Annotated in this window: 57 protein-coding genes, 1 tRNA gene and 1 riboswitch; of the genes, 38 read left to right on the forward strand and 20 right to left on the reverse strand. The window is 43.9% G+C overall.

Annotated elements, in window-relative coordinates; genetic code table 11:
• The first annotated feature begins 53 nt into the window (after positions 1–53).
• Positions 54–130, forward strand: a tRNA-Asp gene (locus tag IRQ95_RS16810).
• A 235-nt stretch (positions 131–365) separates the two neighbouring features.
• Here the strand turns inward: IRQ95_RS16810 and IRQ95_RS16815 are convergent.
• From IRQ95_RS16815 to hemC, 6 genes are all read right to left on the reverse strand, one after another.
• Entirely contained in the window at positions 366–3,059 is a 2,694-nt protein-coding gene (locus IRQ95_RS16815) for a DUF2339 domain-containing protein (RefSeq protein ID WP_194438033.1), read from the reverse strand.
• Positions 3,060–3,211: 152 nt separating this feature from the next.
• Entirely contained in the window at positions 3,212–3,565 is a 354-nt protein-coding gene (locus IRQ95_RS16820) for a c-type cytochrome (protein WP_194438035.1), read from the reverse strand.
• A 136-nt stretch (positions 3,566–3,701) separates the two neighbouring features.
• A complete protein-coding gene (locus IRQ95_RS16825; RefSeq protein ID WP_194438037.1) occupies positions 3,702–4,883 on the reverse strand; it encodes a heme biosynthesis protein HemY in 1,182 nt (393 codons plus the stop codon).
• Complete coding sequence (locus IRQ95_RS16830) at positions 4,883–6,079, reverse strand: uroporphyrinogen-III C-methyltransferase (RefSeq protein ID WP_194438039.1); 1,197 nt, start codon at positions 6,077–6,079, stop codon at positions 4,883–4,885. The genes IRQ95_RS16825 and IRQ95_RS16830 overlap by 1 nt, the downstream gene beginning before the upstream one ends.
• On the reverse strand, positions 6,069–6,824 hold the full coding sequence (locus tag IRQ95_RS16835) for a uroporphyrinogen-III synthase (RefSeq protein ID WP_194438041.1): 756 nt from the start codon (positions 6,822–6,824) through the stop codon (positions 6,069–6,071). The genes IRQ95_RS16830 and IRQ95_RS16835 overlap by 11 nt, the downstream gene beginning before the upstream one ends.
• Before the next feature lie 5 nt (positions 6,825–6,829).
• Positions 6,830–7,768, reverse strand: a complete 939-nt coding sequence (hemC, locus tag IRQ95_RS16840; protein WP_194438043.1) for a hydroxymethylbilane synthase — start codon at positions 7,766–7,768, stop codon at positions 6,830–6,832.
• A gap of 345 nt (positions 7,769–8,113) precedes the next feature.
• Here hemC and IRQ95_RS16845 point away from each other — a divergent pair, with 345 nt between their 5' ends.
• Positions 8,114–10,645 carry a class I adenylate cyclase gene (locus tag IRQ95_RS16845; RefSeq protein ID WP_194438045.1) on the forward strand — a complete coding sequence of 844 codons (2,532 nt, stop codon included), beginning with the start codon at positions 8,114–8,116 and terminating at the stop codon, positions 10,643–10,645.
• Positions 10,646–10,698: 53 nt separating this feature from the next.
• On the opposite strand, the gene cyaY is transcribed toward IRQ95_RS16845, so the two are convergent.
• Entirely contained in the window at positions 10,699–11,013 is a 315-nt protein-coding gene (gene cyaY / locus IRQ95_RS16850; protein ID WP_194438047.1) for an iron donor protein CyaY, read from the reverse strand.
• Between the two features lie 75 nt (positions 11,014–11,088).
• On the opposite strand from cyaY, the gene lptM reads away from it, so the two are divergent.
• The 6 genes from lptM (at position 11,089) to yigB (ending at position 15,736) form a co-directional block, all read left to right on the forward strand.
• The gene (lptM, locus tag IRQ95_RS22455; protein ID WP_431358060.1) at positions 11,089–11,208 is read left to right on the forward strand and encodes an LPS translocon maturation chaperone LptM; all 120 of its coding nucleotides are present in this window, start codon (positions 11,089–11,091) and stop codon (positions 11,206–11,208) included.
• A 91-nt stretch (positions 11,209–11,299) separates the two neighbouring features.
• Positions 11,300–12,553: a diaminopimelate decarboxylase gene (lysA, locus tag IRQ95_RS16860; protein ID WP_194438052.1), complete on the forward strand. Its 1,254-nt coding sequence runs from the start codon at positions 11,300–11,302 to the stop codon at positions 12,551–12,553.
• Positions 12,554–12,563: 10 nt separating this feature from the next.
• Positions 12,564–13,394, forward strand: coding sequence for a diaminopimelate epimerase (gene dapF, locus IRQ95_RS16865; RefSeq protein ID WP_194438054.1), 831 nt, complete (start codon positions 12,564–12,566; stop codon positions 13,392–13,394).
• A gap of 13 nt (positions 13,395–13,407) precedes the next feature.
• Positions 13,408–14,112: a DUF484 family protein gene (locus IRQ95_RS16870; protein WP_194438056.1), complete on the forward strand. Its 705-nt coding sequence runs from the start codon at positions 13,408–13,410 to the stop codon at positions 14,110–14,112.
• Positions 14,084–15,004 carry a tyrosine recombinase XerC gene (xerC, locus tag IRQ95_RS16875; protein ID WP_194438058.1) on the forward strand — a complete coding sequence of 307 codons (921 nt, stop codon included), beginning with the start codon at positions 14,084–14,086 and terminating at the stop codon, positions 15,002–15,004. The genes IRQ95_RS16870 and xerC overlap by 29 nt, the downstream gene beginning before the upstream one ends.
• 18 nt (positions 15,005–15,022) lie before the next feature.
• Entirely contained in the window at positions 15,023–15,736 is a 714-nt protein-coding gene (gene yigB, locus IRQ95_RS16880; RefSeq protein ID WP_194438060.1) for a 5-amino-6-(5-phospho-D-ribitylamino)uracil phosphatase YigB, read from the forward strand.
• On the opposite strand, the gene IRQ95_RS16885 is transcribed toward yigB, so the two are convergent.
• The gene (locus IRQ95_RS16885; protein ID WP_194438062.1) at positions 15,728–16,327 is read right to left on the reverse strand and encodes a tRNA-uridine aminocarboxypropyltransferase; all 600 of its coding nucleotides are present in this window, start codon (positions 16,325–16,327) and stop codon (positions 15,728–15,730) included. The genes yigB and IRQ95_RS16885 overlap by 9 nt on opposite strands.
• Positions 16,327–17,859 (reverse strand): COG3650 family protein, encoded by a 1,533-nt coding sequence (locus tag IRQ95_RS16890; RefSeq protein WP_194438064.1) that lies wholly within the window; start codon positions 17,857–17,859, stop codon positions 16,327–16,329. Before IRQ95_RS16890 ends, IRQ95_RS16885 begins: the two co-directional genes overlap by 1 nt.
• A gap of 38 nt (positions 17,860–17,897) precedes the next feature.
• Here IRQ95_RS16890 and IRQ95_RS16895 point away from each other — a divergent pair, with 38 nt between their 5' ends.
• Positions 17,898–18,371 carry an EVE domain-containing protein gene (locus tag IRQ95_RS16895; protein WP_194438074.1) on the forward strand — a complete coding sequence of 158 codons (474 nt, stop codon included), beginning with the start codon at positions 17,898–17,900 and terminating at the stop codon, positions 18,369–18,371.
• 38 nt (positions 18,372–18,409) lie between these two features.
• Here the strand turns inward: IRQ95_RS16895 and IRQ95_RS16900 are convergent, their stop codons facing one another.
• Positions 18,410–19,237 carry a Cof-type HAD-IIB family hydrolase gene (locus tag IRQ95_RS16900; protein ID WP_123783025.1) on the reverse strand — a complete coding sequence of 276 codons (828 nt, stop codon included), beginning with the start codon at positions 19,235–19,237 and terminating at the stop codon, positions 18,410–18,412.
• Positions 19,238–19,401: 164 nt separating this feature from the next.
• Entirely contained in the window at positions 19,402–20,391 is a 990-nt protein-coding gene (locus tag IRQ95_RS16905; RefSeq protein WP_194438076.1) for an alpha/beta fold hydrolase, read from the reverse strand.
• An 84-nt stretch (positions 20,392–20,475) separates the two neighbouring features.
• On the opposite strand from IRQ95_RS16905, the gene rhtB reads away from it, so the two are divergent.
• From rhtB to IRQ95_RS16940, 7 genes are all read left to right on the forward strand, one after another.
• Positions 20,476–21,093, forward strand: a complete 618-nt coding sequence (gene rhtB, locus IRQ95_RS16910) for a homoserine/homoserine lactone efflux protein (protein WP_194438078.1) — start codon at positions 20,476–20,478, stop codon at positions 21,091–21,093.
• Positions 21,094–21,124: 31 nt separating this feature from the next.
• Positions 21,125–22,345 carry an EAL and HDOD domain-containing protein gene (locus tag IRQ95_RS16915; RefSeq protein WP_194438081.1) on the forward strand — a complete coding sequence of 407 codons (1,221 nt, stop codon included), beginning with the start codon at positions 21,125–21,127 and terminating at the stop codon, positions 22,343–22,345.
• Between the two features lie 115 nt (positions 22,346–22,460).
• Positions 22,461–22,802, forward strand: coding sequence for a metalloregulator ArsR/SmtB family transcription factor (locus IRQ95_RS16920; protein ID WP_194438083.1), 342 nt, complete (start codon positions 22,461–22,463; stop codon positions 22,800–22,802).
• Positions 22,803–22,822: 20 nt separating this feature from the next.
• Positions 22,823–23,824: an ArsJ-associated glyceraldehyde-3-phosphate dehydrogenase gene (locus tag IRQ95_RS16925; protein ID WP_194438085.1), complete on the forward strand. Its 1,002-nt coding sequence runs from the start codon at positions 22,823–22,825 to the stop codon at positions 23,822–23,824.
• Positions 23,825–23,835: 11 nt separating this feature from the next.
• On the forward strand, positions 23,836–24,327 hold the full coding sequence (locus IRQ95_RS16930; protein ID WP_075649193.1) for a cyclin-dependent kinase inhibitor 3 family protein: 492 nt from the start codon (positions 23,836–23,838) through the stop codon (positions 24,325–24,327).
• Between the two features lie 69 nt (positions 24,328–24,396).
• Positions 24,397–25,614 carry an organoarsenical effux MFS transporter ArsJ gene (gene arsJ, locus IRQ95_RS16935; protein ID WP_194438087.1) on the forward strand — a complete coding sequence of 406 codons (1,218 nt, stop codon included), beginning with the start codon at positions 24,397–24,399 and terminating at the stop codon, positions 25,612–25,614.
• A 118-nt stretch (positions 25,615–25,732) separates the two neighbouring features.
• Positions 25,733–26,746 (forward strand): acyltransferase, encoded by a 1,014-nt coding sequence (locus tag IRQ95_RS16940; RefSeq protein ID WP_194438089.1) that lies wholly within the window; start codon positions 25,733–25,735, stop codon positions 26,744–26,746.
• Positions 26,747–26,749: 3 nt separating this feature from the next.
• On the opposite strand, the gene IRQ95_RS16945 is transcribed toward IRQ95_RS16940, so the two are convergent.
• Positions 26,750–27,082 (reverse strand): DUF2500 domain-containing protein, encoded by a 333-nt coding sequence (locus IRQ95_RS16945; RefSeq protein ID WP_075649196.1) that lies wholly within the window; start codon positions 27,080–27,082, stop codon positions 26,750–26,752.
• A gap of 251 nt (positions 27,083–27,333) precedes the next feature.
• On the opposite strand from IRQ95_RS16945, the gene IRQ95_RS16950 reads away from it, so the two are divergent.
• The 4 genes from IRQ95_RS16950 to IRQ95_RS16965 all read left to right on the forward strand — a co-directional run bounded on the left by IRQ95_RS16950 (position 27,334) and on the right by IRQ95_RS16965 (position 30,264).
• A complete protein-coding gene (locus IRQ95_RS16950) occupies positions 27,334–27,699 on the forward strand; it encodes a DUF4145 domain-containing protein (RefSeq protein ID WP_194438091.1) in 366 nt (121 codons plus the stop codon).
• Positions 27,700–28,657: 958 nt separating this feature from the next.
• The gene (locus IRQ95_RS16955) at positions 28,658–29,281 is read left to right on the forward strand and encodes a lysoplasmalogenase (RefSeq protein ID WP_194438093.1); all 624 of its coding nucleotides are present in this window, start codon (positions 28,658–28,660) and stop codon (positions 29,279–29,281) included.
• A 67-nt stretch (positions 29,282–29,348) separates the two neighbouring features.
• Positions 29,349–29,582 carry a YecH family metal-binding protein gene (locus IRQ95_RS16960; RefSeq protein ID WP_194438095.1) on the forward strand — a complete coding sequence of 78 codons (234 nt, stop codon included), beginning with the start codon at positions 29,349–29,351 and terminating at the stop codon, positions 29,580–29,582.
• A gap of 94 nt (positions 29,583–29,676) precedes the next feature.
• Positions 29,677–30,264 carry a YhgN family NAAT transporter gene (locus IRQ95_RS16965; RefSeq protein ID WP_194438097.1) on the forward strand — a complete coding sequence of 196 codons (588 nt, stop codon included), beginning with the start codon at positions 29,677–29,679 and terminating at the stop codon, positions 30,262–30,264.
• 47 nt (positions 30,265–30,311) lie between these two features.
• Here IRQ95_RS16965 and IRQ95_RS16970 read toward each other — a convergent pair whose 3' ends face one another.
• Positions 30,312–30,578, reverse strand: coding sequence for a DUF1145 domain-containing protein (locus tag IRQ95_RS16970; protein ID WP_194438099.1), 267 nt, complete (start codon positions 30,576–30,578; stop codon positions 30,312–30,314).
• Positions 30,579–30,587: 9 nt separating this feature from the next.
• Entirely contained in the window at positions 30,588–31,187 is a 600-nt protein-coding gene (rsmD, locus tag IRQ95_RS16975; protein WP_194438102.1) for a 16S rRNA (guanine(966)-N(2))-methyltransferase RsmD, read from the reverse strand.
• Between the two features lie 209 nt (positions 31,188–31,396).
• On the opposite strand from rsmD, the gene ftsY reads away from it, so the two are divergent.
• The 6 genes from ftsY (at position 31,397) to glpG (ending at position 36,850) form a co-directional block, all read left to right on the forward strand.
• Positions 31,397–32,602 carry a signal recognition particle-docking protein FtsY gene (gene ftsY, locus IRQ95_RS16980; RefSeq protein WP_194438105.1) on the forward strand — a complete coding sequence of 402 codons (1,206 nt, stop codon included), beginning with the start codon at positions 31,397–31,399 and terminating at the stop codon, positions 32,600–32,602.
• A 27-nt stretch (positions 32,603–32,629) separates the two neighbouring features.
• Entirely contained in the window at positions 32,630–33,304 is a 675-nt protein-coding gene (gene ftsE, locus IRQ95_RS16985) for a cell division ATP-binding protein FtsE (protein ID WP_075649204.1), read from the forward strand.
• Positions 33,294–34,256, forward strand: coding sequence for a permease-like cell division protein FtsX (ftsX, locus tag IRQ95_RS16990; RefSeq protein ID WP_194438107.1), 963 nt, complete (start codon positions 33,294–33,296; stop codon positions 34,254–34,256). Before ftsE ends, ftsX begins: the two co-directional genes overlap by 11 nt.
• A 193-nt stretch (positions 34,257–34,449) precedes the next feature.
• The gene (gene rpoH / locus IRQ95_RS16995) at positions 34,450–35,307 is read left to right on the forward strand and encodes an RNA polymerase sigma factor RpoH (RefSeq protein WP_194438109.1); all 858 of its coding nucleotides are present in this window, start codon (positions 34,450–34,452) and stop codon (positions 35,305–35,307) included.
• A gap of 392 nt (positions 35,308–35,699) precedes the next feature.
• Positions 35,700–36,020 carry a thiosulfate sulfurtransferase GlpE gene (gene glpE / locus IRQ95_RS17000; protein ID WP_194438111.1) on the forward strand — a complete coding sequence of 107 codons (321 nt, stop codon included), beginning with the start codon at positions 35,700–35,702 and terminating at the stop codon, positions 36,018–36,020.
• A gap of 8 nt (positions 36,021–36,028) precedes the next feature.
• Entirely contained in the window at positions 36,029–36,850 is an 822-nt protein-coding gene (gene glpG / locus IRQ95_RS17005; protein ID WP_194438113.1) for a rhomboid family intramembrane serine protease GlpG, read from the forward strand.
• 47 nt (positions 36,851–36,897) lie between these two features.
• Here the strand turns inward: glpG and IRQ95_RS17010 are convergent, their stop codons facing one another.
• Positions 36,898–37,308, reverse strand: a complete 411-nt coding sequence (locus IRQ95_RS17010) for a flagellar basal body-associated protein FliL (RefSeq protein ID WP_194438116.1) — start codon at positions 37,306–37,308, stop codon at positions 36,898–36,900.
• Between the two features lie 161 nt (positions 37,309–37,469).
• Here IRQ95_RS17010 and IRQ95_RS17015 point away from each other — a divergent pair, with 161 nt between their 5' ends.
• Together IRQ95_RS17015 and ubiA are read left to right on the forward strand one after the other, a co-directional pair.
• Positions 37,470–38,009, forward strand: a complete 540-nt coding sequence (locus tag IRQ95_RS17015) for a chorismate lyase (RefSeq protein WP_194438119.1) — start codon at positions 37,470–37,472, stop codon at positions 38,007–38,009.
• Positions 38,010–38,864, forward strand: a complete 855-nt coding sequence (gene ubiA, locus IRQ95_RS17020; protein ID WP_194438121.1) for a 4-hydroxybenzoate octaprenyltransferase — start codon at positions 38,010–38,012, stop codon at positions 38,862–38,864.
• Positions 38,865–38,947: 83 nt separating this feature from the next.
• On the opposite strand, the gene plsB is transcribed toward ubiA, so the two are convergent.
• Complete coding sequence (gene plsB / locus IRQ95_RS17025) at positions 38,948–41,404, reverse strand: glycerol-3-phosphate 1-O-acyltransferase PlsB (protein ID WP_194438124.1); 2,457 nt, start codon at positions 41,402–41,404, stop codon at positions 38,948–38,950.
• 193 nt (positions 41,405–41,597) lie between these two features.
• Here plsB and IRQ95_RS17030 point away from each other — a divergent pair, with 193 nt between their 5' ends.
• The 3 genes from IRQ95_RS17030 (at position 41,598) to IRQ95_RS17040 (ending at position 44,504) form a co-directional block, all read left to right on the forward strand.
• Positions 41,598–41,960: a diacylglycerol kinase gene (locus IRQ95_RS17030; protein ID WP_431358061.1), complete on the forward strand. Its 363-nt coding sequence runs from the start codon at positions 41,598–41,600 to the stop codon at positions 41,958–41,960.
• 439 nt (positions 41,961–42,399) lie between these two features.
• Positions 42,400–43,848, forward strand: coding sequence for a UvrD-helicase domain-containing protein (locus IRQ95_RS17035; protein ID WP_194438126.1), 1,449 nt, complete (start codon positions 42,400–42,402; stop codon positions 43,846–43,848).
• On the forward strand, positions 43,845–44,504 hold the full coding sequence (locus tag IRQ95_RS17040; protein WP_194438128.1) for a DarT ssDNA thymidine ADP-ribosyltransferase family protein: 660 nt from the start codon (positions 43,845–43,847) through the stop codon (positions 44,502–44,504). The genes IRQ95_RS17035 and IRQ95_RS17040 overlap by 4 nt, the downstream gene beginning before the upstream one ends.
• On the opposite strand, the gene IRQ95_RS17045 is transcribed toward IRQ95_RS17040, so the two are convergent.
• Together IRQ95_RS17045 and IRQ95_RS17050 are read right to left on the reverse strand one after the other, a co-directional pair.
• Positions 44,497–45,192: a DarT1-associated NADAR antitoxin family protein gene (locus IRQ95_RS17045; RefSeq protein WP_194438131.1), complete on the reverse strand. Its 696-nt coding sequence runs from the start codon at positions 45,190–45,192 to the stop codon at positions 44,497–44,499. The genes IRQ95_RS17040 and IRQ95_RS17045 overlap by 8 nt on opposite strands.
• A gap of 200 nt (positions 45,193–45,392) precedes the next feature.
• Positions 45,393–45,980 carry an SHOCT domain-containing protein gene (locus IRQ95_RS17050; protein ID WP_194438133.1) on the reverse strand — a complete coding sequence of 196 codons (588 nt, stop codon included), beginning with the start codon at positions 45,978–45,980 and terminating at the stop codon, positions 45,393–45,395.
• 745 nt (positions 45,981–46,725) lie between these two features.
• Between IRQ95_RS17050 and lexA the strand changes: the two genes are divergently transcribed.
• The 3 genes from lexA (at position 46,726) to dinF (ending at position 49,640) form a co-directional block, all read left to right on the forward strand.
• Positions 46,726–47,349, forward strand: coding sequence for a transcriptional repressor LexA (lexA, locus tag IRQ95_RS17055; protein ID WP_194438139.1), 624 nt, complete (start codon positions 46,726–46,728; stop codon positions 47,347–47,349).
• A gap of 97 nt (positions 47,350–47,446) precedes the next feature.
• On the forward strand, positions 47,447–48,259 hold the full coding sequence (locus IRQ95_RS17060) for a class I SAM-dependent methyltransferase (RefSeq protein ID WP_194438140.1): 813 nt from the start codon (positions 47,447–47,449) through the stop codon (positions 48,257–48,259).
• 76 nt (positions 48,260–48,335) lie between these two features.
• Positions 48,336–49,640, forward strand: a complete 1,305-nt coding sequence (gene dinF, locus IRQ95_RS17065; RefSeq protein WP_194438157.1) for an MATE family efflux transporter DinF — start codon at positions 48,336–48,338, stop codon at positions 49,638–49,640.
• Positions 49,641–49,695: 55 nt separating this feature from the next.
• Here the strand turns inward: dinF and sthA are convergent, their stop codons facing one another.
• Positions 49,696–51,126, reverse strand: coding sequence for a Si-specific NAD(P)(+) transhydrogenase (sthA, locus tag IRQ95_RS17070; protein ID WP_194438141.1), 1,431 nt, complete (start codon positions 51,124–51,126; stop codon positions 49,696–49,698).
• Between the two features lie 248 nt (positions 51,127–51,374).
• Between sthA and fabR the strand changes: the two genes are divergently transcribed.
• Together fabR and IRQ95_RS17080 are read left to right on the forward strand one after the other, a co-directional pair.
• Positions 51,375–52,016, forward strand: a complete 642-nt coding sequence (gene fabR, locus IRQ95_RS17075; RefSeq protein WP_075649217.1) for an HTH-type transcriptional repressor FabR — start codon at positions 51,375–51,377, stop codon at positions 52,014–52,016.
• Positions 52,016–52,402, forward strand: a complete 387-nt coding sequence (locus IRQ95_RS17080; protein ID WP_194438142.1) for a YijD family membrane protein — start codon at positions 52,016–52,018, stop codon at positions 52,400–52,402. Before fabR ends, IRQ95_RS17080 begins: the two co-directional genes overlap by 1 nt.
• Positions 52,403–52,470: 68 nt before the next feature.
• Here IRQ95_RS17080 and trmA read toward each other — a convergent pair whose 3' ends face one another.
• Positions 52,471–53,577 carry a tRNA (uridine(54)-C5)-methyltransferase TrmA gene (gene trmA, locus IRQ95_RS17085; RefSeq protein ID WP_194438144.1) on the reverse strand — a complete coding sequence of 369 codons (1,107 nt, stop codon included), beginning with the start codon at positions 53,575–53,577 and terminating at the stop codon, positions 52,471–52,473.
• Positions 53,578–53,762: 185 nt separating this feature from the next.
• Positions 53,763–53,964, forward strand: a riboswitch (cobalamin riboswitch).
• Positions 53,965–54,015: 51 nt separating this feature from the next.
• On the opposite strand from trmA, the gene IRQ95_RS17090 reads away from it, so the two are divergent.
• Positions 54,016–55,824, forward strand: coding sequence for a TonB-dependent receptor domain-containing protein (locus tag IRQ95_RS17090; protein ID WP_194438146.1), 1,809 nt, complete (start codon positions 54,016–54,018; stop codon positions 55,822–55,824).
• 38 nt (positions 55,825–55,862) lie between these two features.
• Entirely contained in the window at positions 55,863–56,555 is a 693-nt protein-coding gene (locus tag IRQ95_RS17095; RefSeq protein ID WP_431358062.1) for a Dph6-related ATP pyrophosphatase, read from the forward strand.
• Positions 56,556–56,582 lie beyond the last annotated feature (27 nt).

A 56,582-nucleotide genomic window follows, 5' to 3' on the forward strand; every position in this document is an offset into this window, starting at 1 on the left:
ATCGCCAGGCTTTAATTTTGAACACTTGTCAGCGACGACAAGTATTCCACTGCGGAGTGGTAGTTCAGTTGGTTAGAATACCGGCCTGTCACGCCGGGGGTCGCGGGTTCGAGTCCCGTCCACTCCGCCACTTTTTCGAAAGCCCAGTCTATGACTGGGCTTTTGTCGTTTCTGGCAAAACGAAAAAGAAGAATGCACGATATCAAGATATCGTGCTTCGTGAACACGCCGTATCTGCGATACGTCGTTTCGAGATGCGGGAGCGTTCAGCCTCTTTGATGCTTCACTTCGGGAAAAGAGAAATTAAGAGTTTCATATCTATGCAGATCTCTTTACGATGTTTCTCACTTCTCACTTCTCACTTCTCACTTCTCACTTCTCACTTCTGCCTTTCCTTCTTGCTCTGTTCGGTAATTCAATCGTTGGAATAGCCATCCTAATGCGATGAGTGATCCGCCAAGGCCTAAGAAACTAATTGCTCGCCAAATCCCTTCTAGTGTCGCTGTATCGAGCAGAAATACTTTACATATCGCAACACCTAAAGTGATTAAACCAACCTTTTGAATCAAGTTGTGAGTTCTTCTGACACCGATGTACGTGGTTGCAGCACCCGCTAAGATCAATGCGACCGAATAGCTGAACATTTCTGCCATGCCGGTTGGTTGATCAAGCATCATACTCCCCTGTTGCCAGAACTGACGGATGGATAAGGTTACCCATAGGCCAAAAGCGATAGCTGCAAACGTGTTGAGGTAGAGGCTTTTCATTGGTTGGGTGTAGAGCCTGTAATGACTAATGGCCAAGGTAGCGAGTACTGGCAATAACCATCCAGGAGCAAGCCAGTTAATGAGCGGTAGATCAGCGCCGGTGACATAGCTATTAAGCAGCGGTTGATAAATCGTATTGAGAACAAAAAACAGCACCGCAACGATAGAGAGCAAAAGATAACAATAACCTTGGTAGAAGATCCTTAGTTTTACCGCATGTTTTAACTTGTACTGGTAGACAGCGAATAGAGCGATTGCTTGAGTGATAAATAGTGATGTTGAATAGAAGCTAAAATCAGAAATGAAATTAAAGCTGCCCAGAAGCCAGTAGTTGGTTTGAGCAAATATAAGTACCACTGCTAGATGTAAGATTGATCCTTCCAACCACTCTGCTAGAAGTCTTAGTTTATGCTTTGTTAGTAAGTGACGAGCAATCCAAAGTGCTCCGATTGCTGGAACATAGCTTTCAGCTACCGAGCTCCATGTGCCGATGAGTGAAATTTGTAACGCGGGAACAAAGGGAATGGCACTAACGAGTAGGATTAGTGTCGTCGTCATTGCTTTGATGGAGAGAGTGCCCGGTGAATAAAGCTTTCGCGTATGTTGCCAAACTGCGATAACGACTTGCAGTGAGATTGAGAGCGCTAACCACTCACTATTTAAGAAGCAGTAACTCAGAGCTAAAGCGATAAGATGGAGCGAGCTTGACGCCTCTTTCACTAACTGCCCAACTCTTACCGCGATCACAAGTGCAAATAGACTCGATATTACGCTAAACACTGCCCAAAACTGAATGAAGGGCGATTGGATTACCTCCAGATAAAGCAAATTGATAAGCAGCATGCCTGGCAACACAATAACGGCCATCCAATAGGCGACAATGCCTCTATCGCCGAGCAGATACTGACTGGTACTTCTCGTTACGGCGATTACGGTAGCAGCGGCGACGACAATCCATAACAGAGTGCTTGTGGTTACGTCATCAATTGCGATAGCGCCCAATTGGATGCAAAGGAGGGCGAGTGCCGTAACCGGATAGTAGCTTCTGAGTGCAAAGTTGCCTCGCAGCATTGGTAGAGCTAATAGTAGTACCGGATAAAGGAAAAACCACAGTGCGCCACTCTCGCGATATAGAGTCTGCTCTAGGTAAGCCAAGCTTACTAAAGTGAGACCTAATGCAGGAATCGTCGGGAGTGAGTATTTCCACTTACTGATTTGGCGATAGCGGAGCTTAAGGCTGATCCCCATGTAAGGTATGAATACAAGCAATAAGCTACTTAAGGAAATGGTACTAACATACCACCGCGTGATGATCTCATTGGGTATGTTGAATATTAGCAGTAACAGCCAACAGCAATGAGCTACCGTAACCGCCAGTGGTAGCCAGACTAGTTTGCTACGAGTATGTGTGAGTAAGCCTGCGATGGTGATAGTGGTGATGTAGCAGGTAAGAAGAATGTAGCTTGGGTCATTTCCTCCTATCCAAAATGGTGCGCTGTAGCCGCCAAACAGCCCAAGTGCGGCCATCAGAGGTCCCAATCTCAGCGTGAGCGTAAGACAAATTAACGCCAACACGGCCATTGCAATAAGAGCAATACTTGGGGTAAAGAATTGATAAACAACGGTTGAGAATAATACGGTAGCGTATAGCCCACTCATTCCTGCAGCATACAGAGCTGCGGGTATATAGGTATCGGCATTTTGGCTAAGAAAGGTCGTTGATATGGCACTTATCTTACGATGCGTTATTTCACCTAAGGAGATCACGCCAATGGAAAATAGCGTAGCGGCGAGCACTCTTACCATTGGAGAAAAAGTAAAGCTGCTACCGACTACTTGAACCAAATAACCTGCGCCGACCACTAGGGCAAGCCCACCTATCCATACTAACCAATTGTCACGCATATGCTCGAACGTTTTATCGAGCCAGTTTGAAATAGGATCACTTGGGAGGTTGTGTTGGTTTGTAATAGCGTGAGGTTGCTCGTCGGCGGCAGAGCGAACAGTGGGTTCTGTCTCAGGTTCAGTTACAGGCTGTATTGAAGGCGTATTAAACGATTTATTTTCAGATGATGGTGACAGGCATGCGAGTTCAAAGTCCCCATCCAATTCCGCTATTGATGTTGGTGGCTTTGATGGTTCCTTTTCACCACTAAGCTGACTCAACTCGCGTTTAAGTTGTCTAATTTGTATTTCTAATTGATTCGCTTTTTGATACGCCAAAAATGCGATGATAGGTGTGCCGATGACGGCTATTGCCACCAATAACCCGATCACAATCATCCATTCCATTTCTTATATTCCATGTTTAGTTCATCGACAGTTAACATCAATGCTCGTTCTGACTCTCAATATTCTAGAACTAAACGCAGTGTAAGAAATTAGACTGAGAGTGTTTGTGCTTATGTTGCATTTAACTCTCGACAATAATCGGGCTGAGATCGCTATTTTTCTTGGTTTATGTGTTCGATATAAGCAAAGATTTCTCGAACCTGTTGCTGGTTAAGTACACTTCCCCAAGCTGGCATCTCTTCATTGCCATTGAGTACGGTCTCAATTAATTCTGCTTCTGACTCAAACCAAGAGTTGAGTTCTTGATAAATGTTCGACGGTTGCTCATTTAGTGCTTGCGCAGCTATGCCATCACCATGTCCCATTTCACCGTGACAGGCTAAGCAAAGTGTGCGGTAGTGTTGTTGGCCATTCTCTATTGCGCTTGGTGTAATAGTGTTAGCTAAAACCAGCGAAGGCAGAATAATCAGCGTGGCAGCGATAAGAACAGTAGCAATCTTTTGCATGATAAGAATCCATAAAATCTTAAAGTCATGTCATATAAGGTATGCTATCTGTTATGAACGGGATCTGAATGGTTTGTTTAGATACAAAAAAGCCGACGTTAAGCCGGCTTTAAAATCGTAAAGTGTCTTACTTAAACTATTTGCTACTGACTAAAGTTAACGCTTTCTTTGATACTTCATGTGCAGCCTTATTGAAGTTTTGTTTCTCCAACGCATCGGCTAAGTAAGCGTAATCAGACACATTTGAGCGTTGCGCAAGGGCTTTCTCAAAATGTTCCTGAGCTTCTGACCATTTCTGACTGCGTAGATGGAACTGAGCCAGTGCGCTGTGCGCTTCAGCATTGTTGCCATCTTTACGTAGTGTATCTTCAAGAAAGACCACCGCTGGGTGGCTATCAAGCAAGTTCAATTCAGGCAGAAGTTTGTATAGATCGGCATTAGGGTGCTTCTTCAATGTCTCTTTGATAATCGTAAACGCATTATCATCTGCTTTGCGAGAGATCAGTTGTTTGGTAAAGCATTCCACTAGGTGTAAGTCGCCCTTAACCTTGCGTGGCAGCGAATTCCAATGTTGAGTCAGCCCCTCACTGCCTTGTTGTTCCGCAATTTCAGCTAACAGACCACACTGCGCATGTTGCTCAAGTTGTAATTGCTCTTCTTTAGTGATGAGTTTTGTTTTAGTGAGCTTCGGTAGTAGGTCTAATAGCGGCTGCCAAAGCTTAAGTTCCATGTAAACCGTTTTAAGCAGGTTTAGCACAATCGCATTATTTGGAAATTCGCCCTTCAGATCAGATAGCGTCACAAAGGCATCATCAAAACGCGTTTCACGCAGTTGCTGCTTTGCTCGAGTTAGTTCTACCGCTAGGCGTGAATCTTTTTGCTCTGCTGCTAGTTTGAGGTAGTGATCGCGCTTCGCACTATCACCCTGTCCTTGTGCTGCCTCTGATGCAACCAAATAACACAGCAAAGGCATATCGTGGTGATTTGCCCAGCGAGTCACTTTCTTTTCTGCGTCTTTAAAATCACCTTCTAACAGTTTGATGATCCCTTCGTTAGTATAACGACGGGAGCGACGCATTTTACGTACACTGAAGTAATTCCAAGTTGCTGAGCTTGCATAGAAGACTTTCTTGATCAGAAACTCAAGTGCAAACAGAGCCGCCAATGCAGCAATAACAAAAATCACTAACGTGGTGACACTCATCTCGATGGTTTGGTTTGCCACAGAGATCAATACATAGCCTTGCTGGCCAGAGTATTGGCTACCGAGAAATAGACCAGCGCCTAGTATGGCGAAGAGAAATATCAGTCGAAACATTATTTTTCCTCCGTCACTAGCGTTGTTACCTCACGGCGTAAGCGCTCACGAATGACATCAGATAGGATCTGTTGGGTTTCGAGTTTAACCGGGTAATCAACTTCTACCGTTTGCTTGCTTAATAGCTCTAGTGCTTTATCGAACTCTTTTACAGCATTGCTATTTTGGTCGTAGAAGGCTTGTGACCATTGCTCTGCCGTACTTAGAGCTGCGGTGTAAATCTCTTGTTGCTCTACGTAGACTGCTTTGATTGCGGTCTCCAATTTTGCCTTCATATTCTCTTTGAGGTAGAAGTGCTGCTGTGGGGAAAGCAATGGGATGATATTGCCATCGCGAGTACGGAAGGTGATGAAGTTTTCCGAAAAGTCTTTGAGCGATGTTTTTAGATTCTGCTGCCAGTCGTTGATATCTTGCGATACTTTTTCGTCTTCTTGCACTTTTTCTTCAGGAAGAATAGCGTTGGCGAGCGGTAACTGATCGACTTGCTGCTGCAGTGCCGTTAAACGCAGTACTAAACCATCTCGGTCAATAAGAGGGATCGTTTTTAATTTAGTGATGTCATTAGCCATCGATTTACGCAGTGGGACCAAGCTTGGATCGTTCAGCGCAGCAATGCGTTGGTCAGCGCTCTCCATGAGTAGAGTGGCGCTCTCTGCATCATGCTCAAGGAACAGTTTGCGTCCAGCCAGTTTCACTAGGTAGTCAGCTTCCGCTAACAACCAATCGTTCGGGCGACGTCCTTTCACATCTGCGACAGCCAGTTGTAGGCTTTCAATACTCTTTTGTTGCTGAGCTAATACGGTTTCTGCGCGGTGGGCAATTTCAGTCGCTTTAGCAATTGTTGCCTCTTCAGTCGCTTTGACTTCACTGGTCAGCGATGATTGGGTTTGTTGAAGTTGCGCGGTTAGAGCATCAATTTTTGCTTGGTACTGAGCGTCTTTTTGCTGCATGTGGTAAGTTAATCCACCACCAAACAGGATGGAAAGCACAATCGCAATTGCGCCCAGTTTAACGCCTCGCTTACCATGCTTCTCTTCTGCTTGAGGTGCTGGTTGGTTAGCGGGTTCATTTTGAGTTGTTTCGGGCTTTGATTCAGCTTGTGTTTCAGTTGGAGAGGTAGTGTCGACGCCTGGCTCTTGAGCTAGTTCGGTTTTGTTCTCTGATTCAACCTGATCGTTATTCTTTTTACTTGTCATTGTTTTCGTCCTGTTTCCTTGGCCAGAGAGATGCCAATAAATCTTTGTTTGAAGCACTTCCTGTATTGACGACGGTTTGGAAGCCAACGCGCCGCGCTTCAATCGCTATGCGTTCACTCGGAACGAAGAGCACCAACTGGAAAATCCAATCTCTATACTGTGGTGCAATTTGTTCTATGAAGAAGCTAAGTTGTCCCGAGCTGGTAATAATAAGTTGTTTAATCTGACTATCTTGCCAGAAAGGTACTGCAATTTCTGAGTGGAAAACGAGATTTTCACGTTTATACACCTCGCAATACTCGACGATCGCCCCTCTTCCTTGCAAAGTTTCATAAATAAGCTCGCGACCACCATTACCTCTTAAAATGACGATTCGCTTGCCTGAGACTTGTTGCAACGGAGAGAGGTTCAGTAAGTTCTCACTATCACTAACTTCAGGGTAGTGTACTTTCTGATTCACCGCTTTGCTTAAAAACTGTGCGGATTTTTGACCGACGGCAAGGTAGGTTGCTGTTTTCGGCCAGTTAAGATTGGCATTAGTGAGAGCTTGGTGGGTGAATTCCACGGTATGCTGGCTGACAGCAATAATGATATCAGCCAGAGGTAGCTGTTGTTTTAAGCTGGAGAGTTGCTCCCCAGCTAGGATGGTAATCAAGGGGTGGTGGATTGCTTTGACGCCAAGCTCTTCAAGTTGGCGACAAAGTGCAAGCCCTTGTTTACCTGGTCGCGTAACGAGCACGCTCATAGCAATTACTCGTGATCAGCGTACAGTCGCGCAAGGATGTCACGAGCCCCGTTCTCTAGCAGTTGATTTGCTAGTTTGACGCCCATTGCTTCTGCTTGTGCGCGAGGTCCACGAATTTCACCACGAACTATCTCACTACCATCAGGTTCGCCTACCAGTGCGCGTAACCAAAGTTCATCACCATCGAGCAGTGAATAGCTGCCGATTGGCACTTGGCAGCCACCCTCGAGAGTTAGGTTCATTGCGCGCTCACACTTAACACGATCCGCAGTATCGATGTGGTTAAGAGGTTCAAGTAGTTTGATAAGGCGCTTGTCATCGAGACGACACTCAATACCGACCGCACCTTGTCCTACCGCTGGCAGCGACTGCTCTGGTTCGATAAAGCTCGCTATGCGTTCTTCAAGCTTAAGACGTTTCAAGCCTGCAGCTGCAAGAACAATCGCATCGTATTCACCAGCATCCAGTTTACCTAAGCGAGTACCTACATTGCCGCGTAGTTCTTTGATCACAAGATCTGGGCGATATTCTTTCAACTGGCATTGACGGCGTAGGCTACAAGTGCCCACAACCGCACCTTGAGGCAGATCGTCAACATTTTTGTAGGTGTTCGAAACGAAAGCATCACGCGGGTCTTCACGCTCACAAATCGTCACAAGCCCCAAACCTTCAGGGAAGTCGACTGGCACGTCCTTCATTGAGTGCACCGCTAGGTCAGCGCGTCCTTCGATCATCGCCACTTCAAGTTCTTTAACGAACAGGCCTTTACCGCCAACTTTAGCTAGAGGCGTATCCAAAATGATGTCGCCTTTAGTTACCATAGTCACGAGTTCAACTTCGAGACCTGGATGGGCAGCTTGCAAAGCATCTTTAACATAGTGAGCCTGCCATAGAGCAAGAGGGCTTTTACGCGTCGCAATTCGAATTGGAGCCGTGTTTGTCATATTCGCCTGTTTTGAAATTATGGTAGATAAGCTAATCCTACCACTGAGAGGGCAAAAAATTTACTGATCAATGCATTGAATGCAGAAATGGACTCGCGTTAGCACATTTTGGTCAAAATATTGTGATTAAAGTCCCGTTTGTTAACTAGGTTATTATTAGAAAAGGCGGTTACAGACCAAACTAGGGAAAGGAAATCCAAGGATGTTGAAAGACAAAACAATGTAGAATCGATCGTACAAATCTTTACCAATCAAAATAAAAATGATAGATTGATCACGTTTTGTTGGCGCTTTAGCCTATTTATTAAGCAAGGCGTATAATAGGAAATAACCAAGGAATCTCCCTTGCAGGCTTACACTGAGAAGTTAATTCAACGACTAGATAGTTTGAACCAGCAGCGTATCGAACGCGCGCTGGCGCTTATGGATTTGCAAGCTCAGCGAGTCTTTCACTTGATTCCCGCTCTTCTGCATTACAACCATCCAGTTTTCCCAGGTTATTACGATGCGCATGTGCCACATGGTATTTATGACTTCGACCTAAACCACGAACAACAGCAGTTTGTGGAAGATACTGAACTGACTATTGGTCAACCTCTGACTAAGAACCTCACTCCCGATATTCTCGCGCTTTACACGATGGGCAGTACTTCATCGATAGGTCAAAGTACGTCTAGTGACTTAGATATCTGGGTTTGTGTGGCTCCAACAATGGGGCATGATGAACGCGAACGTCTCAATAACAAATGTTTGTTAATTACCGATTGGGCGCAGAGTCAAGGTGTAGAAGCCAACTTCTTCATTATGGACGCTGAGCGTTTTCGCTCAAATCATTCAGAAGAAATGACCGGAGATAACTGCGGCTCTTCGCAACATATGCTGTTGTTGGATGAATTTTACCGCAGCGCAGTGCGTCTCGCAGGCCAACGCCTGTTGTGGCAAATTGTTCCGCCAGAGATGGAAGAGTGCTACGACGAATACGTTCAAGAACTTTGTAATCGTGGCAGCATTGACTGCACTCGCTGGATAGATTTTGGTCAGTTGCACCGAATTCCAGCTGAAGAATATTTCGGTTCCAACTTGTGGCAACTGTACAAGAGTATCGACTCGCCATATAAATCGGTATTGAAAGCGATTTTGTTAGAGGCGTATTCGTGGGAGTACCCACATGCTCAGTTACTCAGCCTTGATACTAAGCGCCGCTTTTTTGCTGATGAGCAAGATCTCTATGGTATGGATGCGTATTATCTAATGCTTGAAAAGGTAACGCGTTACCTTGAGCGCATTGGTGATAGCACGCGCCTTGATCTTGTTCGTCGTTGCTTCTACCTAAAAACCCATGAAAAACTCTCTCGTGAGCCCGGTGCAGGTTCGGTTCCTTGGCGTCGTGAAGCGTTAGGGCAATTGGTGGCGAAATGGAACTGGCAACCAGAGGTGATCGAAGAGCTCGATAACCGTCGTCACTGGAAAGTGGAACAGGTTAAAGTAGTGCATCACTCTCTGCTTGATGCATTGATGCTGAGCTACCGTAACCTAATTCAGTTTGCACGCCGCAATGACATTACGTCGGCAATCAGCCCCCAAGATATCAGCATTCTAGCGCGAAAACTGTATGCCGCATTTGAGGTTCTGCCAGGTAAAGTGACCTTGCTTAACCCTCAGATATCGCCAGATTTGCACGAGCCTGAGTTAACTTTTATTGAAGTGCAATCAGGGCGAACGAATCAACCGGGTTGGTACCTCTATAAGCAACCTCTGCAACCACATCGTATTTTAGGCCAGCCTTACCTCGAGCATAATGAATACTTAAGTAAACTGGTGGCATGGGCGTTCTTTAATGGCCTAATCACTGAGTCAACGCACTTAAATGCGGTGATCCGCGATGCTCATTTGGATATTGATAAGTTCTACCAGATGGTGAGCGATCTACGTAACACCTTCTCGTTACGTAAGCGTCGTCCAAGTATGCAGGCTTTAGCAAGTCCTTGTGAGATTAGCCAGTTGGCAATGTTCATCAACTTCGAAGAAGACCCAACCGCTGAGTTAAGTGGTAAGGCACTCAAGGTTGATTTAAAGAATATTGATATTTTTAGCTATGGGCCTGAACAGAAATGTTTGGTCGGTAGTGTGGATTTGGTTTATCGAAATTCGTGGCATGAAGTGCGTACTTTGCATTTTAAAGGTGAAACCGCCATGTTGGACGCACTAAAAACCGTACTGGGCAAAATGCACCAAGACGCGTTGCCACCAGAATCGGTGGATGTGTTCTGCTACAGCAAAAACATGCGTGGTGTGATGCGTAACATGGTTTATCAGTTACTGGCGGAATGTATCGATTTACGCTTGAAACCTGTCGAGCAAGAAAAACGTCGTCGATTTAAAGCGTTGCGTATTGGTCAGCAGATGTATGGTTTGTTCTTTGAACGTCGTGGCGTGTCGATGCAGATGCTGGAAAACTCGGTGGATTTTTACCGCAGTATTTCGACCAATAAACTGAAAGGCTCACCGCTGTTGATGCTGGATCAAGAGCAAGATTATCAACTGCCAGAAATTGTGGACAATTGTGCCAGCGAAGGTCTAGTGCAGTTCTTCTTTGAAGATTCGGATAAAGGCTTCAATATTTATGTGCTTGATGAGGTCAACCGTGTTGAAGTTTATCATCAGTACAATGGCGAGAAAGATGAAATGATTGCCAGTGTAAATAGCTTCTATACCTCAATCCGTGATGACAATGCCGTTGCTTCTAAGTTTATTAACTTTAATTTGCCGCAATACTATCAAATTGTGTACTGCGAAGATGGTGGGGAGCCTTATATCGTACCATATCGTAACGACGGGGCGAGTTATGCAAAGCCTAATCGCGCGGTTAACGCCTAATAACAAAAAAGAGCACGCTTGTGCTCTTTTTACTTTTTGTAACTTTTCAGTGTTTACACCCAGTCGATTGTCTCACCAGCGTGTTTTTCACATTCTTGCTTCACCATCGCAATCAATTCTATGCCTGTTTTAGAACAGATCCACTGTTGGTCCACATAAGCGAAGTGGAAGCCACCAGAACGAGATGCTAACCAAATTTCTTTCATTGGTTCTTGGCGGTTGATAATGATTTGACTGCGATCTTCAAACTCTAAGGTCATCACATTACCAGACGTTTCATAGTCGATATCAGCGCCTGAATCATCAATCATTTCTTCGATGAATTGCATTTGCTGATCGGCAAGTTGATGAAATTCTGTCTCGTTCATCTTGTCTATCCTATTGCTTTTCCTGAGTGTGGTGCGATTATAGGGGGCATTGAAAGAATAATCACGGTTAGACCTATGAAAAAATCAATCTTAGCTTTATTTGTCATCTCGATGTTAGGTTTGGCTGGTTGTGGTCAAACAGGATCACTATATATGCCTGACGATGCTCAACAAAATGAGCAAACACAGCAATAATATCGCACTGAGCATGATGCTTTAGGCGATATACCCAAGCGTTGTCATTAACGCCTAGGTAGATACAACAAAATATAAAAGGGAAAGCACATTGGATTACTTCAACTATCAGGATGATGGCCAACTTTGGGCCGAAGATGTTCCTCTTACTGACTTAGCTGAGCAGTTTGGAACGCCACTCTATGTATATTCGCGCGCGACGATTGAGCGTCATTGGCATGCGTTTGATAAATCGGTTGGCGACCATCCTCATCTTGTCTGTTTCGCGGTAAAAGCGAACTCAAATATCGGTGTGCTTAACGCATTGGCTCGTTTAGGTTCTGGCTTTGATATTGTTTCTGGTGGTGAGCTTGAACGTGTCTTAGCGGCTGGTGGTGATCCAAGTAAAGTGGTTTTCTCTGGTTTGGGTAAAACTGAAGCCGAGATGAAGCGCGCATTGGAAGTCGGCATTAAATGTTTTAATGTGGAATCTGAGCCAGAGCTCGAGCGTTTAAATAAAGTGGCGAGCGAAATGGGCGTCAAAGCGCCAGTATCTTTGCGCATCAATCCAGATGTCGACGCGCAAACTCACCCTTATATTTCTACGGGTCTACGTGATAACAAATTTGGAATCGCTTTTGACCGTGCTCCTGTGGTGTATCAACTTGCTCACAGCTTAGAGAGTTTGGATGTTAAAGGTATTGATTGCCACATTGGCTCTCAGTTGACAGACATTGACCCTTTCATTGATGCCACCGATCGCTTACTTGCTCTGATTGATGAGCTAAAAGCGCAAGGCATTGTGATCCGTCATCTTGACGTTGGTGGTGGTCTTGGCGTGGTATACCGTGATGAACTACCACCACAACCTTCAGAATACGCCAAAGCGTTATTAGGTCGTTTAGGTAATCATCAAAATCTCGAGCTGATCTTTGAACCGGGGCGTGCAATTGTCGCCAATGCTGGGGTGTTGTTGACTAAGGTCGAATTCTTGAAACATACCGAGCATAAAAACTTTGCCATTATTGATGCGGCAATGAATGATCTGATGCGTCCAGCCCTTTACCAAGCTTGGCAAGACATCGTGCCAGTTAATCCACGTCAAGGCGAAGCGAAAACCTATGATGTAGTAGGCGCGATTTGTGAGACCAGTGATTTCCTAGGCAAAGATCGCGCTTTGGTTCTTGAAGCAAATGACTTACTTGCAGTACGTTCAGCAGGTGCTTATGGGTTTGTTATGGCGTCGAATTACAACACTCGCACCCGCGCAGCTGAAGTGATGATTGATGGCAATCGCGCGCATTTAGTACGTAAACGTGAAGAGTTGACCAGTTTGTGGGAACTTGAGAGCGTATTACCGGAGTAATTGAAACTGTATGCATTTCCATTTTTCTAAAATGCATGGTTTGGGTAACGACTTTATGGTGGTCGATTGTATTACCCAAAACATATTTTTTTCTCCAGAGTTGATCCGTCGTATGGCGGATCGTCATACTGGAGTTGGCTTTGACCAGCTTTTGGTGGTTGAGGCTCCCTATGATCCTGAAACGGACTTTCACTACCGTATTTTCAATGCAGATGGTAGTGAAGTTGAACAGTGCGGCAATGGTGCGCGCTGTTTTGCTCGCTTCGTTCGAATGAAAGGTTTGACCAATAAATACACCATCAGTGTCAGCACCAAAAAAGGTAAGATGCTGCTTAATATCGAAGAAGACGACCAAGTTACCGTTAACATGGGCGTGCCAGAGTTTGAGCCAAGCAAAATTCCTTTCAAAGCGAAGCAGATGGAAAAAACCTACATTATGCGTGCTGAAGACAAAACCTTGTTCTGCGGTGCCGTAAGTATGGGGAATCCCCATGTCGTCACGGTAGTTGATGATGTGAAGACTGCGGATGTAGAAACCTTAGGTCCAATGCTGGAATCGCATGAGCGTTTTCCTGAGCGCGTTAATGCAGGTTTTATGCAGGTGGTTAACCGTAATGAAATTAATCTACGCGTTTATGAGCGTGGAACTGGTGAAACCCAAGCCTGTGGTAGCGGTGCTTGTGGTGCGGTTGCTGTCGGGATTGTACAAGGCTTATTGGACGAAAATGTGAAAGTGCGCCTACCGGGTGGCGAGTTAAAAATTTGCTGGCAAGGTATGGGTAAACCGCTTTACATGACAGGCCCTGCAACTCACGTCTTTGACGGCCAAATTAACTGCTAACTAAGGAATCTCTGTGTCTCAGATTGAAGCGGATGCGTTAACTGCAGAAGTGGTGGCAGAGTATCTGCGTGATAATCCCGATTTCTTTATTCACCGACGTGACCTTGTTGATCGCCTCGCTTTGCCAACACAAGAGCAAGGCGCGGTATCCTTGGTGCATGTTCAACTCAATCGTCAGCGTCAGCGGATTGAAGAGTTGGAAGAAGAGATCACCACCTTGATGTCGCTGGCAGCAAACAATGACAAAACTTTCCATGAATTTATGGATCTGCAAGAACAGATTTTAAAGTGTGATTGTTTGTTAGATGCAATTAAGGCGATTGAGAGTAAAGCCAAAGCTTTAGGACTGTTGGCTTATGTACGTTTGTTCAATGCTCCATCCAAACATTATTTAACCAGTTTTGAGAGTTATCAGCGTTTTGCTACCAATAATCTCAATGGTAAATCAGCCTACCTAGGCCGTATGCGTAAAGCCGATCGTGAGCTTCTATTTGGCGAACTTAATCGTGCTCCAGAGCTTGGCTCTTACGTTGTGCTACCTTTAGTAAAAGGCAAAGCACAAGGGTTAATCGCGTTCTCAAGTGAGGATGGCGGTCATTTCCAACCCCATATGGATACCCTATTTTTACGTCATTTGGCATTAGTGCTCTCCCATGCGATAGCAATTCTGCCTTGGCAAATGGACACCAATGAGCGAATTAGTACAACCTCTGCCTAACGGCCTACAAAAGCCCTTGGAACGCTTCTATGAATATCTGAGAAGCGAAAAAGGGCTCAGTCTTCATACTCAACGTAACTACAAACAACAACTGGAAACCATGGCGCAGCATCTGCTGAGCATGGGGCTTAAAGATTGGACTCAAGTTGATGCGGCTTGGGTTCGTCAGTTGGCGAGTAAGGGCATGCGTGAAGGCATGAAAGCGAGCAGCTTAGCGACAAGACTCTCTTCACTGCGTAGTTTCTTTGATTTTTTGATCTTGCGTGGCGAGATCAGCGCGAATCCTGCCAAAGGTGTTTCTGCACCGCGCAAAAAACGACCATTACCTAAAAACTTGGATGTGGATGAAGTCGGGCAACTGCTTGAGGTGACCGATGACGACCCATTATCGATTCGTGATCGTGCCATGATGGAACTAATGTACGGCGCAGGGTTGCGTTTAGCGGAATTGGTCAGCATCAACGTCAAGGATGTGAGCCTGTTTAGTGGTGAATTACGCGTAGTCGGTAAAGGTGACAAAGAGCGTAAAGTGCCATTTTCAGGTCTCGCAAAAGAGTGGGTAGGGAAATGGCTTAAAGTGCGCAGCGGTTTAGCCAAACCGGATGAAAAAGGGCTGTTTGTCTCTAAACTAGGTGTACGCATCTCTCACCGTAACGTCCAAAAACGGATGGCAGAGTGGGGGCAAAAGCAGGCGGTTGCGAGTCATATCAGCCCGCATAAATTACGCCACTCATTTGCGACTCATATGTTGGAATCGAGTAACAACTTACGTGCGGTGCAAGAATTGCTTGGCCATGAAAATATCTCGACTACGCAAATCTATACTCACTTGGATTTTCAACACCTTGCACAAGTGTATGACCAAGCCCACCCAAGGGCGAAAAAGAAGTAATCGAAATAGGGTGAAGGAATGAAATACTACCGACAGTTAAAGCCAATCAAAGCGATGAGTTTTGATTTGGATGATACGCTTTATGACAACCGTCCCGTGATTGCTCGGCTGACGCGTGAGGCGAATGCTTGGTTTTTTCATCATCATCCTATTGCGACCACTCGTGATGAAGATTGGTGGTTAAAGCTAAAACTCGACTTAGCCAAACAAGACAATTGGCTATACAGCGATCTGACGCTATGGCGTCATCGCACTACCACTACCGGTTTGATTGAGTTGGGTTATTCGGCGGCGCAGGCCGAGCAAGCGGCAGATGATCTATTGCAGATAGTGACTGAGCTGCGAAGTGATTTTGTGGTTCCCAAGATTACTCACCAAGTGATGGCGCAATTAGCCGAAAAATACCCGCTGGTGGCAATAACCAACGGTAATGTGGATGTCGAACGTATTGGTTTAGCCGGCTATTTTTCACTGATCTTACGTGCTGGACGAAATGGTCATGCTAAGCCTCATGGTGATATGTTTCGTCAAACTCAGCAATTTCTTACTCTAGACAGTGAGTCTATTTTGCATGTGGGCGATCACTTGAAAACCGATGTGTTTGGTGCAAAACAAAACGGCTTTCAAGCGTGTTGGTATAACGACCAAGGCAGTTGCTTACGTGAGGCGAAACACGCTCGAGTATTACCTGATGTGGAAATCCACCAACTGGATTCGTTGCTGCTACTTTAAAGCGTGACCACTTTTATCGGCTTTAAACACTCGCATATAGTGATGAAAGAATGTATTCAGCGCTTGAGCTTGCCCGTTCAGACCAAGTTCTTTAATGATTTCACTGCCCACTTCTAGCGTGCATAAGTGCCCTTGTTGCTGGTTGCGCCTTAACTGGTAGTCCGACTGTTCACTTGGTTCAAGATGGACGCAGGGTAAATCACTTAGCCAGTCACTCTTTCTCAACATTTTTCCCGCTTCTTGCCATGTACCATCAAGAATAATCAATAATGGTATTTTTTCATTACTATCAGCATCTTGTTTAACCGTCTTTAGCGAAATGCTGCTATCAGCGGGATAAACCAAATAGGCCTGATAGTGATCATTTTTGATCAGTTTGATCAAGTCGGGGCAGGGAGATCGGCGCTGCCAGACATGCTGACTGGTGGATGGTATTGCTTGAAGTAACCATTTTCCGGTATTGGTATCGCGATTGAGCTCGTTTTCGTGCATCAGCAAAGCAATATGAACGGGTGCCTCAAAATGAGGCACCAAATGGCAAACACATTGATAGCATAGACCACAGCCTGGGCAAGGTGTTGCTTGGGGCATTACATTGTTACCCCTTCTTGATGAGGTGTCAGCCCATCGCTAAATAGCTGCACCGGACTAATATCGTCAAAACTGGCGACCGGAGCCATACTTGGATTAAGTGGGTAACTGCCATTGTCAAAACGTAGAACATGCTGATTTGGCACCGCACCACCGCCACGGACAAATAACACTAAATCTTGCCAACCTTGATGATTTTTGTGGCCCAAGTTGAGTGGTGTATTGACTAATGTCATACGGCTGTTAAACACCCACTTTCGTTGCTGGTTTTCAAAGATCAACAGTGTACAGCCACCAGAGCCACACCAATCTAATTGAGTAAGCAACTCATCTTGTCCATCGCCATTGAGGTCGTAGGTGAGCCAGCGGTAACGCGTACCTTCGGCATCAATATCGTTTTGGCTAAAGTAATCTCGTAGCGCACGATCCACTTTCGGGTTAAAAGTTGCCGATGAAGGAATGGCATTGGCACTGCCTTGGCTGTGTTGATTTGCGTTGTTTTGCTCGGCCTTAAATAACGTTAAACCGCCATCGGCAATGGGGTAGACGACATCACCGACTTTTTCTTTGTCTGCGGTTAACTGCTCGTCGCTGCGCACAAATAAACGTTCAGAGAGCAAAGGCTGCTGCTGGTGGTGTGTCATCACTACTTGTACTTGCTGCGGTGAGAGTTGTTGCCAGTAACCGCGCTCAACTAAGTCGCCGCTACCATCGAGGTAGCGATAAGTCGTTGTCGCGCCATGATCTGGTTGCATCTCGAGTATGACGCTAAACCCACTGCTCTGGGTTGAAGAAGCTTGGTATTTACCTGACCAGTCAAGACTGTTGTCTTGATTGCTTAATGTAGCACAGCCTTGATAAGTTTGGTTAGCCAGTTTTAGTGTGGAAGTCCAACCATAGAGACTGTCACTCATGCCATCTGAACAACTACGCTGAGTAAGCTCAAGTTGGCCCTCTGCAAATTGATAACGTTGGCGATCAGATTCAATTTTTGATGAGGTGATCGGCAAAACTTGCTTTTGGCCACCCATAGGCGAAAAGGTTAATTCGCTGCTTGAGACGGAGAGTGACCAAAATGGCTCATTACCAAAAGCGCGGGTAGGTTGGAGCGGACGATCACAGCGATTTGGTTTTTCGGCACTTAACACGTTGATCTTTGATACCACAAAGCGAGCATTGTAGTCGCCATCGAAGCCATCTTGGCTTGAGGTTTCTAAGTGACCAATTAGTTCACCATACATAGGTTGATACGGGGTGTTGATTAGGCGTAGCGCTTGATTAAACTTATCGTGATCGATTGATAGCCAATATTGCTGCTCACTACCGCAAGGTTGAATTGATTGAGCTTCATGGCCGAGGATTACTTCGCCGCGCAGAATAAAAGGCTGTGGCTTTATTGAATTAGGCTGGTCAAGATTGGCAAGTGGCAGACTGGGTTGAGATTCTGACTCACTTGATGAAAAATCTAATGTCGAGCACGCTTGCAAAGCCAAAAGGCTGACCAGCATCGCTGGGTTTCTTAATGCCTTCATGCTATATCTTCCTTATCCGAACTGATACTGAGGACATTATGGCATATTGGTTGTTCAAAACAGAACCAGACACCTTCTCTATTGACACTTTGCGAACACAAAACACCTCTTGTTGGGAAGGGGTGCGCAACTATCAAGCGCGGAATATGTTGCGCGATGAGGTGAAGCTGGGGGATTTAGTACTCATTTATCACTCTTCGTGCAAGCATGTTGGTGTTGCCGGAATAGCCAAAGTGACGAAAGAGTCTTACCCCGATCATTTTGCTTTTGATCTTGAGAGCGACTATTTCGATGCCAAATCAACATCAGAGAACCCACGTTGGTTTATGGTCGATATTGAATTTGTGCGCAAGACAGAGCGGGTGATCCCGTTATCGGTGTTGAAAGCGATGCCCGAGTTAGAAAATCTACCGCTAGTAAAGCGTGGGAATCGTTTGTCGGTAATGCCGGTCTCTGAGGCGGAGTGGCAAGCCATTTTAAGTAAAGAGCTGCTACCTTATAGCCAAAAATAAAGGCAGCGAGTGCTGCCTTATCAATCTTTAACTTAAGATTACAGTAGGTGATCTTGTAGATAGTGCGCCACGGCATCATTTGCATTACTGCCAATGATTTCATTGTTGGGTAGCGCGTTTTTCACGCGTTGGTGTGAGGTTTCCATCACCAAGCCACGACCCGCCATTTGCAGCATTTCAACGTCGTTCATTCCATCACCAAATGCGATGCAGTTTTCTAGCTTTAGTCCGAGTGATTCAGCGATCACTTTGAGTGCATCACCTTTTGACACATCAGCAGCCATCACTTCCAAACACCAAGGTGTAGAGAAGGCGATGTTTAGCTGGTCGCCAAATTTTTCATTGAGCTCATCTTCAAATTTCACCAGGTAATCATGGTCTTGATCTGGGTGAGTGAAAAACAGTTTAGCAATGCCATCTACCGGTGGATTATTCACATCATAGAGTGTGTAGCTAAAGCCTGATTCTTCATGATAGTTACGCAGAAACTCATCATCGCGGTTTAGCATCCAGTCATCATTTCGGTACAAATGGATAAAGATTTCCGGATCAACTTTGATCGTGTCGATCACTTGTTTGACTAAATCCATTGGAACGTTGTTGCTGTACATCAGCTTATTGTGCTGATCGTGCACGCGCGCCCCGTTTGATGTCACCATGTAAGCGGGAATACCCACATGCTCACGAATGCCCGCTACGTCGATGTGATGACGACCTGTCGCAAAGATAAAGGTAAAGCCTTTGTCGTGTAAATCTTTTAAAGTCTGCTTAGAGAATGCGCTTAGCTTATGGTCTGGCGCGAGAAGCGTACCATCAAGATCCGAGGCGACAAGTTGGAATGGAGTGTCTTTGCGTGCTGTGGTCATATTGCCCTCATGTGAACATAACGCTGCAATGCGAGAAGCCGAATTGCGAGAGGTTTAGTTTACTTCAATTGAGGAAAGAAAAAGAGGGTAAAAAAATACCGCTCTATTTCCTTATTTTTTCTCTTTTACTAACAGCAAGATAGCCGGGTGTTTAACCACTAGAATCAATGGTTAGAAAAGAATTCGAGTGTGTTATTCAGCGCTTGATTGCGCACTTCATCACATTCGAATAGGAGTTCATGTTTCGCTTGATATACAACGGTAAATTTACATTGGTCATTGGTTTTTGCCAGCTTTTTGATGAACTGGACCTGCGCTTCATTGGCGACCACTTTGTCATCGCTGGCTTGCAGTAATAGCAAAGGTATTTTGATTTGGCGCGTCATTAGTATTGCTTGTTTACAGGCGATTAAACCTTGCCATACCCAACGAGTACTTGCTCCGCCGACTTGCAATTCCGGTTGCTCATTATAGAGATTGCGGAACCAGTGATAGCGCACATTGCTTTGACTCAGCAGATTGTCATCAAATGGTTTGGCATAGTAAGGCTTCTGTCCCGGAGCGTAATTAGGTTCGGCATGTAACGCAGTCAAGATTTGCCCTACCCAACGAGCAATCGGTTTTAGGTACCAAGGCACATTGACCCCAAACATAGGAGCGCTCAGCGCCATGGCATCAAATGGGTGTGCAGGGTGAGTCTGAACGTAACGAGTGATCACATTGCCTCCCATTGAGTGTCCAAGAAGATAGCGTTTTTGATAGTGGTTTAAATTAAAGTGGTTCACCATTAAATCAAGGTCTTGCACATAGTCGTCGAATTCTTCGACATAGCCAATATCCCGATTTTTCACTAGACGGTCAGAGCGACCTTGGCCGCGGTGATCATAGGAGTAAATGTCGTAGCCTTGACGGAACAAATCATAGAAAAGCTCTTGGTACTTTTCAGTGCACTCGATGCGTCCGTTTACCACTACAATTACTTTAGTGTGATGTTCAGATGTAAGTGAGACCCAAGCTAGCTTGCGCTTGTCAGCAGTGCGTATAAATCCTTGCTTACGACTGTGCCAGAGCTCAGCAATTTCGTTATTGATGGCTTGCTCAAAATTGGACTCTTGAGTATAAGAAAGCGGATTGATTGCACTAATTGTGGTCATATTGAATGAGCCTGAACTACCTAGGGTTTATAACAAGTTTTAATTATGTTTGGCTAATGCCGTTTAGTCGAGAGGTATTACAGTATGGATTTGCATGTTTGGTTAGCTTATGTAGTAACCGCGATTGTTTTTAGCTTGGCTCCTGGGTCAGGTACCGTTAACTCTATTAGCAATGGTCTAAGTTACGGGACGCGCAAATCTTTAGGTGCCATTGTTGGTCTGCAAATTGGTTTGGCTTGCCACATTATTTTAGTTGGTGCGGGTATCGGTGCGCTGGTGGCACAGTCTGCTATGGCCTTTACGGTGATAAAATGGGTAGGAGCAGCTTACCTTGTATGGCTAGGTATTCAAAAGTGGCGCGATAAAGCCAGTTTGGTCACTCAAAGCGGGGAAGATAATCGTTCTGGATTGGCTTTGATGCGCAGTGCGGTGTTTATTAACCTTACCAATCCGAAATCGATCGTATTTTTGGTCGCACTTTTTCCTCAATTTATTAACCCAACCCAACCTCAGTTAATCCAATTTGTGCTTTTGGGTGTGACGACGGTTGTCATTGATGCCATCGTGATGTTGGGTTACACCACATTAGCTTCGCAGATGGGACGTTTTATCCGTTCTGAGAGCGTGATGGCGAAAATCAACAAAGTATTTGGTTCCATGTTTGTCGGTTGTGGGGCATTATTGGCTACAGCAAAGTCGTAAATAACTGATAATATTGATAATGTGTTAGCGAATGAAAGATACTTATGTGGCACGGCAACCTATACTTAATGCTCGGAGGCAAACTCTCGGGTATGAGCTGTTGTTTCGGGATGGGGAAAAAAATGCCTATCCTGCCCATGTTGAATCGAACAGAGCCACTTATCGTTTAATCGCTGAAAATTTTTTGAGCATTGGCACTAATCCTGTCATCGCTCATTCTCGCTGCTTTGTTAATTTTCCTTATCAGAGCCTTCTTCGCCGCCTTCCTCTTGCTTTACCCAAAGATAAGATAGTTATCGAAGTACTTGAGACTTGCCTACCAAGTGATGAATTGTTTTCAGCGATTAAAGAGCTTAAACAACATGGCTATCTCATTGCTTTGGACGATTTTGTCTATAGCTCAGAATGGGAGCGTTTTTTACCTTTAGCTCATATTGTTAAAATCGATATTGCTGCGATGGGGTTAGACAACGCTTGTCAATTTGTTAGGCAGCGTCTTGCGGGTGGGAGTAAACGCAAATATTTAGCAGAACGAGTGGAAACGGAAGCTGAATTTGCTCAGACACGAGATGCTGGCTTCCATTTTTTCCAAGGTTTCTTCTTTAGTAAGCCAGAAATGATTCGACAGCGTTATGTTAGCTCAGAGCAAATTATCGCATTGGAGTTGTTTCAAGAAGTATGTCGGCCTGAAGTCGATTTCGAAAAAGTTGAGCGTATAGTGGCGACAGATGTCACCTTGTCATACAAGTTGCTTCATTTCGTTAATAGTCTATCTGATCGCCTTGAGGTAAACATTTCCTCATTTAAACAAGCGTTGATTTATTTAGGTCAGGAGCGACTGAAAATGTTTGTTTCACTGACGGTCGCTTCGTTTATTTCAAATAAAAAGCCGCGTGAATTATTTTGCCTTTCCTTACAGCGCGCTCAGTTCTTCTCCTTAATGTCCTCGCATAATTTACTGCAGCAACACAAAGATCAAGCTTTCTTAATCGGCTTATTTTCGATTATCGATGCTATGTTTGATCAATCCATTGAATACTTATTAGAGCAACTACCTCTGAATCAAGCGATCAAACTCGCATTGTTGGAGCGGCAGGGACCCTACGGCACGCTGTTGATTATTGAAGAGTGCTATGAACAAGCCGATTGGGTAGGTATGCAGCAAGCCTGTGAACGACTCAATTTATCGATGGATGATGTAATGCTGAAAATTTCTGAAGCGCAGCGTTGGAGTGAATCTATCCACTCTTAATCCCCATTTGTAATTTTGGTTCAAGCATGAATCTTTTATGACAATGATGATTCTGTGCTTGATCGACAGATAAAAATAGATAAAGATATGCGCATATCCATATATGAGTATATTTATGTTACCACATCAATTTTTCAAGTTACTTTCCGATGAGACCCGCGTGCGTTGTCTAATGTTAATCATGCGCGAAGAGTGTTTGTGTGTTGGTGACTTAACTCAGGCTCTTAACGAAAGCCAACCCAAGATTTCCCGTCATCTAGCTCAACTTCGTTCGAGTGGCATCTTAGTGGATGTGCGCCAAGGGCAATGGGTGTTTTATCGCCGCGCCCCTTCTTTACCTGGTTGGATGAATAAATTGATTGATGATCTTGTTGCATCAAACTGCTTAAAAACAGAGTACCAACAAGATATCGAAAGACTTAATGCAATACAGGGCCGTCCTGTTTGCTGCCAATAAATGTAGAAAGAGACACGATTATGACGATTAAAGTAGGTATTAACGGATTTGGTCGCATCGGCCGCCTAGCACTTCGCGCTGCGTTTGACTGGCCGGAGTTAGAGTTTGTTTTGATTAATGATGTTGCAGGTGACTGTAACACACTGGCCCATTTGCTTGAGTTTGACTCGGTACAAGGACGTTGGAATCACGCAGTGACTACTGACGGTGATGAGATGATTGTTGCTGGTCAGCGTATTAAAACCACTCGCGAGAAAGAGATTGATGCGGTTGACTGGTCAGGTTGTGATGTCGTGATTGAAGCAACAGGTGTACATCGTAAAACCGAGTTTCTTAATAAGTATCTTGAGCAAGGCGTTAAGCGCGTCGTGGTTTCAGCGCCAGTGAAAGAAGAAGGCATTGCGAACATCGTGGTGGGTGTGAATGATGAAATCTTTAACCCAGATATCCACCGAATTGTTACTGCGGCTTCTTGTACTACCAACTGTATTGCTCCTGTGGTTAAAGTGATCCATGAGAAGTTAGGTATCGAGCAATCGTCGTTTACCACGATTCATGATTTAACCAACACGCAAACCATTTTAGATGCGCCACACAAAGATCTACGTCGCGCCCGTGCATGTGGCATGAGTTTAATCCCGACTACGACAGGTTCTGCAACGGCAATCGTCGAAATCTTCCCAGAGCTTGCCGGTAAGATTAATGGTCATGCGGTACGTGTCCCTCTTGCTAACGCATCTCTAACTGACATCATTTTCGATGTTAAGCGCGATACGACAGCTGAAGAAGTGAATGCACTACTTAAAGAGGCGTCAGAGGGTGAGCTAAAAGGCATCCTAGGTTTTGAGGAACGCCCACTAGTTTCAATCGATTACAAAGGTGACCAACGTTCTACCATAGTGGACGCTCTATCGACTATGGTTGTAGGTACACGCATGGTGAAAATCTACGCTTGGTACGATAACGAAATGGGTTATGCAACTCGCACCGCAGAGTTAGTTCGTAAAGTAGGTTTGGTGTAAGGAGAATGATGATGACACACCCAACATGGCAACTTGATGTTGAACAAGGCGCGTTGATTTTAACGCCATGTCCAGGCACGAAAGATGCTTCTCTTTACGAGAGCCTAGAGCAACTTAAGCAACAAGGTGTGCAAGCAATTGTTACAGCTTTGGACGATCGCGAACTGGCGGAAAAAAACGTTTCTCAACTTGGCTCACTGACGAAAGAGTTAGGTATGCAGTGGTTTCAATTAGAGATTGAAGATGACTGCGCTCCAGATGGTAAATTTGCCGCTAAATGGGCAGAAGTAGCACCAACACTGCATCAAATTGTGGAGCAAGGTGGCAAAGTCGCGATGCACTGCATGGGCGGTTCTGGTCGCACTGGTCTACTCGCAGCACATTTACTACTTGAGCGTGATTGGGCTTTGGCTGACATCGTCTCTCAAGTACAGGCACTTCGTCCTGGCGCATTCACTAAGCCAGTGCAAGTGGAATACATTGAGCAAGTGGCTCAAGGTTAATCATACCCCAATGAGCTTTTGGATCATGGGTGTCCAAAAGCTCTTATTGCTGTTCATATAGGGTGGCTTATGTTTGCCAATTTGAGCAAAAGTGTTCGTCAATATATGTTGGTGACCTTTAACTATTGGAATTTTACCGTCACGGATGGCGCACTGCGCATGCTGGTGGTGCTGTACTTTCATGATTTGGGCTACAGTACACTAGAAATTGCCTCACTTTTCCTTTTCTATGAATTCTTTGGTGTAGTGACCAACTTAATTGGTGGTTGGTTAGGCGCAAGACTAGGTTTGAATAAAACCATGAATCTTGGTCTCGCGATGCAAATTGTCGCTCTCACGATGTTAGCGGTACCAGCCGCGTGGTTGACCATTCCTTGGGTGATGTTGGCTCAAGCGATGTCAGGTATCGCGAAAGATCTTAATAAGATGAGCGCCAAGAGCTCGATTAAGACACTCGTACCAGACGATCAACAAGGTGCGCTCTATAAGTGGGTGGCGATCTTAACTGGCTCTAAAAACGCTCTGAAAGGTGTAGGCTTCTTTGTTGGTGGTTTACTGCTCTCGCTGGTGGGCTTTAAGGCTGCGGTGCTGTTAATGGCGGGCGTATTAACCCTGGTGTTGATTGGCAGCTTACTTGGTCTTGAAAGTGATATGGGTAAAGCCAAGGTAAAACCGAAGTTCAGCCAAATTTTTTCTAAGTCTGAATCGATCAATATTCTCTCTGCAGCGCGCATGTTCTTGTTTGGCGCTCGCGATGTATGGTTTGTGATTGCTTTACCCATCTATTTGGGCAGCACGTTTGGTTGGCCACACTTGTGGGTCGGAGGGTTCCTTGCTCTGTGGGTGATCGCTTACGGATTTGTGCAGGGGTTGGCGCCTAAGATTACTGGTAAGGCTCAAGGTCGTGTGCCGGATGGCAGTGCGGCATTATTCTGGGCGGGTCTGCTAGCAATCATTACTGCGGGGATTGCTTATGCCGTTCAGATTGGGTGGCAGCCGCAGCTGGTTATTATCGTTGGCTTGCTTATTTTTGGTGCCGTGTTTGCGGTTAACTCATCGCTGCATTCTTACTTGATAGTCAGTTATGCCAAAGGCGATGGGGTATCGCTTGATGTGGGTTTCTACTATATGGCGAACGCGATGGGGCGCTTAATTGGTACGGTATTGTCAGGCTGGGTGTTCCAAATGGCAGGCTTATCTGCTTGTTTATGGGTGTCTTTTGCTTTCCTAGCAATCACGACTATCATCTCAATTAAGCTGCCTAAGTTGGAGCAAGCTACGACTTAAGCGCGGATTGGTTTTTAACTTGGCTTACTAAAAGCTGACTAAACCGTTACTTGTTATTGGTTTAGTCAGCTTTTTTATTGCTATATTCAATACAATTCTTAATTTTAGTTGGCTGAGTATGAGAGAACGAGTTCGCTTTTTCGACTTATTGCGTTGTGTCGCCGCTATTGCGGTTATTGCTATTCATGTACTCGCTCCTTATCGGCATGAGTTAGGTTCGATATCTTTTGAACAGTGGGCGACGGCGGTTTCTATTAACAGTATTAGCCGTTGGGCGGTGCCAGTCTTTATTTTGATTACTGGTGCTTTAATGCTTAGTGATAAGCGTGATTTTGAGCTTGGGTATTACGTCAAACGTCGCTTAGGTAAGGTGCTGGTGCCGTTTTTAATTTGGTCGTTGTTTTATGCCTATTTATCAGGATGGACGGCGCAAGGGTTTGACGGGCAGACGGCAAAAGAGGTTTTACTCGATAGTCCTCACCACGCCACTTATTACCACCTTGGTTTCTTCTACTACTTTATTCCACTCTATTTCGTCATTCCGTTTTTCCAGTGGGTAGTGAAACAAGACAATGATTCGGCCTTGTATGCTTTTGTTGCCTTATGGTTGGTGACGACAACACTTTATTTGTTTGGCATTAATGGTCCATGGAGTGCCGAACTTTGGCTCTATAGTGGTTATTTGCCTTTGGGGTATTTGCTCTACCAAAAGCTCCCTTTAAGTCGTTCTGCGGTCATCAGTTTTACTTGGCTGGGTGTTGTTGCGTTGTTGGTGACAGTGTTTATGGTGCTTACCAATAGTGTCGAAGCAGGAAAATATACGGTTGGGCGTTGGTTATCTTATAAGACCTTGAATGTCGTTATGGCGGCGAGCATGGTGTTTGTCGTATGTCGCTATTTGAGTGATTTCCTTTCAGAGAATGCACATAAAGTGGTTGCGTTAATCAGTCAGCACAGTTTGGGGATTTACCTTCTTCATCCGATATTTTTATGGCCGATGAAAGCATTTGGTTGGTATCAAGGTCATCCTGGTTGGGTCATACCACTATGGATCATCATCAGTGGTGGTGGAGCGCTAGCATTGAGTTGTTTGCTAGCGCGCAGTAAAAAGACAGCATGGTTACTGCCGTAAGTATTATGGACGTTTGATCGCGAAATGAAGGAACTTATCGCCTTGATAGGTAAGGGTTCCTTTGTCTCCCGGATTTAATGCATGGAAGTAGTGGATGCCCACCTGAAACTCTCGCTTTGGTCCAATTCGTCCACGTTGTACATAAATCCAATATTCTTGGTCTTCCTGACCTGGTTGTGCATCTTCAATTTCGATTGCTTGCTTGTCGAGTACCGTCACATCAACGGATTGCTCAGGTGCGTTTTCACCTTGCATATGACGACGATAGAAATTGCTAAACACCCATCCAGCTAAAATACACAGCAAAGCAATGGCGATAAATATTGAAATAGGCATCAGTTCCTCCCCGATGAACTTAAGGGAGCATTCTAGCTACTTTTTAGTGATGATGTTGACTATGCTCTGAGATATAAAGCACAGAATGGTGATATCGAAAATAGATCTTCGATCTACATCACAAGCTATTGACGATTAACTCGGTAATCTAGAGCTGTAGACAGAATTCATTTGTAAGATGACCCTTGTAACTTGTTAAATAACAAAGACAATAGAGACGGAGATTGTAGTATCAAACAGGGAGAGAAATTATGTCCGATATCGATAGCGTAATTACTCGCACTCGTAAAATAGAGCACTTGCTGCGAACCCAATACCATGCAGAAGGTAAAGGTCTTCATCAGCTTATCACTAGCTGTGAAGAGCGTTTACCCCATAATGTGGTAGGTAAGCTGCGTTATATCGCTACGATTCGCAATAAAATTGTGCATGAGTACGACTATGAGTTAGAGAATCGTCGCGAGTTTCTTTCGGTTTGCGATGAGTGCGAGAAAGAGCTAACTCCAAGAAGCAGTCGCTTTATTTGGCGCGTAGCAATATCCCTCATGACCTTGATTACGTTAGCCGCGATGCTGTTTTATTACGCGCATTGGGATATTTTATCGAAACACTTCTAACTTAGGTGGTGAAGTGCTTAAAAGTATTGGTTTTTATTCTTGGTTTAAAACTAGACGAATGTTTAATAGTTGAACATTTCTTGATTGATACTGAGGCATAAAGCAAAAAAGGGACGCCATTGGCGTCCCTTTCTTTTTTAATTTGACTAGTACATCATCATCGGCAGAGTCATCAAGCCTACGATGACTGCGATCATTACAAGTCCTTGTTTTTGTGAAGAAGTAATCATAACTCTGCTCCTTTTATTCGATGATTTATTCTATGTATATAAGAATAGCAGAATTTTAAGTGGTTGATCAAGGATCAAGCTCAAAAGAGTCATAAAAAACAAATTAATGGTCTCGATTATTGGCGTTAATCGCTTGCCTAAGTGATGAAATTGTGGTTTTTTTCACGAGGTAATATTGTGATTTTGATTGCTTTTTATTTTTAAGTTATTGATTTTAATTGATTAAAAAGTAGCTCAAATAGTGTTCTATTAGGTTGTATTGAATTTTGCGACATTCATTTTGCAAAGCTTGTTTTTGCCCTATTTGTCACGGTTTTTTGTTTTTGATCTCTATGAGCATGACATGGATTCTCATTTGTTGAGATTTTTCTGACATAAAATTTGCGAAATTTTAAATATGACTTAGAGGACAAAAAGTATAAAGGTTAAGTTTTTATTGTTTTTATTGGATTATCTGTTTGTATTTTAAAGGTATTTTTCTTTATTTTAATTGTAATGAGTCTAGTCTTTCTAAGGGTGGATAAGGTTTGTGTATTGAAATGATGGCTAGCGCTTAGTTCTGGTCGAAATGATCAAAAACTGGCTGACTGGAGGCAAGTCGACGTGATGTGAGCAATATCGGATTGAAGAGAATCGAATCGCAACCAAGATCCAAGTTTTGTTTGTCATATATAGACAATTCAGGACTCAAGCCTAAACTGGCGGTTCGAATTTCTAGAGGTAATGTTATGTGGAGCTGGCTCGCGATCGCACTCTCAGGGTTTATTAGCAGCTCTGCTTGTGAAAATAACCAACCTAAACAAGCAATCTTTTTCTCTTGCTTCTCCCTATTCTTATTGTTGGTCATGCTTTGGAGCAAAGAGAGTTTAGTCGGGCGTTTAGAGTGGTGGGTGTCTCTCGGGTTAGTGATTTCGATGTTTGCCGATAGCCTTTATATCACTAAGCGGATAAAGCGGATTTGTTTTGCTTGTTTTATCGCGGCGCAACTTTGCTATAGCACTTCGTTTTGGTTACAGCTTTCTGGTGAGGTAGTGTGGTGGTTGGCTGCGATGCTACTGGCAATGGGCATCATGGCATTTTTCCTCTTGCTACCTAAAATCGACCGTCTTATCTTTCCCGTTGTCATCATGGGAATGGTGTTACTGCAATTGAATTGGGTTACCGGAGAACTATGGCTGTTGCAGCATAGCCAAGCCGCTCTGCTGGCGTTTGTTGGTAGCCTATCTTTGACCACTTCTGCCGCATTGTTAGCGATTCATGATTATCGTCACTCCTTGCCGTTGGGACGTTACTTAATTTCTGGTACTTATCTGCTGGCTCATTGCTTGATAACCGCTTCCTTCATTATTTGATATCAAAGAAAGGTTGTTGCTTTCTCATCTATCCTATTTGGGTTTCAAATCCACAGGAGTTATTCATATGAGTGAAATTCATGCTCACAAAGTGTTAAACCTACTACGTGAAAAGCCGATGAGTGAAGAGGCGTTGCGCCAAGTTGTACATAATGAGTTTGGTGCAGATGCTCAGTTTCGTACGTGTAAGCTGTCAGGTTTTAACTTTGATCAGTTGTTTAGCTTCTTTATTGAACGTCAAAAGATCACACAACAAGATGAACTTTGGACGGTGAATCAAGAGCGAGTTTGCAGTCACTAAGAAAGGTATGCTTGTAAAGCCCAGTCTGTTTTACAAATTGGGCAATATCTTCGAGATGGGGTTATACTTCGCCGCAAAGTCTTGGAGGTAATTAATGGACATTCTTTCTGCGGCGACGCTGCTGTTTTTGATCATGGACCCGCTGGGCAATCTACCGATTGTTCTGTCGATCTTAAAGCATTTAGAACCGAAACGACGTCGTATCGTACTGATTCGAGAGCTCTTCTTTGCACTGGGTATTTTGCTGTTGTTCCTGTTTGCAGGTAAAAGCATTATGGCTTTTCTGCATGTACAACCAGAAACGTTGAGTATCTCCGGCGGTATTATCTTATTTATCATCGCGATAAAGATGATCTTCCCTTCAGCTGGCAGTGTGACAGGATTGGCGGCAGGTGAAGAGCCATTCATTGTGCCTATGGCTATCCCAATGCTCGCAGGCCCTTCGGTTATAGCGACCATCCTATTACTCTCAAGCCAGAATCCGAATAACTTGCTAGAACTTTCAGGTGCTGTGGTGCTGGCGTGGACGGCAACGTTTGTGATCTTGATGTTCTCTGGCATTTTACATCGTCTATTGGGTGAGCGAGGCCTGAAAGCGGTAGAGCGTTTGATGGGGTTGTTGTTGGTAATGATCTCAACACAGATGTTCTTGGATGGCATGAAAAGCTATATGGGCATGTAACCCAAGCCCACTAAAATAAAAATGCCGCTCGAGAGAGCGGCATTTTTTTACATCATATGTTTACGACGAATATCAAGCAGGGCAAAAATACCAAAGATTAAGATTGACCACTTTTCCCATCGACTCATGTTGATCTTGTCGCCAAAGGCTCCAATGAAAATCAACATTTGCAGGCCATGCATCATAAACAGGAAGGCCGTCAAAATATAAAGAGCAATGGCTGCATTACCTGGAAATGGCACAAAAAAGTTTAATAGCAGAATAAACCAAACAAACCCGATGCCGGTTTTGGCTAACAAAATCAGTGCTTTCATTTAATTTCCTTATGCTGATTCTCGTTGGTAGAGACGGAAGTTGACTTGACCTGCCGTTTTATCACGGTGTAGCTGCCAGTTTTCCGGTAGACCTTCAATGGTCAGTTCTTTTTCTGTTTCAATGTAAATCATGGCATCTTCTGCCAGCCAGCCATTTTGCTCGAGTAAAGCGATGGTTTCACTTAACAAACCTTTGCGAAATGGTGGATCGATAAAGACGATGTGATGCGGTGTACCTGGTTGGGCTAAAAAGCTTAATGCATCGGTGTTTCTTACCACAATGTTATCCGCTTTCAGTGACGCGATATTCTGCTCTAATTGCTTATATGCTGCAGGATTGAGCTCAATCAACGTAACCATTTCAGCTTGGCGTGAAGCTGCTTCAAAACCTAAGCCGCCAGAGCCGGCAAAGAGGTCTAAGCACTTCGCTTGTGGTACATCTTGTGCTAACCAGTTAAATACCGTTTCTTTAACGCGGTCAGTTGTTGGGCGTAGCCCTTCAGCGTCATGAACGGGTAATTTTCGTCCACGCCATAAGCCACTAATAATTCGGACAAAGCCGGTTGAAGGTTTTTTTTGTGATGTGTTTTGCTGGCGACGTCTTACCATAGATTTTTTGACCGCTAATAAAGTGATACTATACCCAGTCGCTCAGCGTTTACGCTCTGAGTACAGCCAAATTTCATTGATGACAAAGTGTAACCTTAAATTGCCTTTAGAGTGGTAACTTTTCACTTTGTTGTCATTTTCTTTTTCAATTTGCGTAAGCTTAACGAGAAAGACTTAGAATTAATTAAGACAATCTAGGATATCCCCAGATGACGGAAAAAAAGAAGCGCGGATTGCTCTCTTGGCTTGGTTTTGGTGATGATGACCAAGCGAAACAACCAGAACAAGAGCAAAAGGTAGAATCAACTCAACCAGAAGTGTTACCAGAAGAGGTCATTGAGCAGGTTGAAGAGCAAGAAACCGTTGCCGAACCAGAACAAGAACAGCAAGCTGCCAAAGCAGAAGCAGAAGCAGAAGCAGAAGCAGAAGCAGAAGCAGAAGCACCAGTCGTTGCTCCAGTAGAGCCACGTGTGCAAGAGCAAGAAAAACCAACCGAGAGCTTTTTTGCTCGCCTAAAGCGTAGCCTTGCGCGCACGAAAGCAAACATCGGTGCTGGTTTCTTCGGTTTGTTCAAAGGCAAGCAGATTGATGACGAGCTGTTTGAAGAATTGGAAGAGCAACTTCTGATCGCTGATGTTGGTATGGATACCACGCTTAAAATTATTGAGAACCTAACTGAAAAAGCGTCTCGTGCCGATCTTAAAGATGGTGAAGCACTCTATGGTCTTCTGAAAGAAGAAATGGCAGAGATTCTGTCTAACGTAGATCAGCCTCTAGAAGTCGACACCAGCAAAACGCCTTACGTGATCTTAATGGTCGGCGTAAACGGTGTAGGTAAGACAACGACCATTGGCAAACTCGCGAAGCAATTCCAATCGCAAGGTAAGAAAGTCATGCTAGCGGCTGGTGATACCTTCCGTGCTGCTGCGGTGGAGCAGTTACAAGTATGGGGTGAGCGTAATGATGTTCCGGTCATTGCTCAGCATACTGGTGCTGACAGTGCATCGGTTATCTACGATGCTATTGAAGCCGCGAAAGCACGCGGTTTTGACGTAGTGATCGCAGATACAGCGGGCCGCTTGCAAAACAAAGCTAACCTAATGGAAGAGTTACGTAAGATTGTTCGTGTGATGAAGAAGATTGATGATTCTGCACCACATGAAGTGATGTTGACGCTAGATGCTGGTACGGGTCAAAACGCGATTAGCCAAGCGAAACTATTTAGCGATATTGCTCCGATTACGGGTATTACTCTGACTAAGCTAGATGGTACGGCGAAAGGTGGTGTGATCTTCGCGCTTGCCGATCAATTCCAGATCCCAATTCGCTTTATTGGCGTGGGTGAAGGTATCGATGACTTGCGTCCGTTTGAAACAAAAGAGTTTATTGACGCACTGTTTAGCCGCGAAGATTGATCGGTTTGTGAGTAAGAGGAACAACGGGTGATTAAGTTTCAGCAAGTAAGTAAAGCTTACCGAGGTGGTCGACAGGCTCTGCAGAAAGTCGATTTTCATCTGCGTCGAGGTGAAATGGCATTTTTAGGCGGTCATTCTGGGGCTGGTAAAAGTACCTTGCTCAAGTTGATATGTGCGATAGAGCGCCCTACCGATGGCAAGATTAGCTTTAACGGGCACGATATCACTCGTATTCCTAACAAAGACATCCCTTTGTTGCGTCGCAATATCGGGATTGTCTTTCAAGATCATCGCTTGCTGATGGATCGTTCGGTATACGACAACGTTGCTTTGCCAATGCGTATTGAGTCTATCTCCGAACATGAGATCAAACGTCGAGTTTCTGCGGCGTTAGATAAAACAGGGTTATTGGATAAAGCGCGTTGTTTGCCAAGTCAACTTTCAGGTGGTGAACAACAGCGAGTGGGGATTGCTCGTGCCGTAGTCAATCGTCCGACCTTGCTGTTAGCTGATGAGCCAACTGGTAACCTGGATCAAGAGCTATCTGCTCGAGTGTTGCGATTGTTGGAAGAGTTTAATCGTGCTGGGGTAACCATACTGCTTGCCACCCATGACGTTAACCTCGTTAACTCGCGACCTCAGTATCGTCACTTGGAATTAAACCAAGGTTTTTTGAGTGAGGTCGAAGATTATGGCCGTTAATAAGCGCAACAACAAGGCGGCGAAAAAAAGCGAACGCGCTCAGCGTGATGGCTATTTTGCTATCCACTTTAAGCAGGCGAAAGCCTCATTTATGAGTTTATGGTCGCGTCCTCTAGGTAACATTCTTACCTTGGCCGTGATTTCAATGGCGCTAACTCTACCCGCAACCTTGTATTTACTAGGCAAAAACGTAGCCGTGGCGACAACCAATGTTGCCGGCCCCTCTCAAGTGAGTGGTTATATTAAAGAACAGACACCAGAACCACGTATCATGGTGTTGAAAGATGAGCTGGAAAGTTTATCTGAAGTTGCCAAAGTTGAATATATTTCCCCTCAACAAGGTTTAGCTGACTTAAGCCAATATTCCGGCTTTGATCAGGCTATCTCATTGCTTGAAGATTATTCGCTGCCGGGTGTGTTGGTGATAACACCGGCAAGCGACGACAAACAAGCCGTAAAAGCTTTGGCAAAACGCATTCAAGCGGAAGACGAAATCACAGATGTTCGTCTTGATGAAGACTGGTTTAGCCGCCTTGATGCTATTAAGAATCTAGTGACAGGCATTGTAGTGACCTTGTCTGTTTTAATGTTGGGCTCTGTGTTTCTCATTGTGGGGAATACACTGCGATTTAATGTCCAGGCCAATAAGCACGAAATTCAAACCATGAAGTTGATTGGAGCAACAGATAGCTTCATTTTGCGACCGTATTTATATTCTGGAATGTGGTTTGGCTTAATTGGGGCGCTAACTGCGTGGATTCTTACAGCGTTAATCACAGTTCTGCTTAATAGCAGTGTTGAACAGTTGGCGCTTCTGTATGATAGCCGCTTCCGATTAATCGGGCTAAGTTGGGATGAAACCTTACTGCTATTGATGTTAGGCACTTTCCTAGGGTGTTTAGCGGCGAAAGTGTCTGCCCAGCGCCATCTCAATGAGATAGAGCCTGTATGATCAAGTGATCAAAAAATTATCACTATTTATCTTGAAAAAAGTATACGCTACCGTATACTTTTTCTTTCTTTGTACTATTAGTTAAAACTTTTGTTTCAACTATTTTAGTTTTGACTGCTTGAATCCTGTTCATTTTGGGTTCAGTATTGATGGGCTAAAACATACTCCAGATCATAGTTTGATGAGGACTTGAATGACTAACCAAGCGTATTCGATAGCTGTAGTTTCACAAGATAGCTTAGATAGCTACATTCGTTCAGTGAATGGCTACCCAATGCTAACAGCTGATGAAGAGCGTGAACTAGCTGAGCGTTTACATTACGACGGTGAGATCGATGCCGCTAAAGGCTTGATCCTTTCGCATCTGCGTTTCGTTGTCCATGTGGCACGTGGCTACTCTGGTTACGGTTTGCCTATGGCTGACCTAATTCAGGAAGGCAACATTGGCTTAATGAAAGCAGTAAAACGCTTTAACCCAGAAGTGGGTGTTCGCTTGGTGTCATTTGCGGTGCACTGGATTAAAGCAGAGATCCATGAATATGTACTGCGCAACTGGCGTATCGTTAAAGTTGCGACGACTAAAGCGCAACGTAAGCTGTTCTTCAACCTACGTAAGTCGAAGAAACGCCTTGGTTGGTTTAACAATGGTGAAGTTGAAACGGTCGCGCGTGAGTTAGGTGTTGAGCCAGCAGAAGTTCGAGAGATGGAATCACGTCTCGCGGCACAAGATGCGACTTTTGAATTGACTGTTGACGATGATGATAACGGCAGTATCAGTGCTGCACCTGTCCTGTATTTAGAAGATAAGTCTTCTGATGTAGCAGAAAATGTCGAGGCAGCCAATTGGGAAGCGCATACAAATAATCGCTTAAGCTTGGCGCTTGCGAGTCTGGATGAGCGTAGTCAGCATATTGTTCGCTCACGTTGGTTGGTCGATGATAAAGCAACGTTACAAGATTTGGCGGATAAGTATGGCGTTTCTGCTGAGCGCATTCGTCAGTTAGAGAAGAATGCGATGAAAAAGCTTAAGCTAGCAGTGGGCGAGATGTAACCCAAGATTCAATTAGAATTGCGAAAAACCGAGATCAAATGATCTCGGTTTTTTTATGCCTGATCGCTAGAGGTGATCTGTTTTGGTTCAACAGCCTGTGGGTAACTCTGTGAGAAGTTTCTTGGTTAGATGTCAGAAAGCAGGGTAAATAAAGGCTTTGAAGAAGGAATTAGATTGGGGATATAGTTCTAATTACTCACAAAAAAATAAGGATCATCACAACATCTAGTGGATCGAAAGTTGTTTAGACACTTTATCAACGCAATCCACAGAGTTATCCACAAATGGCTAAGAAGTGATCGCAAGTGGATAACCTTATAGCCATCGTGTACTTGTTGAGCACTGGATAGGTTACAATGGGGATAACAAAAAAAGACCAACAGAGAAAGTAAATGGACCAGTTTCAACATATTGATGTACAAAAAGCTCACGAACTTATGCAACGCGACCAAGCGCACATGCTTGATATCCGTGACCCGCAGTCATTTGCAGTGGCTCATGCCTCTCAGGCATTTCATTTAACGAACGACTCGATTAACCAATTTATGCAAGATGCAGATTTTGAAGAGCCAATTTTAGTGATGTGTTATCACGGTATTAGTAGCCAAGGTGCGGCACAGTATTTGGTTAACCAAGGCTTTGAGCAGGTGTATAGTGTTGATGGTGGTTTTGAAGCTTGGCATCGCGCCAACTTACCCGTAGAAACTGACTAGGTAGCATTATGATCAAATTGATTACTCTTACCCACCCAAGAATGGCTCAGGCATTCATTGACTATATGGCGTCACGTCATGTCGATATTAAGATGATGCCGGAGGGAGGAGGTCAGTTTGCTCTATGGCTGGTGGATGCTCAGCATCAGGTTGAAGCCGAAGCCGAGCTTAAGATGTTTCTTGATAATCCTAATCAACCTAAATACCAAGCGGCATCTTGGGATATGGCTGAATCACGTCAGAACAACTTTCGTTACAACTCGCCAAGTATGCTTGCAATGGTGAAAGCCAAGGCTGGCCCATTTAGCTTATTAATCATGGCAACCTGTATCCTGATCTTTGTCTTGCAGCAGTTTGGCGCAGGTCGACCGGTTTTTGATGCATTGCATTTTCCAGCCTTTGCTGGACAAGAGTGGCAAATCTGGCGTTGGTTTAGTCATGCCTTTTTGCATTTTTCGGTCATGCATATCGCTTTTAACTTGCTATGGTGGTGGCAACTTGGTGGTGATATTGAGCAACGCTTGGGCAGTGGCAAACTCATTAAAGTATTTCTACTCTCTGCTGCGCTTTCTGGCTTTGCTCAATATTGGGTTGAGGGGGCTAATTTTGGTGGCCTATCGGGTGTCGTTTATGCACTGGTTGGGTATATATGGATGTTTGGCTATCGTGCACCAAGCCAAGGCCTGATCATGCCAAAAACCATTCTTGGTTTTATGCTTGTCTTTTTGGTGCTTGGTTTTGTGCAGCCATTTATGGCGATTGCCAATACCGCGCATTTGATCGGATTAGTTTCCGGTATCGCTATTGGTTTATGGGATACCCGAAAATAGAAAAAGCGGCCAAGGCCGCTTTTTTTGTATTGGATGCTGACTTGCTGTTATTGATACAGGTACTTAGTGAACAGAAGATCCGCGATAACGGTTTTTCCTGTTTCAGGTAATAGAATCTCATTGAGTTCCTTTACTAAGCTCTTACGCATATCTTCACGACCGGCTAGCGACTTAACCGTTGCTTCGGTTTGTTTACCTAGCATCTCGATTACCGCATCACGAATTAACGGTTGATGTCTTTCAATGATTGGCAAATCGCTTTGGCTAGCAACCATGATATCAATTCGAACTTGAATATAGCCAAGTTGCTTGCCTTGAGTGTAGAAGTTTGTCGTTAAGTCAGGCTCCAACGTAAAGTAAGCGAGTTGAGTTGCGCTTGTATCTTTATTTGCCATGCTAGGTGTTGCGAAAATCAATGCAACAACCGCAAATATTTGGACTAGGTAACGTTTAAACATATTTCTAACTTTTCTTTCTTCTGATCAAGATACTCGAATCGCCGTAGTCTTGTTACAATAGAGCATCTATTTGTAAGGAATCATGGTGAATTGCCGACTGAGCACTTCGCCCATAAATTGTAGCTTTATTGTACGCGATAGAGCGACTGATTGAATACTGTATGAATCAAATGATTGCGCTTTATTTGTCTTCACTGCGCCAAGTAGAATGGCAACAGCCTGAAAAGTTTAACTTTCCTTCTGAGATAGCGAAGGAATGGTTGCAAGAACAGGGCTCGTTGTCACGCTTACTCGAAACTTATTGCCAACAATTGAATGTAGATCTATTCCATAACGATATTGTTGCACCGACTCAACTTGATCAACAGGAATTGAGTCTATTAGCCGCTGAGCAATGCTTGCTGCGTAAAGTGGTCCTTAAAGGCGATGGTGAGCCTTGGGTTTTAGGTCGAACCTTGATCCCTGAATCCTCATTAATTGATCAACCACATGATTTGACTCAGCAAGGTGAAATTCCGCTGGGTTTGACGGTGTTTAGTTCTAACAGCGTAAAACGTGATGCCTTACAGGTGGCTTGGGTCGATACACCAAGCGGTTTATGTTTAGCGAGACGTTCTCGTCTATGGATGAACGATAAACCGATGCTGGTGGCGGAGTTGTTTTTACCGAGTGCACCGATTTATTCTAAGGAGAGAGCATAAATGACTGCCACAAAAGCGCGCGCTTATTGGCAACTAATGCGCATGGATAAGCCGATAGGTACGCTGTTATTACTTTGGCCGACTATGTGGGCATTGATCATTGCCGCTCAGGGAGTCCCGAGTTTAGAAGTGCTGCTGGTATTTACTCTTGGTGTGGTTCTGATGCGAGCAGCAGGCTGTGTCATTAACGATTTTGCTGACCGTAAAGTTGATGGGCATGTAAAGCGGACCCAGCATCGTCCGTTACCCTCAGGTCTAGTTAGTAGTCGTGAAGCGGTGACATTGTTTATTGTGTTAGCGGTAATGTCGTTTGTTTTAGTGCTGACAATGAATCCGTTGACCATCAAGCTGTCGTTTGTCGGCATCTTTCTCGCGTTTATCTATCCATTCATGAAACGCTATACACATTTGCCTCAATTGTTTTTGGGTTTAGCTTTCAGTTGGGCGATCCCAATGGCTTGGGCTGCGCAAGCGAATGAGTTGCCGCCGATGGTGTGGTTTTTGTTTGTCATGAATGCACTATGGACGATTGCCTACGATACACAGTATGCGATGGTTGATCGTGATGATGATTTGAAAATCGGCATTAAATCGACCGCTATTTTATTTGGCCGCTTCGACAAAATGGTGATTGGTATATTACAACTGATTACCTTGATGATGCTGATTGCTTTGGGGATGTGGTATTCGCTAGGCACCAGCTTTTATTGGAGTGCTCTGGTGGTCGGTGCGCTGTTTGTTTTTCAGCAGCACCTAATTCGTCATCGTCAGCGAGAGTTATGTTTCCAAGCATTTCTCAACAACAACTATGTTGGGATGGCAGTAACACTTGGGCTGTTGGTGGCATTTTGGTAAATCGACTAAGTCAAAGTTTATTGTGAGCGACAACGAGAAATAGAGAAGGGCATCGAATGATGCCCTTTTTCGTTGTTGAGAACTTACTCTTCCGTCAGTTGCTCTAACTCGCAATGCTCTGCTGCTTGGCAGACGCTTTCACGAATGGTTAGACGAACTTCTGGGTAAAGCATAGTGTAGAGCAGTTCAGCGAATTGACGCGTTTTCTCTAAGTCACAGTTACCATCAACATCAAGGTAGTTTTGCTCTTTCAACGTGGTAAACAACGCAGCGAAAACGCCTTTATCGAAGAACTCTGGAGCATTGATACCATGTAGGCGACCCAAACGCTGAGCAATATCTTGGCTCTTAATCTCGAGATCAGATTTACCGAGTTCTGGCATTGCGACTAATAAGTTCAGCGCGATTGAGTAACGTTGCAAAGTTTCAGAGATAGTGCGGCCGAGCAGAACCAGTACCTGAGTATTGTTTTGCTTAATTTCCACCAACTCTTGCTCGATGCTGATCAGTCCTTGGTTAGCCAGCTCATTGACATACGCCTCTACTGCCTGATCAAGGTTTGCTTCATCAATACTCAAGAATAGTTCTTGCTTTAGAAACGGGTAAACCTGAGCTACATTCGCTTGGATTTGCGTTAAGGTGAGCTTTTGACGACGCACCAGCATCTGAGAAATTAATGCAGGGATAGCGAACAAGTGAATAATATTGTTGCGGTAGTAAGTCATTAGGATGGATTGGTTGCGATCAAGCGACACAATCTCACCCATAGTGTCCGTTTCTAGCACAAATTTATCTAGAGATTCAGCGTGTTTTACTAGCGTCTCTGCGTCTTCATTAGGCATAGTGCAAGTTGAAGAGTAAGGCACGTTTTTCAGTAACGATAAGTAGCAGTCGATTTGCTGTACTAAGCTATCACGTGAAAGTGCGCGCTGGCGTGATGCAAGTAGAGCGGTCGCACATAACGTTAAAGCGTTTGCTGCAGCCGCATCGTTAATATGCGTCATCATCTTGGTGGCTAGACCATTAACAACTGGCGTTAACCATTGTGGTTTCGAACCGCCCATAGGATCGATATCTTTGGTCCACTCAGGAGCGTGCTCGTTGAGGTATTGGTTGACCGGGATCGGCTCACCAAAGTTCACATAGCCTTGACCAAAGTTGCGCAGTTTACGGATAGTACGTAGCACAAGGCCCGCATTCTCTTTTTCTTTGCGGCTACCACGTAATTCTTTGGCGTAGGTGCCCACTTCCATTACATGCTCATAACCAATATAAACCGGTACGAGCGTCACCGGGCGGTTTAGACCTCGCAGCATTGCTTGGACCGTCATTGCTAGCATGCCTGTTTTCGCTTGTAGCAAACGACCAGTGCGCGAGCGGCCACCTTCACTGAAGTATTCTACCGAGTAACCTTTAGCAAACAGCTCTGCGAGATACTCACGGAAAATCGTCGAGTAAAGCTTGTTGCCTTTAAAGCTGCGGCGAATAAAGAACGCACCACCGCGGCGGAAAATTGGACCAGCAGGGAAGAAGTTTAGGTTGATACCGGCAGCAATATGCGGTGGAACCATGCCCTCATGGTAGAGCACATAAGAAAGCAACAAGTAGTCCATGTGGCTGCGGTGACATGGTACATAGACTATTTCGTGGCCATCTTGTGCTAAACGACGCACAGTGGCGGCATTATTGATGTTGAGTCCTTGGTAGATGCGATTCCATAGCCAACCCAAGATGCGATCGCCATTACGTACAAGGGAATAAGAGAAGTCAGCCGCAATTTCATCCATAATGTCATGAGCTTCTTTGCGTGCTTTTTCTAATGAAATACCTTTACTATTTGCTTCATCTTCAATTGCTTTTTCAATCGCCTTTGATTTCATTAGACGATTAAACAGTGCTTGGCGACTTGGTAGGTTTGGACCCGAAGCGGCCAATTTTTGGCGAGAGAAGTGAATACGTGCAACGCGGGCAAGTTTGTGGGCAATGGAGGCATCGGTGCCATGAGAGCTCGCCATATAGCGTAATGAAACCACCGGGCTGATGCGAACTAAGCAATCACGTCCTGATAGTAGTACGGCTTTCGCTTTTTGTGGTCCGTTGAGCGATTGTAGATAAGTTGCGTGCTTACCTTCTTTACCTGGCTTACGTCCCCAAAGAACGGTGACGGGAATGACCTGAACATCCAACTCGCTGTCTTCTTTATGAAGTGCTAGTAGTTCAGAGAAGAGAGCGATAGACTCTGCGGGCACATCGCTGTCGTTGCCGATAACGGTTTGGCGCGAAGAGGTAAATACGTAGCGGTTAAAGCTTTTTCCATTAATCTCAAGAGGCGCTAACGGATCAGGTAGACCCAGTGACTTCACCTGCTTTTGCAGGCTAAGTAAGTCCACTGCAGAACGGTAAGGTAGTGCGTAAACAATGGGCTTGTTAATATCAATGCTATGATCTTCAATCGGATTAGAAGGTATAGCCGTTCCCTTTACCAGCACCGAAAGCGGCAGCTTTAAAAGCGAGCGTGATAGTGAACGTCCAGAAGACATAAAGGTTCTTTGCCTCGATTAGATAATAAGCATATTTCCAGTTCTTTGAGTCTAGAACTCGAAATATGCCCAAGCGATTTTTTTAGGCAGCAAGGATACCAGAAACTGGTCGAACCTTTTAATTATTATTGAATGGAAAACCAGCAATTCTGGTGATGATTGCGCTTAGTGAATACATTTTTGAGAGATTATTGTGAAACCAAATTCTACACATGGTTTAAAACGCGTCATGAATGCGACTCGCTATTCATGGCAAGGATTAGTGGCGGCGTTTAAAAATGAAGCGGCTTTTCGAGAAGAGATCGTGCTGGCCGCAATTATGTTACCGGTGGCATTATGGCTTGATGTCACGCAGGTAGAACGTGTTCTGCTTGTTGCGACAGTTGTGTTGGTTTTGATTGTTGAGTTGATCAACAGCGCGATTGAAGCCGTGGTCGATCGAATTGGTTCAGAGCGTCATGAGCTCTCAGGCAGAGCAAAAGATATTGGTTCTGCCGCTGTGTTATTAGCCATGTTATTAACGGCTTATACTTGGGCGACGATCCTATTTTTCTAACCTTCTAAACATAAAATCAATCAAGTTAGACTCCACTTAAATGGTTGTCGATTCGAGATTTGTGTAGAAGAGTAAGTATTCAAGAGCACGTCGGACAAAGCTCTTTATCCCACTTATATAAGCTTTGAAAATCAAAGTGGAGTTCTTCAAATTTTCCATCGCGGCACAGGAGGATAATAAAGCATATCATGCTGTTATTTTCCTTTGTATCAAGGTACTTCGTAAGTATTATTGGTTTAGTTTATTAGCACTTAAGTTTATATCGGATGGCAGCGCTAAAGTGAATCAAAAAACTTAAAGCTCATATTAAATACACAGAGCAATAGCCGAGATTAAAATGCCCACAGCTATAGAGATGCCAACTTTTACCAAACTCTATGTGAATTGACTTCTTTACCTAGTCAAACACTGCATAGACAAATATTTTCGGAAGTTAATAATGTTAAAACCAGTAACATTAATTGGTGAGCAGAAGAAAGTGCTCACGTTAAATCCTGAAGGACCAATTCAGATCAAGGGCTCAGCAGGAAGCGGAAAAACAACAGTAGCGCTCTATCGTGCTTGCCATATGATGGATACTCACACTGATATGTTTGAACCAACAAAGGTTGCTATTTTTACGTTCAATAAATCTCTATCAGGCTACTTGTCCTCACTAACGCACAACCTGAATGAACGCAGTTATAACGGTTTAAACGTTGTTAATTTTCATAAATGGGCTTTCGCATTTCTCAAACAGCATGGGATACAACTTTATAACACAGTGATTTTTGAGTCTGATATCAAGAATCTTGTGTCGAATATTGTTCTCAGATTGCGTCATCAACATCCAAATGAGCAGCGAATTCTTACTAAAGAAATGGACTTTTATGTTGATGAAATATGTTGGATCAAAGGAAAAAATATTCGCTCAGAGCAGGAGTATATTGAGACAAAGCGAGTCGGTCGGGGTACAAGCGATCGTGTTACAGCGCAAGATAAATTAATAGTTTGGAAAGTTTTTACTAGCTATCAGGAAGAAAAAAGGCGCATAGGAAAGTGTGACTTTGATGATTTTGCATTATTTTGTCTTGATGTATTGGATAGGCTTGGCAGAGATTTTGTACCACCATTTACTCACATCGTTATCGATGAGGCTCAAGACCTTAGTAAGGCTCAGATGATGGTATTATCTAGGCTGATTTCACCTACCACTAATAGCTTAACGATAATTGCAGATGCTGCCCAGCGAATCTACAAGAGTGGTTTTACCTGGAAAGAGGTGGGAATTAACGTGGTGGGTGGTCGAACGATTGAGTTTAAGAAAAATTATCGAAATACAGAAGAGATTGCAAAAGCGGCGATATCGTTGCTTGAACATGATGACGATAACGGTGAGTTTACAGCGGTCGAAATTGGTCAGCGAAAGGGTACGAAGCCTAGACTTGTGTGCGCTAATGAATCCTATAAAGAGCAAAATTATATCATTAGTAAAATTAACGATATTCGCAATAATTCAAATACAGAATCGATCTGCTTATTACATAGAACCAATCATGGGATGAATCACATTCGTCAGTTGTTGCAGCGCAATGGAATTGTCTCTCAAGATATAAGCAGGACAGGCCAAATTAGTTTTGCTGATAATCGAATCAATATTGCAACGATGCAAACCGTTAAGGGGCTAGAGTTTGATCATGTATTTATTTGTGATTTGACGGATGAAAACCTACCAGTGTTAGCAGGATTTAGTGAGCCTAATGATGACTTGCATATCAGTACAGAACGACGACTTCTGTATACGTGTATGACTCGAGCAATTCATAGCTTGACCATGAGCTATAGTGGGAACCCTTCTCGTTACTTTGCAGAGATTGAACCAACAGCTCTAGAGGTGGTTACGTTATGACGGTGCGAGAAATTATTGAGCAAAGATGTCTGACCTCTCTGTACCATTTCACTACTATTGAGAATTATATGAGTATTCTTGAGAGAGGGTTCATTTATTCTCGTTCTAAAGTTGAAGAGCTTAGTTTATTGAATGATGGTTTCTATACGGCTGACTTTGTTGACAGTATGGATCAACAGCGCTTAGATGGATTGAGAGACTACATTAACCTTAGCCTCTCCCGACCAAATTGGTACTTATTAGAGCAGTACAAAAAACGAGCAGAGCTAAGTCATTTTGATTGGTGTATTTTAGAGATTGATTTAGTCCCTATGTTAAATGAAAAGACGCTTTATTCGGTTTGTAATGCTGCTTCAACCGCGGCTAGTAAATATGGGGTAAAGACTGGTGCTGTGGGTTTGGAGGACCTTTTTCGTTCGGAAGTATGTACTCCTCGTAATACTTATACACGTAGAGGTACTCCAGAAAACTTTACAACGGATATTCAAGCTGAGGTACTAGTCTTGGGGCAGATATCGATTGAGCATATTCGTCATGCTTACTTACCAAGTAAAGCTAAATTGGCACAATACCAATCGGGTTTTCGTTTGATGGGCTTATCCAACAATCGATTTGAATTAAACTCACAACTATTCGAAGGGGCTATTCTTAGATAAGCGACTGCTGTACCGGCTTATTATTCTGCGTTGATGTGTTTTTTCCCTCACTCATGAGTTTGTGATAGTAGGAAGAGTCAGCGAGAACTTGTTTTAATTCTCCATTTTTTGCCAATGCGACATAGAGTGCCACAGAGTGGGCCTGGCAATTAAAGCTTTTGATCGGATTGAATTCAATATCAGTAAAACTATCAAACGCCATCACAGCTTCAGCGAGATCTGGATGTTTATGAAGTGTATTTATATACAGCCAATCATAAAATAGAGTTTTAGGTTCCAAAGGCCAGATACCGTCTTTGCCTTGAAAACCGATCATATCGCCGGACTCTTTTAGCCGAGGGTCTCGCTTTGCTTCAAGTGGTGTTACTTGAAGTAGGTCTTTATAAGGGCCGCCATGCTTAAAGATTTTTGACGCTTGGAATATATTTTCTAGTGCTACTTGTTTGCCACTACGCAGTGTTACTTTTAAGTTAAAAGCACTTAAAGACACTCCTAGTGAGTCCTCACTCTTGGAAGATATCTCTAAAGGTTTATTCCCTATATTGTTAGATAGAATAGTTTGATGAAGCTCAAAAATTGACTTTTGCTTTTGAGATACAGCAAAACCAGAATGCCATTTGAAATCAAGTGTGTTTTCACAAACAAATGGTTGTGCTTCTAGCGGTGTGAAAACTGGTCGTGATGCCATTTTTTATCCTTTGTTGGGCTGGGTTCAACAGCGATGCTTTAGGTGAAAATGCACTTCTTTATCATTATGCAAATTGCTTCGAGACAAAAGCCATTCAGGTTAAATGCACATGCATTAGCTGTGTTCCCGTAAAGGTCGAATAAACAAAGACTGCAAATGCAGCCTTTTCAATGTCACTATATGTAGAGCGAGTGTTATTTTTAGTTTCGTTTTAAAAGCTTAGCTCTAGCCTCGTTAAACTCTTCTTCTGAGATGTAACCATCTTCTTTAAGTTTAGCCCACTTCGTTAATTCATCCGCTACAGAATATTGCTTTAACTTCTCACCTTTGATTATGTCTACCTCTGACAGAACTCTCGAGCTCGCGCTCGCTTTAGCTTTTGTTGAAAAGATTCCATTACTCACTATCCACTCTCTGTGCCTCTTCATAGGGGAGTAAAACAGAAAATGTATAGCAACCAAGTAAGTGAAAGCAATACAAGTGAATATTAGTGAAGCAAATAATTGAACATCATAAGAATACCAACTATTTTCTTCATTAAAATACATATAACCCCAATAGATGGAACTGAGAACGAAAATAATGAGTACTAGGTATGTATAACCCTTAAAGTTTTTGACCGCAGTCTCAATGCTGGAGAAATCTTGATTCCTCTTCATCATATAGATACCGAAAGCTAAAAATATGGCAGGGATTATGCCAACCATAAAAACTATTGATGGAGCAAAAAGAAGTGCAAAAATTAGCAGTTTGCTTTGATCATTGCTACTCATTGGTTGATTTTGCAATTTACTTTCCTTTTATAAGTGTCAAGCGACCAGAGTGATTTTTACCGGATTGTACTCGATAAAAAGCTGAAATGAATAGAACCGCAATCTAATCGTTTTATTTAGAATACTGTTACGTTGACTGAATTTAAGACGAGTACTGATTTCGTGAGTTTGGTGGCTATACTTTTCGCAACCTAGCGATTGAGTTAACAGGTCGGCCTCATGGAATATAACGGTTGATTGGCTGTAATGTGAAAGTATTGTATTCGCGAGAGTAATTTCGTGTGCCAATTGCTACGCCGCAGGAAGTGCCAGACTGATAATGTTCAAGAGACAATCAAGCTTATTTTTGACCAAGTTGAGATACGCGCTGACGACTGGTATAACCAATTAGAAAGGGGGGGGGATACATCGCCTATTTTTATCCTATTTTAACGAACAAACAACTTAATATTACGCATATAGAAATTATTCAGGTGGTGATTTGTTCATATAAGTTCAAACCAAACTGGAAAATGCCCAAAACCTTCTCAAGTTAAGGTGTCTGCAGGTGGTGCGTTGGTAGATTTTAGTTTTGTGAATATTACCTTATGATAGTTCGCTTAACTAAGTACAGATAGACGCTTTGTCTCAAGCTTCTGACTCTAAAAAATTACATTTGATTGCATAATATTTCACTGTACGTAAAAAATACAAATTTGCTTTTCATTTGTTCAGTTACTGGATATACTCACAGTTAACTGTATAAAAAGACAGGTGACTTATGAAGCCGTTAACGCCCCGCCAGCAACAAGTTTTTGATTTAATCAAAAGTAAAATTGATGTGACCGGCATGCCGCCAACGCGTGCTGAAATCGCAAAAGAACTCGGTTTTCGTTCTGCGAACGCCGCGGAAGAACATCTGAAAGCACTTGCTCGTAAGCAAGCGATTGAAATTATTCCTGGTGCCTCTCGTGGTATCCGTATTCTGCTCACAGATGATGCGGCAAACGATGCTCAGGGTTTGCCTCTTATCGGTCAAGTAGCTGCTGGTGAGCCGATTTTGGCACAAGAGCATGTCGAAGCTCACTATCAAGTGGATCCAAGCATGTTTAAGCCACAAGCAGACTTTTTACTGCGAGTTAACGGCGAATCGATGAAAGACATCGGTATTATGGATGGTGATCTTCTTGCTGTTCATAAGACTCAAGACGTACGTGACGGACAAGTTGTGGTTGCTCGTGTAGACGACGATGTGACGGTCAAGCGCTTAGAGCGTAAAGGTTCTACAGTGCTACTACATGCTGAGAACCAAGAGTTTGAACCAATTAAAGTCGACCTCACAAGTCAGCACTTAGCGATAGAAGGCATTGCGGTTGGTATTATTCGTAATACGGACTGGATGTAATCCTATACGACAAGCTAATGAGAAAGATTATCATTAGCTTGTTTTTCTAATTGATGTTCATTATCATCTAAATTATTGCTAATTAAGGACGATGATAATGGCTGGCCCGCAACGATCCCCTAAAACGCGCTATCAGATCCCTGCAAATTTGCTGCAGCCATTATGGTTTCGTAGCCGAGAAAGTTTAGCGGATGATGGTTTGGTTTACGACCCGATCGCCGCAAGTGCTTGCCATCGTTGTAAGTTAGCACCTGAATGTTTTGCTGGTGATATTGCTCAAAAGCAATTACTTCATGCGACACTCACACAACTGTGTGATGACCAAGTTAACGCCTTCCTTAAACAAAACCCCGATGGCTGGATTATTAATGTTGGAGCAGGGCTCGATACGCGATTTTACCGTGTTGATAATGGTCTTTGCCATTGGATAGAGCTTGATGTGACAGAAAACTTATTGTGGCGTCAGAAGCTATTCCACAATAGTGAGCGTTACCACCATCATTGTGGAAGCGTAACAGACCTTTCATGGCTAGATGAGCTTAATATTCCTGAAAAAGCGCCAGTAATGTTGGTATGCGAACACGCATTGCTTGATATTCAGCAGCCTCAAGTAGCCAGTTTTGTTCAAGCGCTTGGGCGTCATTTTGATGATGCCAGGGCTTGTCTCGTTCTCGCAGGGGATTTAAGTCAAACTAAGCTCGGGCAAGGAATGGGGTCTGGGCAATATGCTCACGGTTATGAGTCTGCTCGAGATGCGATGCTGCAATACCTACCTTGGCTGCGTCGTGTGCGGATCTTTTCTCCTCTCGATAAACATTGTAATCGCTGGAAGTGGTGGCAGCGTCTGCTTACCAACTTTTCATCGATTAAACGTCGTCTCACACCAGTAGTAGTTCTGCTTCGCTGGTGATCCAGTTACACTTTGCGCATCTTGAGTGCAAAGTAGTAATTTCGTGGATATTTTTCAAACTCTCTCTAATCGAGCGATGCATAAGCAAGTGCTTTCGCTCGCGATTCCTATGGTGCTATCTAATGTGACAGTTCCGCTGCTCGGTCTGGTCGATGCTGCGGTGATTGGTCATTTGGAGCATGCTTGGTATTTAGGCGGTGTGGCGTTAGGTGGCATGGTAATCAGTGTGACTTTCTGGCTGCTCGGTTTTTTACGCATGTCGACGACAGGGTTAGCCGCCCAAGCATGTGGTGCAAGTGAGCGTCATCAACTTGGTCTTGTCTTTGTTCAGGGCCTAATGATGGCATTGGGTTTTGCCTGCTTTATCTTAGCGTTACACCCTTGGCTTAGCGATTTCATCTTCACTTACAGTGACGCCAGTGCGGAAGTAAAACACTATGCTGAGCAATATTTCACTGTTCGTATTTGGAGTGCGCCTGCTGCATTGGCAAACTTTGTATTACTAGGCTGGTTGCTTGGTACACAGAACGCCAAAGCACCGATGTGGATGGTAATCATTACTAACCTAACCAACATCGTGCTCGATATCCTATTTGTTATTGGGTTTGGTTGGAAAGTGGAAGGGGCAGCGCTTGCTTCAGTTATTGCGGATTATTCAGGAGCAAGTTTTGGTCTTTTATGTGTCGCTCACACGTGGCGAAAACAGCAACTGCCAGCATTTTTATCACTGCTGAAAGAGACGTCTAATGGCATCATGCGTTTTGTGAAGCTCAATCGGGATATCTTTCTTCGGTCTTTGTGCTTACAGGCAACGTTTACCTTTATGACGTTTCAAGGAGCGAGCTTCGGTGATGAAATCGTTGCCGCTAATGCCGTCTTGATGAGTTTTCTGATGTTGATTTCCTATGGCATGGATGGGTTTGCCTATGCAATGGAGGCGATGGTGGGCAAGGCGATTGGCGCGAAAGATCGACAGCAGTTATCCCAGTCATTAATAGGAACGTTTTTCTGGAGTTTCATTATTTGTACAACGTTGACGTTGGTTTTTGCTGTGGCAGGATCGGGGTTGATCAATTTGATCACCGACATTGATTCGGTTCATGAGACTGCTCTGAATTACTTGCCTTGGTTGGTGGCAATGCCGCTTGTCTCCATGTGGTGCTTTCTATTGGATGGTATTTTTATTGGCGCGACAAAAGGGCGAGAGATGCGAAATGGTATGTTCGTTGCCACGAGTTGCTTCTTCGCTATTTTTTACTTGTTCTCTGGTTTGGAGAATCACGCATTATGGTTAGCAATGCTCAGTTTCATGGCGATGCGGGGTATTACCTTAGCGATAGTACTGGCCTACCAATGGCATAACGACCGTTTTCTTGCTTAAACTTATACTGAAAAGCCGCTGATTAAAGCGGCTTTTTACTGACTAAATTCGACGATTAAAACAGTCGATTTAAGCCATTTAATGCGGCCACGCGATAAGCTTCGGCCATGGTTGGGTAGTTGAACGTGGTGTTAACGAAATACTCGATGGTATTTGCTTCGCCTTTTTGTTCCATAATGGCTTGCCCGATATGAATGATTTCGGCGGCACGCTCACCAAAACAATGGATACCTAGGATTTCTTTCGTCTCGCGATGGAAGAGAATCTTTAAGCTACCAATATCTTTACCCGCAATTTGAGCACGAGCAAGGTGTTTGAAAGACGAGCGGCCAACCTCATAAGGCACTTTAGCTGCTGTGAGTTCTTGCTCTGTTTTGCCCACAGAGCTGATTTCAGGAATGGTATAAATCCCGGTTGGAATATCATCAATCAGGTAGTTATCCGCTTGTCCTTTAGTGATCGCCTGTGCAACGAATCGGCCTTGGTCATAGGCGGCACTTGCTAAGCTTGGGTAACCAATCACATCGCCAACCGCAAACACATGCTCGACTTCAGTTTGGTAATTACTGTTGACCTTTAACTGACCGCGTGAATCGGCGGCAAGCCCTAGTGCAGAAAGATTGAGTTTTTCTGTATTACCTGTGCGGCCATTGGCGTAAAGGATACAGTCAGCTTTCATCTTCTTACCTGATTGTAGATGGACAATCACACCATCTTCAGTACCTTCAATTTGCTCGTAGGTTTCGTCATTACGAATCACTACGCCACTATTCCAGAAGTGATAGGAGAGAGCATCAGAGACTTCATTATCCAAGAAGCTTAGCAGACGGTCTCGTGTATTGATTAGATCGGTTTTTACCCCAAGTCCGCGGAAGATAGAGGCATACTCACAACCAATTACGCCCGCCCCATAAATAATAATATGGCGAGGATCGTGTTTGAGGCTAAGGATTGAATCGCTATCGTAGATACGCTCATGGTTAAAGTCGACATTGTCAGGACGGTATGGACGAGAGCCAGTAGCAATCACAAACTTGTCGGCGGTATAGATTTCTTCACTACCGTCACTTTGCATGACGGCGACAGTGTTGCCGTCCGTGAAGCGAGCAGCACCAAATAAAAGCGTACACTCGTTGCGATCATAGAAGCCTTGGCGTAGTCGAGTTTGTTTATCTATTACAGTTTTAGCGTGGCTAAGAATATTGGAGAAGGTGGAGTGTAAGCTGGTATTATTTTTACAAAATAGAGGGTTGTTATTGAACTCAATGATACGACTTACCGCGTGACGGAGTGCTTTCGATGGGATGGTTCCCCAGTGCGTGCAACCACCACCAACACTACTTTCTTTTTCTATAATGGCGACGTTAAGACCGGCTTTAGTCAGCCCCATAGCGGCCCCTTCGCCACCCGGCCCGCTTCCTATTACAATGACATCAAAATGATTGCTTACGGCCATAACTAATTCCTTGTTATACTGTTTTAACATTGCTTTAGCGTGATTTTAACGATTTCTCGCTGTGGGTAAATGTTTGTCACACTAGAGAGTCGATGTGATCACGTGGAACAGATGAAATTTGTCTTTTTTACTCTGTGTGAGATCTCTAATTTGAGGTGAAAGGATTGTATTTGATACTCAACTGGGGTTTATTTCACCCTAGAAAGGAAAGGCTTAAGTCGTAAGGAGAATCATTGTATATTAGGGAATCCCTTGTCAGGAAAAGTAGAAATTAAAGAATGAAAACCATGGGAATTCGCGCGCAGCAGAAAGAGAAAACGCGTCGTTCATTAATTGATGCTGCATTTAATCAGTTGAGTGCAGATCGAAGTTTTTCAAATCTGAGTCTGCGTGAAGTCGCGCGTGAAGCGGGAATCGCTCCTACCTCATTTTATCGTCACTTTAAGGATATGGATGAGTTAGGATTAACCATGGTAGATGAAGGAGGCTTGTTGCTGCGTCAACTGATGCGTCAAGCTCGTCAACGGATTGTCAAAGAGGGCAGTGTTATTCGCACCTCTGTGGAAACCTTCATGGAGTTCATCGAGAGTAGTCCAAACGTTTTTCGCCTATTATTGCGTGAACGTTCAGGCACTTCCTTCGCTTTCCGAACTGCTGTAGCGCGAGAGATTCAGCATTTTGCTGCTGAGTTGACAGAGTTCCTTATTAGTACGGGAATGAGCCGCGACGAAGCCTTCACCCAAGCAGAAGCGTCAGTCACATTAGTATTCAGTTCAGGCGCAGAAGCTCTAGATCTCGATCGACGTGAGCGTGAAATTTTAGCTGAACGTTTGATCATGCAGTTGCGAATGATAGCCAAAGGGGCTTATTGGTATCGCAAAGAACGTGAACGTAACCGACTAAAAGGCGGGATAGATTAATGTCTAATGAAAATAATCCAATTAATCATGGTTCGGAAAAGAAAACACTGGTTCTTGCTCTAATCGCAGGTATGTGTGGTGACTCATTGCTTTCATGGCTAACAATGAGTGAGGTTAGCTTCTCAATTTTCCCAATCATTGCGCTGGTATTGGCAGTTCAAGCGCTTTACAAAGAGTATCTGACTAACCCTGTTTCGGAGGATATTCCTCTAGTAGGTTTAGCGTGTTTCTTTGTTGGCGCATTTGGCCACTCAGCTTTCTTGAAAGCTCAATATCCAGATGCAGGTTCTAACTTCTTCGCCATTATGGTATCAATGCTACTGATGCTATGGATTGGTAAGAAACTTGGCTATATGTCCAAGAAAGAAGAAAAAGTCGCTGAATAAGCACAACAAAAAACGAGCCTAAGGGCTCGTTTTTTTATCGCTATAATTGAACGTTGTAAGGATATTCGTTACTTACGTTCAAGCATTACACCCGCTTCCATATGGTGGGTGTATGGGAATTGATCAAATAGAGCGAAACGTGTCACGTTATGCGTTTCACTTAGCACGTCTAAATTCTCTTTCAATGTCTCTGGGTTGCAAGAGATGTAAAGTACACGCTCGTAACCTTGCACCATTTTACAGGTATCAATATCCATACCCGAACGCGGCGGATCGACAAAGATGGTGTTGCAGTTGTAACTGTTTAAATCGATGCCTGCATCTTTTAGGCGGCGGAACTCACGTTGACCTTCAATTGCTTGGGTAAACTCTTCCGCAGATAGGCGAATAATTTGTACGTTATCAATCTTGTTAGCTGCGATGTTGTACTGTGCAGATTCAACCGATGGCTTCGCCAGTTCTGTCGCCAGTACGCGGTTAAAGTTTTGTGCCAACGCCAAAGAGAAGTTACCGTTACCACAGTAAAGCTCCAGTAAGTCACCTTCGCTGTCTTGTGTACAGTCTACCGCCCACTCCAGCATTTTGGTTGCAACTTTAGCATTCGGTTGGGTAAAGCTGTTTTCTACTTGTTGGTAGATATATGGCTTACCATTAACATCCAGCTTTTCTACTACGAAGTCTTGGTCGAGAACGATCTTCATTTTACGTGCGCGACCAATCAGATTTAGGTTGAAACCTTCATCATTTAGGCGTTGTTTGAGTGCTTTTGCTTCTGCAATCCACGCATCATCCAGTTGACGATGGTAAAGCAGAGAAACCAGAACTTCGCCGCTTAGTGTCGATAGAAAATCAACTTGGAACAGTTTGCGACGTAAAGACTCGTTGTCTTTCATTGCATCCATGAGTAATGGCATTAAATCATTGATGAGGCGACTTGCTGCCGGGAATTGATCAACACGATACTTTTCACGAGTTTCTTGGTTAAACATGATGTAGTACATGTCTTCACCTTCATGCCACACGCGAAACTCTGCACGCATACGGTAGTGCTGCTCTGGTGATTCAAACACTTCTAACTCTGGCACATTGTATTGAGCAAACATCTCATTGAGACGTTCAACTTTCTCAGCCAATTGTTGCTGATAGTGCTGTGGATTTACATCAAGACTCGCCATAGTAATAACCTTTGTATGGTGCATTTTAGTTAAGAGCGCAGATTTTATTCGATATCAACCATATGTCCAGTTTTGCGAAGGCGTAGGGCAAACTTTCGCGTAAGAAAATGAGATATCAATTCTATCAATTGTTACTAAATTATAGCGCCATCAGATATTTGCTGGACAAATAACCAACGGTTCAATACCATCTCTGCGAAGCTGGTGCTATCTAGAAGTATAGATGGCTGAAAAGGGAATCTGGTGAGAAACCAGAACTGACGCGCAGCGGTAATAGAGAACGAACCCTCATAAGACACTGCACCTAGCATGGTGTGGGAAGTCGAGTTAGTAGATTACGATGTAAAGCTCTTAAGTCCGAATACCTGCCAGCAACTGAGCACACAATTGGAAGCAAACCTTCAGCTCAGTAGGATTTACGCGATTTAGGATAAAAAAATGAACCGTTCTATTCTAGCTGTGACTGTTGGGTCACTGCTTTCTTACGCCCCTTATTCTCTAGCCGAAACAGCCGACGAAACGGTTGTTGTCACGGCGAACCGTTTTGAGCAGCCTATTCAAGATGTAACGGCATCGATAACAGTAATCGACAGACATGAAATCGAAGATATTCAAGCCAAATCTATCGTTGATATATTAAAGCGAGTTCCAGGCATTGAAATAACACAAAACGGTGGTCGTGGTCAGAATGCTTCAATTTACATGCGAGGCTATAATAGTGACCAAGTACTAGTTCTGGTCGATGGCGTTAGAATACAAGGCGCATCTGGTGGTGTCTCTTTTAATTACATACCTGTCAATCTGATCGAACAAGTAGAGGTTATCCGCGGTGCTAGTTCTGCCTTGTATGGTTCAGATGCTATTGCTGGTGTAATTAATATCATCACAAAATCTACAGTTGCAAAGAATGGAGCGCAAGCTTCTATTGGAGCAGGTAGTGACAGCCAAAGAGAAGGAAGCTTCGTTGCTGAAAAAGTTTTTGAGAACGAAGGTAGCTTGAAGTTCGCTGGTGGTTATGAGTCTACAGATGGCTTTGATATCATTGAATCAGGTACAGGAATGGATTTTGGTTATGAAAACCAAAACCTATATGCAGCGTATTCAAACAACTTTACAGGAAACTTTTTTGGCAATTTATCTGTAATGTGGATTGATAGCTTGTCCCAATATAATCAAGGTGGCAAGTACTACAATTCAACAAAGAATCTAAGCATTACCGGAGATATAGAGTATCGAGGTGAAAACCTTAGTTCAGTTTTTCGTTTAAATCAGCAGGCGATAGAATCTATTGAGTACTCACAGGCTCAAGGGCCAGATAATGCGGGTACTGTGCGGGATATCGACTTGACGACAGTCCAGTTTTTTAATCTCTACGATTTAAACGAGAGCGTTAATTTTGGCGCTGGTGCTGACTGGCGAAGAGAAGAGCTTTCGAAAGACTCTATGGGTTGGGGGCTTGATAGCTTGGCTGGCGATCATAGAGATACGATGGGGGCGTACTTGTCTTCAGATGCGACATTTGGTGGCGTGCAGCTAACTGGCGCAGTACGACACGATAAGCATGATGAATATGATAGCTACAATACATGGTCACTGGGTGGTGCATATCATTTTAATGAAAATCATCAAGTAAGAGTAAATATTGGCACTTCATTTAAAGCTCCAAGCTATGCTGACCTATCGAATAATCCAGATCTTGACGCTGAAGAAGGGCTAAATAGAGAAATTGGTTACCTTGGCGAATATGAGCTCTTTAGTTTAGAGCTATCAGTATACGACAACGATGTTGATAATCTGATTATTTGGTATGAAGGCTCACCATGGTATCCACTCAATGTGGATGCAGAATTAAGAGGTGTAGAGGTTATTGTTGGATTTGATACCGCAATGTTAAGTCATACATTAATCGCGGAGTTCAAGGATCATCAAGACTCCAGTGGTACCAAGTTAGCGAAGAGAGCAGATGAAAACTTTAAGTGGTTGGTTGATGGCTCATATGGTGATTTTGATTTCAATGTCACTTATACCTACACAGGAGAGCGTCTTGGTAGCCCGAAGGAAAGCTATGACCCAGAAAACATTATGTCTTCACTGAGTTTGTGGGATGTTTCTGTTGGTTACTGGATTAGTTCAGATCTTGTGGTTCGAGGTCGAGTGGACAATTTAATGGATAAAGAATACCAAACGTCTCCTGGGTACAATGCTCCAGAAAGACGATTTTTTGTTAATGCAACAATGCAGTTCTAATCCCAAAACCGCCTTCGGGCGGTTTTTTCCTATCAGAGATAAAAATGAAAAAAAACGTCATCGTTAGTTGGTCTTCTGGTAAAGATTCAACGCTTACCCTAGAGCGCTTAATGGACAGTGACCAATATCATGTTGTTGGCCTGTTCACCACTTACCTAGAAGACGAAGTTCCCTTCCAAGCGACACCGATCGAAGTGGTAGAGATGCAAGCGGACCTGCTTGGTTTACCGTTAGTGAAAATTGCTCTGCCGGAAGTCTTTCCGAGTAATGAGGTCTATCAATCGCTAGTTGTCGAAGGCTTAAGAGGTTCAACGCTGGAGTTTAGTTGTGTGGCATTTGGTGACATGTTTTGTAATGGTATCGCCGACTATCGACGTAGCTATATAGAACCTGCTGGGTGGGAGTGCGTGTTCCCATTGCTGGGACAAGAGCCACAGAAGCTAGCCGTTGAGATAATCGCAAGAGGTATCCAAACGATGCTGGTTACGGCAGACAGTTCGCGAATCTCAAGAGAGTTATGCGGTCGTTGGTATGATCAAACTCTACTGGCTGAATTACCAAGCGATGTTGACCCTTGTGGAGAAAATGGTGAGTTCCATACCTTAGTGACTGAAACAGCGAGCTTCAATGGTGTATTAGAGCTGCAATTAAATCAGGTAGAGCATGGAGAGCGTTTCTCTCACCAAAGATATACCGCCAAGATATTGCGAAAAGTAAATCCAAGGGTATGATCGCGTCATCTTCATTACTGGAAATAC

It is taken from the genome of Vibrio fluminensis (genome assembly GCF_015278125.1).
In the GTDB taxonomy this organism is placed as follows: Bacteria; Pseudomonadota; Gammaproteobacteria; order Enterobacterales; family Vibrionaceae; genus Vibrio; species Vibrio fluminensis.

Bases quoted from the DNA above. Each gene is read 5' to 3' on its own strand.
- hemC (WP_194438043.1), bottom strand. From the start codon at position 7,768: ATGACAAACACGGCTCCAATTCGAATTGCGACGCGTAAAAGCCCTCTT.
- IRQ95_RS17010 (WP_194438116.1), bottom strand. From the start codon at position 37,308: ATGTTTAAACGTTACCTAGTCCAAATATTTGCGGTTGTTGCATTGATT.
- IRQ95_RS16950 (WP_194438091.1), top strand. From the start codon at position 27,334: ATGTCCGATATCGATAGCGTAATTACTCGCACTCGTAAAATAGAGCAC.
- IRQ95_RS16965 (WP_194438097.1), top strand. From the start codon at position 29,677: ATGGACATTCTTTCTGCGGCGACGCTGCTGTTTTTGATCATGGACCCG.
- IRQ95_RS17035 (WP_194438126.1), top strand. From the start codon at position 42,400: ATGTTAAAACCAGTAACATTAATTGGTGAGCAGAAGAAAGTGCTCACG.
- IRQ95_RS16820 (WP_194438035.1), bottom strand. From the start codon at position 3,565: ATGCAAAAGATTGCTACTGTTCTTATCGCTGCCACGCTGATTATTCTG.
- rsmD (WP_194438102.1), bottom strand. From the start codon at position 31,187: ATGGTAAGACGTCGCCAGCAAAACACATCACAAAAAAAACCTTCAACC.
- IRQ95_RS16925 (WP_194438085.1), top strand. From the start codon at position 22,823: ATGACGATTAAAGTAGGTATTAACGGATTTGGTCGCATCGGCCGCCTA.
- IRQ95_RS16920 (WP_194438083.1), top strand. From the start codon at position 22,461: ATGTTACCACATCAATTTTTCAAGTTACTTTCCGATGAGACCCGCGTG.
- rhtB (WP_194438078.1), top strand. From the start codon at position 20,476: ATGGATTTGCATGTTTGGTTAGCTTATGTAGTAACCGCGATTGTTTTT.
- IRQ95_RS17090 (WP_194438146.1), top strand. From the start codon at position 54,016: ATGAACCGTTCTATTCTAGCTGTGACTGTTGGGTCACTGCTTTCTTAC.
- IRQ95_RS16940 (WP_194438089.1), top strand. From the start codon at position 25,733: ATGAGAGAACGAGTTCGCTTTTTCGACTTATTGCGTTGTGTCGCCGCT.
- dinF (WP_194438157.1), top strand. From the start codon at position 48,336: ATGCATAAGCAAGTGCTTTCGCTCGCGATTCCTATGGTGCTATCTAAT.
- trmA (WP_194438144.1), bottom strand. From the start codon at position 53,577: ATGGCGAGTCTTGATGTAAATCCACAGCACTATCAGCAACAATTGGCT.
- yigB (WP_194438060.1), top strand. From the start codon at position 15,023: ATGAAATACTACCGACAGTTAAAGCCAATCAAAGCGATGAGTTTTGAT.
- IRQ95_RS17080 (WP_194438142.1), top strand. From the start codon at position 52,016: ATGTCTAATGAAAATAATCCAATTAATCATGGTTCGGAAAAGAAAACA.
- rpoH (WP_194438109.1), top strand. From the start codon at position 34,450: ATGACTAACCAAGCGTATTCGATAGCTGTAGTTTCACAAGATAGCTTA.
- IRQ95_RS16900 (WP_123783025.1), bottom strand. From the start codon at position 19,237: ATGACCACAGCACGCAAAGACACTCCATTCCAACTTGTCGCCTCGGAT.
- IRQ95_RS16905 (WP_194438076.1), bottom strand. From the start codon at position 20,391: ATGACCACAATTAGTGCAATCAATCCGCTTTCTTATACTCAAGAGTCC.
- IRQ95_RS16885 (WP_194438062.1), bottom strand. From the start codon at position 16,327: ATGCCCCAAGCAACACCTTGCCCAGGCTGTGGTCTATGCTATCAATGT.
- glpE (WP_194438111.1), top strand. From the start codon at position 35,700: ATGGACCAGTTTCAACATATTGATGTACAAAAAGCTCACGAACTTATG.
- lexA (WP_194438139.1), top strand. From the start codon at position 46,726: ATGAAGCCGTTAACGCCCCGCCAGCAACAAGTTTTTGATTTAATCAAA.
- IRQ95_RS16930 (WP_075649193.1), top strand. From the start codon at position 23,836: ATGACACACCCAACATGGCAACTTGATGTTGAACAAGGCGCGTTGATT.
- IRQ95_RS16890 (WP_194438064.1), bottom strand. From the start codon at position 17,859: ATGAAGGCATTAAGAAACCCAGCGATGCTGGTCAGCCTTTTGGCTTTG.
- sthA (WP_194438141.1), bottom strand. From the start codon at position 51,126: ATGTTAAAACAGTATAACAAGGAATTAGTTATGGCCGTAAGCAATCAT.
- dapF (WP_194438054.1), top strand. From the start codon at position 12,564: ATGCATTTCCATTTTTCTAAAATGCATGGTTTGGGTAACGACTTTATG.
- IRQ95_RS16895 (WP_194438074.1), top strand. From the start codon at position 17,898: ATGGCATATTGGTTGTTCAAAACAGAACCAGACACCTTCTCTATTGAC.
- glpG (WP_194438113.1), top strand. From the start codon at position 36,029: ATGATCAAATTGATTACTCTTACCCACCCAAGAATGGCTCAGGCATTC.
- IRQ95_RS16915 (WP_194438081.1), top strand. From the start codon at position 21,125: ATGAAAGATACTTATGTGGCACGGCAACCTATACTTAATGCTCGGAGG.
- lptM (WP_431358060.1), top strand. From the start codon at position 11,089: ATGAAAAAATCAATCTTAGCTTTATTTGTCATCTCGATGTTAGGTTTG.
- IRQ95_RS16955 (WP_194438093.1), top strand. From the start codon at position 28,658: ATGTGGAGCTGGCTCGCGATCGCACTCTCAGGGTTTATTAGCAGCTCT.
- IRQ95_RS16835 (WP_194438041.1), bottom strand. From the start codon at position 6,824: ATGAGCGTGCTCGTTACGCGACCAGGTAAACAAGGGCTTGCACTTTGT.
- IRQ95_RS16945 (WP_075649196.1), bottom strand. From the start codon at position 27,082: ATGCCTATTTCAATATTTATCGCCATTGCTTTGCTGTGTATTTTAGCT.
- ubiA (WP_194438121.1), top strand. From the start codon at position 38,010: ATGACTGCCACAAAAGCGCGCGCTTATTGGCAACTAATGCGCATGGAT.
- IRQ95_RS17060 (WP_194438140.1), top strand. From the start codon at position 47,447: ATGGCTGGCCCGCAACGATCCCCTAAAACGCGCTATCAGATCCCTGCA.
- arsJ (WP_194438087.1), top strand. From the start codon at position 24,397: ATGTTTGCCAATTTGAGCAAAAGTGTTCGTCAATATATGTTGGTGACC.
- ftsX (WP_194438107.1), top strand. From the start codon at position 33,294: ATGGCCGTTAATAAGCGCAACAACAAGGCGGCGAAAAAAAGCGAACGC.
- ftsY (WP_194438105.1), top strand. From the start codon at position 31,397: ATGACGGAAAAAAAGAAGCGCGGATTGCTCTCTTGGCTTGGTTTTGGT.
- IRQ95_RS16830 (WP_194438039.1), bottom strand. From the start codon at position 6,079: ATGACAAGTAAAAAGAATAACGATCAGGTTGAATCAGAGAACAAAACC.
- IRQ95_RS17040 (WP_194438128.1), top strand. From the start codon at position 43,845: ATGACGGTGCGAGAAATTATTGAGCAAAGATGTCTGACCTCTCTGTAC.
- IRQ95_RS17015 (WP_194438119.1), top strand. From the start codon at position 37,470: ATGAATCAAATGATTGCGCTTTATTTGTCTTCACTGCGCCAAGTAGAA.
- xerC (WP_194438058.1), top strand. From the start codon at position 14,084: ATGAGCGAATTAGTACAACCTCTGCCTAACGGCCTACAAAAGCCCTTG.
- fabR (WP_075649217.1), top strand. From the start codon at position 51,375: ATGAAAACCATGGGAATTCGCGCGCAGCAGAAAGAGAAAACGCGTCGT.
- cyaY (WP_194438047.1), bottom strand. From the start codon at position 11,013: ATGAACGAGACAGAATTTCATCAACTTGCCGATCAGCAAATGCAATTC.
- IRQ95_RS16960 (WP_194438095.1), top strand. From the start codon at position 29,349: ATGAGTGAAATTCATGCTCACAAAGTGTTAAACCTACTACGTGAAAAG.
- IRQ95_RS17045 (WP_194438131.1), bottom strand. From the start codon at position 45,192: ATGGCATCACGACCAGTTTTCACACCGCTAGAAGCACAACCATTTGTT.
- IRQ95_RS16815 (WP_194438033.1), bottom strand. From the start codon at position 3,059: ATGGAATGGATGATTGTGATCGGGTTATTGGTGGCAATAGCCGTCATC.
- plsB (WP_194438124.1), bottom strand. From the start codon at position 41,404: ATGTCTTCTGGACGTTCACTATCACGCTCGCTTTTAAAGCTGCCGCTT.
- IRQ95_RS16825 (WP_194438037.1), bottom strand. From the start codon at position 4,883: ATGTTTCGACTGATATTTCTCTTCGCCATACTAGGCGCTGGTCTATTT.
- IRQ95_RS16970 (WP_194438099.1), bottom strand. From the start codon at position 30,578: ATGAAAGCACTGATTTTGTTAGCCAAAACCGGCATCGGGTTTGTTTGG.